57 protein-coding genes, 2 rRNA genes and 1 riboswitch (1 of these 60 running past the window's edge) are annotated in these 57,671 nt (G+C 44.8%); of the genes, 7 read left to right on the top strand and 52 right to left on the bottom strand.

Annotated elements, in window-relative coordinates; genetic code table 11:
* The 8 genes from ggt to N8M93_RS19790 form a co-directional block, all read right to left on the bottom strand.
* Positions 1-1,613, bottom strand: the 5' portion of a protein-coding gene (ggt, locus tag N8M93_RS19825) for a gamma-glutamyltransferase (protein WP_261134365.1). 157 nt of this gene lie to the left of the window's left edge; 1,613 of the gene's 1,770 nt are visible here — the first part of the coding sequence; it begins with the start codon at positions 1,611-1,613; its stop codon lies beyond the left edge, outside the window.
* Positions 1,614-2,545: 932 nt separating this feature from the next.
* Positions 2,546-3,040, bottom strand: a complete 495-nt coding sequence (locus tag N8M93_RS19820; protein WP_261134364.1) for a S4 domain-containing protein — start codon at positions 3,038-3,040, stop codon at positions 2,546-2,548.
* Positions 3,041-3,717: 677 nt separating this feature from the next.
* Positions 3,718-4,317, bottom strand: coding sequence for a flavodoxin family protein (locus N8M93_RS19815; protein WP_261134363.1), 600 nt, complete (start codon positions 4,315-4,317; stop codon positions 3,718-3,720).
* 133 nt (positions 4,318-4,450) lie between these two features.
* Positions 4,451-4,804 carry a PH domain-containing protein gene (locus N8M93_RS19810; protein ID WP_261134362.1) on the bottom strand — a complete coding sequence of 118 codons (354 nt, stop codon included), beginning with the start codon at positions 4,802-4,804 and terminating at the stop codon, positions 4,451-4,453.
* A gap of 160 nt (positions 4,805-4,964) precedes the next feature.
* Entirely contained in the window at positions 4,965-5,444 is a 480-nt protein-coding gene (locus tag N8M93_RS19805) for a hypothetical protein (protein WP_261134361.1), read from the bottom strand.
* A gap of 128 nt (positions 5,445-5,572) precedes the next feature.
* Positions 5,573-6,856: a DUF4179 domain-containing protein gene (locus N8M93_RS19800; RefSeq protein WP_261134360.1), complete on the bottom strand. Its 1,284-nt coding sequence runs from the start codon at positions 6,854-6,856 to the stop codon at positions 5,573-5,575.
* On the bottom strand, positions 6,853-7,371 hold the full coding sequence (locus tag N8M93_RS19795; protein WP_261134359.1) for an RNA polymerase sigma factor: 519 nt from the start codon (positions 7,369-7,371) through the stop codon (positions 6,853-6,855). Before N8M93_RS19795 ends, N8M93_RS19800 begins: the two co-directional genes overlap by 4 nt.
* 675 nt (positions 7,372-8,046) lie before the next feature.
* Positions 8,047-8,745 (bottom strand): DUF421 domain-containing protein, encoded by a 699-nt coding sequence (locus tag N8M93_RS19790; protein ID WP_261134358.1) that lies wholly within the window; start codon positions 8,743-8,745, stop codon positions 8,047-8,049.
* Positions 8,746-8,869: 124 nt separating this feature from the next.
* Here N8M93_RS19790 and N8M93_RS19785 point away from each other — a divergent pair, with 124 nt between their 5' ends.
* From N8M93_RS19785 to N8M93_RS19775, 3 genes are read left to right on the top strand one after another with little or no spacing between them, the layout of a single operon-like run.
* Positions 8,870-9,106: a hypothetical protein gene (locus N8M93_RS19785; protein ID WP_261134357.1), complete on the top strand. Its 237-nt coding sequence runs from the start codon at positions 8,870-8,872 to the stop codon at positions 9,104-9,106.
* Positions 9,107-9,118: 12 nt separating this feature from the next.
* A complete protein-coding gene (locus tag N8M93_RS19780; protein WP_261134356.1) occupies positions 9,119-9,412 on the top strand; it encodes a hypothetical protein in 294 nt (97 codons plus the stop codon).
* Between the two features lie 10 nt (positions 9,413-9,422).
* Positions 9,423-9,653 carry a hypothetical protein gene (locus N8M93_RS19775; RefSeq protein ID WP_261134355.1) on the top strand — a complete coding sequence of 77 codons (231 nt, stop codon included), beginning with the start codon at positions 9,423-9,425 and terminating at the stop codon, positions 9,651-9,653.
* 228 nt (positions 9,654-9,881) lie between these two features.
* On the opposite strand, the gene N8M93_RS19770 is transcribed toward N8M93_RS19775, so the two are convergent.
* From N8M93_RS19770 to putP, 10 genes are all read right to left on the bottom strand, one after another.
* On the bottom strand, positions 9,882-10,673 hold the full coding sequence (locus N8M93_RS19770) for a cytochrome c oxidase assembly protein (protein WP_396125737.1): 792 nt from the start codon (positions 10,671-10,673) through the stop codon (positions 9,882-9,884).
* A complete protein-coding gene (locus N8M93_RS19765) occupies positions 10,670-11,164 on the bottom strand; it encodes a DUF2243 domain-containing protein (RefSeq protein WP_261134354.1) in 495 nt (164 codons plus the stop codon). The genes N8M93_RS19770 and N8M93_RS19765 overlap by 4 nt, the downstream gene beginning before the upstream one ends.
* Before the next feature lie 315 nt (positions 11,165-11,479).
* Entirely contained in the window at positions 11,480-11,629 is a 150-nt protein-coding gene (locus N8M93_RS19760; RefSeq protein WP_261134353.1) for a hypothetical protein, read from the bottom strand.
* Between the two features lie 71 nt (positions 11,630-11,700).
* Positions 11,701-12,255 carry a maltose acetyltransferase domain-containing protein gene (locus N8M93_RS19755; RefSeq protein ID WP_261134352.1) on the bottom strand — a complete coding sequence of 185 codons (555 nt, stop codon included), beginning with the start codon at positions 12,253-12,255 and terminating at the stop codon, positions 11,701-11,703.
* A gap of 231 nt (positions 12,256-12,486) precedes the next feature.
* Positions 12,487-12,696, bottom strand: coding sequence for a hypothetical protein (locus tag N8M93_RS19750; RefSeq protein ID WP_261134351.1), 210 nt, complete (start codon positions 12,694-12,696; stop codon positions 12,487-12,489).
* Between the two features lie 174 nt (positions 12,697-12,870).
* The gene (locus N8M93_RS19745; RefSeq protein ID WP_261134350.1) at positions 12,871-13,779 is read right to left on the bottom strand and encodes a diacylglycerol kinase; all 909 of its coding nucleotides are present in this window, start codon (positions 13,777-13,779) and stop codon (positions 12,871-12,873) included.
* 305 nt (positions 13,780-14,084) lie between these two features.
* Positions 14,085-15,518 (bottom strand): Asp-tRNA(Asn)/Glu-tRNA(Gln) amidotransferase subunit GatB, encoded by a 1,434-nt coding sequence (gatB, locus tag N8M93_RS19740; protein ID WP_261134349.1) that lies wholly within the window; start codon positions 15,516-15,518, stop codon positions 14,085-14,087.
* Positions 15,519-15,533: 15 nt separating this feature from the next.
* Positions 15,534-16,991: an Asp-tRNA(Asn)/Glu-tRNA(Gln) amidotransferase subunit GatA gene (gene gatA / locus N8M93_RS19735; RefSeq protein ID WP_261134348.1), complete on the bottom strand. Its 1,458-nt coding sequence runs from the start codon at positions 16,989-16,991 to the stop codon at positions 15,534-15,536.
* 18 nt (positions 16,992-17,009) lie between these two features.
* Entirely contained in the window at positions 17,010-17,300 is a 291-nt protein-coding gene (gatC, locus tag N8M93_RS19730; protein WP_261134347.1) for an Asp-tRNA(Asn)/Glu-tRNA(Gln) amidotransferase subunit GatC, read from the bottom strand.
* A gap of 533 nt (positions 17,301-17,833) precedes the next feature.
* On the bottom strand, positions 17,834-19,345 hold the full coding sequence (putP, locus tag N8M93_RS19725; RefSeq protein ID WP_261134346.1) for a sodium/proline symporter PutP: 1,512 nt from the start codon (positions 19,343-19,345) through the stop codon (positions 17,834-17,836).
* 538 nt (positions 19,346-19,883) lie between these two features.
* Between putP and N8M93_RS19720 the strand changes: the two genes are divergently transcribed.
* Complete coding sequence (locus tag N8M93_RS19720; protein WP_396125740.1) at positions 19,884-20,771, top strand: YitT family protein; 888 nt, start codon at positions 19,884-19,886, stop codon at positions 20,769-20,771.
* Between the two features lie 64 nt (positions 20,772-20,835).
* Here N8M93_RS19720 and N8M93_RS19715 read toward each other — a convergent pair whose 3' ends face one another.
* The 10 genes from N8M93_RS19715 to N8M93_RS19670 form a co-directional block, all read right to left on the bottom strand.
* Positions 20,836-22,344 carry a potassium/proton antiporter gene (locus N8M93_RS19715; RefSeq protein WP_261134344.1) on the bottom strand — a complete coding sequence of 503 codons (1,509 nt, stop codon included), beginning with the start codon at positions 22,342-22,344 and terminating at the stop codon, positions 20,836-20,838.
* 13 nt (positions 22,345-22,357) lie between these two features.
* On the bottom strand, positions 22,358-22,915 hold the full coding sequence (locus N8M93_RS19710; protein ID WP_261134343.1) for a tyrosine-type recombinase/integrase: 558 nt from the start codon (positions 22,913-22,915) through the stop codon (positions 22,358-22,360).
* 166 nt (positions 22,916-23,081) lie between these two features.
* Positions 23,082-24,632, bottom strand: a complete 1,551-nt coding sequence (pruA, locus tag N8M93_RS19705) for an L-glutamate gamma-semialdehyde dehydrogenase (RefSeq protein ID WP_261134342.1) — start codon at positions 24,630-24,632, stop codon at positions 23,082-23,084.
* A 620-nt stretch (positions 24,633-25,252) separates the two neighbouring features.
* A complete protein-coding gene (locus N8M93_RS19700; protein ID WP_261134341.1) occupies positions 25,253-26,449 on the bottom strand; it encodes a CamS family sex pheromone protein in 1,197 nt (398 codons plus the stop codon).
* Between the two features lie 19 nt (positions 26,450-26,468).
* Positions 26,469-28,475 carry an NAD-dependent DNA ligase LigA gene (gene ligA, locus N8M93_RS19695; RefSeq protein WP_261134340.1) on the bottom strand — a complete coding sequence of 669 codons (2,007 nt, stop codon included), beginning with the start codon at positions 28,473-28,475 and terminating at the stop codon, positions 26,469-26,471.
* 27 nt (positions 28,476-28,502) lie between these two features.
* Positions 28,503-30,722 carry a DNA helicase PcrA gene (gene pcrA, locus N8M93_RS19690; RefSeq protein ID WP_261134339.1) on the bottom strand — a complete coding sequence of 740 codons (2,220 nt, stop codon included), beginning with the start codon at positions 30,720-30,722 and terminating at the stop codon, positions 28,503-28,505.
* 69 nt (positions 30,723-30,791) lie between these two features.
* Positions 30,792-31,478 (bottom strand): heptaprenylglyceryl phosphate synthase, encoded by a 687-nt coding sequence (locus N8M93_RS19685; RefSeq protein WP_261134338.1) that lies wholly within the window; start codon positions 31,476-31,478, stop codon positions 30,792-30,794.
* A gap of 298 nt (positions 31,479-31,776) precedes the next feature.
* Positions 31,777-32,076 carry a YerC/YecD family TrpR-related protein gene (locus tag N8M93_RS19680; protein ID WP_261134337.1) on the bottom strand — a complete coding sequence of 100 codons (300 nt, stop codon included), beginning with the start codon at positions 32,074-32,076 and terminating at the stop codon, positions 31,777-31,779.
* 21 nt (positions 32,077-32,097) lie between these two features.
* Positions 32,098-33,144, bottom strand: a complete 1,047-nt coding sequence (locus N8M93_RS19675) for a DUF3048 domain-containing protein (RefSeq protein ID WP_261134336.1) — start codon at positions 33,142-33,144, stop codon at positions 32,098-32,100.
* A gap of 382 nt (positions 33,145-33,526) precedes the next feature.
* Entirely contained in the window at positions 33,527-35,257 is a 1,731-nt protein-coding gene (locus N8M93_RS19670) for an adenine deaminase C-terminal domain-containing protein (protein ID WP_261134335.1), read from the bottom strand.
* A 155-nt stretch (positions 35,258-35,412) separates the two neighbouring features.
* Here N8M93_RS19670 and N8M93_RS19665 point away from each other — a divergent pair, with 155 nt between their 5' ends.
* Both N8M93_RS19665 and N8M93_RS22930 read left to right on the top strand, forming a co-directional pair.
* Positions 35,413-35,673, top strand: coding sequence for a DUF2892 domain-containing protein (locus N8M93_RS19665; protein WP_261134334.1), 261 nt, complete (start codon positions 35,413-35,415; stop codon positions 35,671-35,673).
* Positions 35,674-35,935: 262 nt separating this feature from the next.
* Positions 35,936-36,052, top strand: a complete 117-nt coding sequence (locus N8M93_RS22930; RefSeq protein WP_396125735.1) for an EYxxD motif small membrane protein — start codon at positions 35,936-35,938, stop codon at positions 36,050-36,052.
* Here the strand turns inward: N8M93_RS22930 and purD are convergent.
* From purD to N8M93_RS19590, 15 genes are all read right to left on the bottom strand, one after another.
* Positions 36,033-37,301 carry a phosphoribosylamine--glycine ligase gene (gene purD, locus N8M93_RS19660; protein ID WP_261134333.1) on the bottom strand — a complete coding sequence of 423 codons (1,269 nt, stop codon included), beginning with the start codon at positions 37,299-37,301 and terminating at the stop codon, positions 36,033-36,035. The two genes, N8M93_RS22930 and purD, sit on opposite strands and share 20 nt — an antisense overlap.
* Before the next feature lie 15 nt (positions 37,302-37,316).
* Positions 37,317-38,849 carry a bifunctional phosphoribosylaminoimidazolecarboxamide formyltransferase/IMP cyclohydrolase gene (gene purH, locus N8M93_RS19655; protein ID WP_261134332.1) on the bottom strand — a complete coding sequence of 511 codons (1,533 nt, stop codon included), beginning with the start codon at positions 38,847-38,849 and terminating at the stop codon, positions 37,317-37,319.
* Positions 38,849-39,439, bottom strand: coding sequence for a phosphoribosylglycinamide formyltransferase (purN, locus tag N8M93_RS19650; protein WP_261134331.1), 591 nt, complete (start codon positions 39,437-39,439; stop codon positions 38,849-38,851). The genes purH and purN overlap by 1 nt, the downstream gene beginning before the upstream one ends.
* Positions 39,436-40,479: a phosphoribosylformylglycinamidine cyclo-ligase gene (gene purM / locus N8M93_RS19645; RefSeq protein WP_261134330.1), complete on the bottom strand. Its 1,044-nt coding sequence runs from the start codon at positions 40,477-40,479 to the stop codon at positions 39,436-39,438. Before purM ends, purN begins: the two co-directional genes overlap by 4 nt.
* A 249-nt stretch (positions 40,480-40,728) precedes the next feature.
* Complete coding sequence (gene purF, locus N8M93_RS19640; RefSeq protein ID WP_261134329.1) at positions 40,729-42,153, bottom strand: amidophosphoribosyltransferase; 1,425 nt, start codon at positions 42,151-42,153, stop codon at positions 40,729-40,731.
* Positions 42,129-44,354: a phosphoribosylformylglycinamidine synthase subunit PurL gene (gene purL / locus N8M93_RS19635; protein WP_261134328.1), complete on the bottom strand. Its 2,226-nt coding sequence runs from the start codon at positions 44,352-44,354 to the stop codon at positions 42,129-42,131. Before purL ends, purF begins: the two co-directional genes overlap by 25 nt.
* On the bottom strand, positions 44,338-45,021 hold the full coding sequence (purQ, locus tag N8M93_RS19630; RefSeq protein ID WP_261134327.1) for a phosphoribosylformylglycinamidine synthase subunit PurQ: 684 nt from the start codon (positions 45,019-45,021) through the stop codon (positions 44,338-44,340). Before purQ ends, purL begins: the two co-directional genes overlap by 17 nt.
* The gene (purS, locus tag N8M93_RS19625) at positions 45,018-45,272 is read right to left on the bottom strand and encodes a phosphoribosylformylglycinamidine synthase subunit PurS (protein WP_261134326.1); all 255 of its coding nucleotides are present in this window, start codon (positions 45,270-45,272) and stop codon (positions 45,018-45,020) included. The genes purQ and purS overlap by 4 nt, the downstream gene beginning before the upstream one ends.
* Positions 45,273-45,543: 271 nt before the next feature.
* On the bottom strand, positions 45,544-46,257 hold the full coding sequence (purC, locus tag N8M93_RS19620) for a phosphoribosylaminoimidazolesuccinocarboxamide synthase (RefSeq protein WP_261134325.1): 714 nt from the start codon (positions 46,255-46,257) through the stop codon (positions 45,544-45,546).
* 70 nt (positions 46,258-46,327) lie between these two features.
* Positions 46,328-47,623 carry an adenylosuccinate lyase gene (gene purB, locus N8M93_RS19615; RefSeq protein ID WP_261134324.1) on the bottom strand — a complete coding sequence of 432 codons (1,296 nt, stop codon included), beginning with the start codon at positions 47,621-47,623 and terminating at the stop codon, positions 46,328-46,330.
* A complete protein-coding gene (purK, locus tag N8M93_RS19610; protein ID WP_261134323.1) occupies positions 47,620-48,780 on the bottom strand; it encodes a 5-(carboxyamino)imidazole ribonucleotide synthase in 1,161 nt (386 codons plus the stop codon). The genes purB and purK overlap by 4 nt, the downstream gene beginning before the upstream one ends.
* On the bottom strand, positions 48,777-49,265 hold the full coding sequence (gene purE / locus N8M93_RS19605) for a 5-(carboxyamino)imidazole ribonucleotide mutase (protein ID WP_261134394.1): 489 nt from the start codon (positions 49,263-49,265) through the stop codon (positions 48,777-48,779). Before purE ends, purK begins: the two co-directional genes overlap by 4 nt.
* A gap of 165 nt (positions 49,266-49,430) precedes the next feature.
* Positions 49,431-49,532: riboswitch (purine riboswitch) on the bottom strand.
* Positions 49,533-49,607: 75 nt separating this feature from the next.
* A complete protein-coding gene (locus tag N8M93_RS19600) occupies positions 49,608-49,811 on the bottom strand; it encodes an NETI motif-containing protein (RefSeq protein WP_261134322.1) in 204 nt (67 codons plus the stop codon).
* 6 nt (positions 49,812-49,817) lie between these two features.
* Positions 49,818-50,345 (bottom strand): DUF2179 domain-containing protein, encoded by a 528-nt coding sequence (locus tag N8M93_RS19595; protein ID WP_261134321.1) that lies wholly within the window; start codon positions 50,343-50,345, stop codon positions 49,818-49,820.
* A gap of 229 nt (positions 50,346-50,574) precedes the next feature.
* A complete protein-coding gene (locus N8M93_RS19590) occupies positions 50,575-51,621 on the bottom strand; it encodes a DUF3231 family protein (RefSeq protein ID WP_261134320.1) in 1,047 nt (348 codons plus the stop codon).
* 173 nt (positions 51,622-51,794) lie between these two features.
* Here N8M93_RS19590 and N8M93_RS19585 point away from each other — a divergent pair, with 173 nt between their 5' ends.
* Positions 51,795-52,100, top strand: coding sequence for a DUF3243 domain-containing protein (locus N8M93_RS19585; protein ID WP_261134319.1), 306 nt, complete (start codon positions 51,795-51,797; stop codon positions 52,098-52,100).
* Positions 52,101-52,162: 62 nt separating this feature from the next.
* On the opposite strand, the gene N8M93_RS19580 is transcribed toward N8M93_RS19585, so the two are convergent.
* The 9 genes from N8M93_RS19580 to N8M93_RS19540 all read right to left on the bottom strand — a co-directional run.
* Positions 52,163-52,606, bottom strand: coding sequence for a pyridoxamine 5'-phosphate oxidase family protein (locus N8M93_RS19580; protein ID WP_261134318.1), 444 nt, complete (start codon positions 52,604-52,606; stop codon positions 52,163-52,165).
* Positions 52,607-52,643: 37 nt separating this feature from the next.
* Complete coding sequence (locus N8M93_RS19575; RefSeq protein ID WP_261134317.1) at positions 52,644-53,099, bottom strand: GNAT family N-acetyltransferase; 456 nt, start codon at positions 53,097-53,099, stop codon at positions 52,644-52,646.
* A gap of 176 nt (positions 53,100-53,275) precedes the next feature.
* Complete coding sequence (locus tag N8M93_RS19570; protein ID WP_261134316.1) at positions 53,276-53,665, bottom strand: nucleoside 2-deoxyribosyltransferase; 390 nt, start codon at positions 53,663-53,665, stop codon at positions 53,276-53,278.
* 252 nt (positions 53,666-53,917) lie between these two features.
* Positions 53,918-54,481, bottom strand: coding sequence for an ATP-binding protein (locus N8M93_RS19565; RefSeq protein ID WP_261134315.1), 564 nt, complete (start codon positions 54,479-54,481; stop codon positions 53,918-53,920).
* Between the two features lie 137 nt (positions 54,482-54,618).
* A complete protein-coding gene (locus tag N8M93_RS19560; protein ID WP_261134393.1) occupies positions 54,619-54,981 on the bottom strand; it encodes a YjgB family protein in 363 nt (120 codons plus the stop codon).
* Positions 54,982-56,109: 1,128 nt separating this feature from the next.
* Positions 56,110-56,661 carry a permease prefix domain 1-containing protein gene (locus N8M93_RS19555; protein ID WP_261134314.1) on the bottom strand — a complete coding sequence of 184 codons (552 nt, stop codon included), beginning with the start codon at positions 56,659-56,661 and terminating at the stop codon, positions 56,110-56,112.
* Positions 56,648-56,998, bottom strand: coding sequence for a PadR family transcriptional regulator (locus tag N8M93_RS19550; protein WP_261134313.1), 351 nt, complete (start codon positions 56,996-56,998; stop codon positions 56,648-56,650). The genes N8M93_RS19555 and N8M93_RS19550 overlap by 14 nt, the downstream gene beginning before the upstream one ends.
* Positions 56,999-57,221: 223 nt before the next feature.
* Positions 57,222-57,337: ribosomal RNA gene (gene rrf, locus N8M93_RS19545) — 5S ribosomal RNA — on the bottom strand.
* Between the two features lie 208 nt (positions 57,338-57,545).
* A 23S ribosomal RNA gene (locus N8M93_RS19540) occupies positions 57,546-57,671 on the bottom strand; the annotation flags it as partial.

Below are 57,671 nucleotides of genomic sequence, written 5' to 3'. Positions count from 1 at the left end.
GCTAGTTCAGAACGTACTTCGGATGGAATGCCTTCTTCCCAGTTCATGGCTGAAGTGTGCGAGTTATAGATTCTCGGCGCCTCGATCGCTTCTTTCAGTCCCATGTCATACTCGACCAGGTTCAGGAATACTTGCAAAACGGAAACGATGATCCGTGGACCACCAGGTGAACCGAGCGTCAAGACTGGTTTACCGTCTTCAAGCACCATCGTCGGTGTCATGCTGCTCATCGGCCGTTTGTTCGGCTGTACTTCATTTGCTCCACCTGGACGAGCATCGAAGTCTGTGATTTCATTATTCAGCATCAAGCCGTAACCTGGGACCATGATTCCTGTACCGAATACCTGTTCAATCGTTGTCGTATAGGAAACGACATTGCCCCATTTGTCGGCGACAGTGAAGTGGGTCGTCTCGCCCATCTCCTTATCATCCGCTTGCTCGACGACATCCATCGCCGGTTCTGCATCTTCATATTGCCATGGGTCGCCGGCTTCGACATTCTGATTCGCTTCGTCCAGATCGATCAGCGCCCGTCTTTCCTCGATATAATCCGGATGGAGCATACCATTCATCGGGACATCAACAAACTCCGGATCCCCGATATACGCTGCCCGATCCGCGTAACTGATCTTCATCGCCTCCGATAACAAGTGGTATTTTTCAACGGAATTTTCACCGTATTGCCCGATATCGAAGTCTTCCAACAGCTTAAGCATTTGCAAGAGCGTCAAACCACCTGAGCTTGGCGGTGGCATGCTTGCAATCTCGTAATTTTTATAATCACCGTAAACCGGTTCATCTTCTGTCACATCATAGTTTGCAAGATCTTCTGTCGTCATGCTTCCACCGAAATCCTGCACAACATCAGCAAGAGCCTGCCCGATTTCTCCGTTATAAAAGGCATCGGTTCCATAAGCACGGATCAACTTCAAGGTTTTTGCAAGGTCTTTTTGCTGAAGCCACTCGCCAGCTTCAAGAGGTTCGCCATCTGGTAAAAAGACATCTTTAGCAGCAGTGGCAGAGAGCTTGTCCTCATTCGACGCAATCATACGTGCTAGATATTCATCGATAGCAAAGCCTTTATCTGCAAGGTGGATCGCCGGGGTGATCAATTGCTGCAACGACCTTGACCCCCATTTTTCATGAGCCGTTTCCAACCCCTTTAACGTGCCAGGAACTCCGACAGCATTTCCGTGGGTCGAACGTTCGCCAAAAGGAATGATGTTCCCATTTTCATCAAGGAACATATCAGGTGTGGCTCCGGCTGGTGCTCTTTCACGGCTGTTGATGATCGTGACGTCATCCGCTTCAGCGTCATAAACCATCATGAAGCCGCCGCCACCGATTCCAGACATCATCGGTTCCACGACATTCAGTGCGAATTGGATCGCGATCGCCGCATCCATTGCGTTCCCACCTTTTTTCAATACGTCTGCTCCGACTTTCGATGCCAGTGTATGTGAGGTGGATACCATCCCGTGGGTTCCGACATCATATTCCTTCAATTCATCAGGATTGTCTTTTTTTGCAACCCCAGAAGCTGGAGCCAGTGAAAACAACAAAAGAACAGCCAACAATGCGTAAGTGAACTTCTTCCAGTACAACTTCGACATCTTACCAATCCCCTCCTGATTTTAAAATATTTTGAATTATGTAAAATTTTATCATAAAATTTTTTCGGGAATTTGTTGCATATTGTCATGGATCTGTAAGCCACAGTACTTTTATAGCACTATCAAGTAATAATTCCGTACCTATATCCCTATATTTCATTCTGAATCATTCCCGAATTGATGTCCTTTTTAAAAAAACAATGGAAAAATGATGCGATAATCCCGTTTTCTTGTTGAAGCTGGCAAGCAGTTTGCTTTTTTAAAGCACAGTTTTAGTCTAGCGAATGGTTTGGCTGTTACAATCGATCATTAAACACAACAAATGTCATAGGCTTCCTGCATCGTCAAATCGGGAAAATAACCCCGTTTGCGAGATGACTGACAGAATTTTTTTAGTGTTTGTGACCCAATACTACTATTTATTTACTTATGGTAGTGTTTAAATAAAGAAACAAATCCATTTCAAGGAACTTCAGTGATTCTAATGGTCTATTAAACTAGCAGAGGAGTGAGGAAAGCAGTCGAATTTTCTAGTCGTTTACTAAGTGTAGTTTGCAAATCTAACAAGTACTTACTATCACCGCGTCTAATAAATAATTGAGAATGGGTTTGATCACTTATGATTATGTTTAAAGTTATAGGAATCGTATTAACGATCATCGTGATTGGTTTAGGATTTTATTACTTAGGATTTAAAGAAGTCAAGAATAGAAATAGCTCGATTCTCGGTTATCTCTATTTGTTATTTGGGGGAATTGGCGTGATATCCATATACATTTGGTGGATGGATTGATAAGCTATCATAATATTAATCAACGAGGGCAGGCATAAATGGCTTGCCCTTTTTATGTTATGGTCCTGTTTATCCGAAACAATCAAATTCTTTGGAAAGGAAAAGCCCCCCCTGTGATGGACAGGGGGACCTGATTGTCTTATAGATCGATTGTTATTTGATCCGCTGTTTTCAGTCTGGATGAAGGCTTGGCTGGCTCATCATTGAGGAGGATCCTGCCTTCATGAATCCTTTGGGTGACTTCAGTCCGGCTCCAGTCTTCAATTTGATCGGCTATGATTTTATCGAGACGGAACCTTCCTTGTACGTCTGAGAGCTTGATCGTGATTTTATCAGTTCCGTTTGTCTGGTAGTCTTTTATTTTAATTTCACTGAGCTGGCTCGGTTGTTCTGGTTGTTCCTCCACCACTCTTGCATGATCGGTATAGGCTTGATAGATTTCGAGCTTTTTGTTCCAGGTGTGATTCTTATCACACTTGTAGATGGCGAACCGGTAGATGTTCTTTCCGTTCGCGTTGTGGCGGCGGATCATCGTATCCGTGAATCGGACAGTCTTGCCGCAATTGCTGCAATGTCTTTCGACGATATTGTCATTTATTTCTTGAAGCTTCCAGGTCAATCGGACCTTCTGCATTTCCTTCACCTCTTTTGGGATGTGAGGAAACGTAACGCTTCTATTTGGAGGTCTTGCAGTATGACGTTTTTTAACCCAACAAAAAAGAGGCCCCCTTAAGGGAACCCCTATATCATGCATGCTGCAGATATTGGTTACGTTCCTTTGTAATGGGATTTTGACAGACTACTCCCGTTCAGCAAGCCTTCAAAAAGACCGCCTCGAGAGTGTCCATATCCAAAATGTTTTCCATTACAAAGAGTATGTTGGCATACAGGTAACCTAAATCCTTTCACTCCAAATAGTTTATCTATAGCTTACTAGATGGTGGAATTTTTTACAAGTATAAAAAGAAATCCTGGCAAAGTCGAGCTTTGGTGAAAGATGTGCCTTCTGTAAAGTACGAAAATTTTTCACTGATAAAATTAGAGGACATCAGCGACCTTATTAGCTTCAAATCCCCCATCTTGAAAATATTAGAGGACACCAGCGACCTTATTTGCCTGAAACTAGAAACATCCGGGGGTATTCCACCCGAATAAAGGAACAGTTGTCCTCTAATTTAAACCGGTCAAACGCGTTCTGTTGAGCGTTCAGTATCTTTATGACAAGGAAGCTTTTGGATCGCGTCTACTTTCCTGTGACAGAGGCAATCTTACAGTGAAAAAAAGCCCCCAAAACGGGAGCTTATACTGCATCTAAACTTGCTCGAGCGGACTTTCTTCAGCTGGGATCGGATAATCTTTCAAAAGCCCGGCGAAGTACACGAGGTTGTTGCTCATTTTTTTAATCGCGGTTGCATCGACTGCTGTTTCGCAATCGTTGCAAATGCAATACGAATCACCATTCGGCGGAATTGTAAAGCCGATATGGGAGAGTGCATACAGGATCGACTGGGCAGCAGGTTTGGCGCCGATTTCGTTTCCTGTGATGAGCACACCACCTACCTTGTTGTAGAAGAGTGAAGGTCCATTTTCGATCGTGTTGTCGCTTTCCGCATAGAGCCGCTCGATGACAAGTGCCGCAATACTGCTCTTTTCTTCAATCCATAACGGTGTCGCGAAAATGACGATGTCTGCTGCCTTCACTTTTTCAAAAATCTGTGGCCAATCGTCTTCAAGTCCAGGTTCATCGTTCGTCGAATAGCCGATATTATAATCCGCAAGCCATAGCATTTCGAAAGAAACGTCGTGATCCTGCAAAATTTCAAGTGAATAATTGGTCAATGCTTGTGTATGAGAGATGTTCTCTTTCGTTTTCAGTGAACAATTTAAGATTAAGGTATGTAGAGTTGACATAACTCTTCCTCCTTTACAAAGTCATGTATCTATACCCTGAAATGAAGAAGGTTAATCCACTTTTTAATAGGAAATTTCAGCTGAATTGTAACCTTTGTTGATTCGAAGCATACTCACACTTCCATTATTGTGCTTAACTCATATGCTTCCGTTGTGCGTTGACCAATTCAATGAAAGCCTGAGGTTGGCTATCGGATAGATATTTGAACTGTACCTGGTCGCCTTTCACCTTCAAGGAAAAACGCGGGTAGAAAAGACCCTTCTTCAGTTGGAATTTTTGTATCGTTGTATAATCGTAGGTTTCAACCAGTTCACCAGGCTGGATCAGATAATCGCCAACGAACATAAGCCGTTCAGTTGTTGCAGCAAGCACACCAGGTCTCGGTGTGAACGTGAATATATAGGTGAGTAAAGAACAACGTCTTGTCGCTAGTAGTTGTTCATCTTCTTTTAACATTTGTTTGATCTGTTCCGTCGTCACTTGCATGCGAATCCTCTCCCGCCTTTTTCGAGTACTATTACCTACGAACCAATAAGCCAAAAGTTTCATCTCTATAGAAAATGGTGCCAGGCACCAATTTAAATCCCTTGGGGCCCAAGGGTTAAATTGTCGTGCCTGGCACCGGGTGTGTTTCTACTATAGTATTTTATTTTGTGGTTTCGCTTGGGACTTTAATGACTTTGACCATTTGCCGGATGGCCCCGAGATGATATGCGGAGTGGGCCAATATGCCACACAATCCATTAGCGGTCTGTTCATCTATCGTATCCAACCGTTCGATTTTTTCTAGTACCGTTTTGTATTCCATATTGAGTTCATCTTTAAATCGTTGCCATGTCATCTGATCAACAGAAGTGATTTTCCATGATTCTTCCCAGTTCGAGTTCGGCTTTTCACCTTTCATGTAGGTGTTCGCCACCCATAGGTAATAGCGAGTATGATCCGTGTGAGCAGCAATCGTCGTTCCCTGGATCGGTATGGACGCTTCCTCTGCCGATAGTCTATCAAGTGTCCCGAAGATCCCGCTACCTGGTTTCGCCTCCGTGTACCAGCTTTCGTTTTTTTCCGGCCCATCGAATGTTTCTGCCAACAATGTTTTCACTGCTTCCAATAAGGTGTTGTTCATCTCAGTTCCTCCTAAAATTTTTTCGTAGGACGTATTGATGTTTTAACCTCTTGTTGATCATCCCTTTGGTAACTTACGACATAGAAAATAGAATTCCTGTCAGTGGTAATAAAAATAGGAGAATCGCTTTATCGGCCTGTGATTTGAATGGCTTTGTCGGATGGTTCTGCGGTAACGTATTTGGTGATCGTCAACATCTCCACTTTTGTTATTTCACCGTCGAAAACAAGCACGTGCTGTTTTTCCAAACCGTCTTCCGTTTTATCGAACGATTTGTCATATGATGTATCAAGAGATGCTGTACCTCCCTCTCCCTCAAGCCTTGCCTCAAGGACACTGAAGTGTTCAGGTGTATTCAAGATCATTTCTGTCTTACCTTCTTTTACATTGATTTCTCCAATTGTGAGGTTTTCGCCTGCTAATTGGATGCTATCCTCACCAGGATTGATTTTTTCATCCGATTCGTGGATCTTCAAGTCCCTTTCAAGTATGAGAGTCACGTTTTCAACATCTTCAGGCAGTGGATCGAACTCCAAGTCAAACGTGTATCCGCCAATGCTGGACGTCATTCCTGATCCTTGCGGGCGAATCATTTCATTATCTGCTTTCAAAATATATTGAAATGCCAGATGTCCCATCCCCATTTCATTCCATACTTTCTGGTTCTTGACGTTTATTTTACCTTTGATGACCGTTTGCGTTGGGGTCGCCGTCAACTTTTCGAATTCATAGGTCGCTGTATCTGTTTTCAGTGTCTCTTTCATTCTCAGATCGTATTTCGTCATCAAAGCTTTTGAACGGTCCAGTTCGAACGAAATCGTCGCAGCTTGAGATGGATCTTGGTCCATTCTGATATGGAAGTCAATATTTTTCACAAACGGGTTCGGTGGTTCGAAGGATTGGACGAACGACATCTTCGTATTATCGTCATTCACTGTGCCGAATCCTGACGTGTCAATGATCTGTCCAAAGAAGCTTTCCATTTTTATGTTAAAATCCGAAAACTTATGTTCTATATTTTTCCTCGGATCAAAAACGGTGTACATGACGATCAGTCGATTCTTATCGAGCATGAGTCCGTCGACAGTGACTTGAATGCCATTAGGAAGCTCAGTACTTTTATCAATCACCTGGCCTTTTCCTTGTTCATTCAGATCACTCAAGGAATCGGTCAGCACGTGGTCGAAACCAAGAATTTTCTTACCGTAGTAAGCCATCGTGTCAAATTGATATGTGAATAGGAGAATGAAAATGAGCGAGGCAGCGATGAGAGAAGGCCGCTTCCACCGTTTCGGCATTTTCGGAGGCTCCATATCGAGTCTATTTCTGAGTCGATCTTCAAGACCATCCGGTGCTTTCATAGAATGGATGTTTTCTCCGTCTTCCTTCAGTTTCTTTTCCAGGTTGCTCATAGATATTCACCTCCAAGGAGTTCCTTCAGCTTCTTCAGTCCGAATGAGATTCTTGATTTTACCGTGCCGATCGGGACTTTGGTTAGTTTCGCGATCGTTTCATAGTCGTAATCAAGCCAGTAACGAAGCTGTATCGCTTCTTGCTGATCGACGCTTAATTTGCCTAAATGTTTTTGGACATCCAATTGATGTATGGTTCGCTCACCTTCGTGTGCATTGGTTGGCCCATCGATTTCTTCCATAACCGTCGTCTTTTTCCGCTTTCTAAGAATGTCGCGGCAGCGATTGACGAGGATGGTTTTGCTCCAGCTATAAAAGGAACCTCGTTTTTTCAGAGTGTTGATCTTCTCATAAAGGATGACGATCATGTCTTCAAGTGCATCCATCGCATCCTCTTCGTGGCGTAAATAGGTATATGCTAATCTGTAATACTGATCTTTTTCTGCTAAGACAAGCTGTAACAGCGCTTCTTTATCCCCTTTTTGTGCTTTGCGCACCAGTTTCTCAATCTCCAAAGGCTCTCCCCCTCCTCCACTACACCTTAGAGTCACCATCCCCTCAAAAAGTTCAAATGAATTTCAAAATTTCAGCAGCGGAACTTTTCGGGTGCCTGGCACGACAATTTCGCCCTTGTCCCCCAAGGGATTACAAAAAGTGCCTGGCACCGATTCAAAACCCCTGGTACATCAACGATTGAAATCGGTGCCAGGTACACTTCCTGTTAAGTTTTCCTTTTCATTTGATTCCTTCTGTGTTTTTTAAATTCATATTCTTCCCGCAGCTAAACTAGTTCCACTGTGAGCTGAAAATTCCTTCCAAATATTTGATCAAACGTTTGTTTGAAATTCACTTCTTGCGTATTGCAATGTGTTCACCTCATTAATCAAATGTTTGTTTGAAACTCTTGCAAATCATGTCACAAAGGTGAAAATTTACACTTTCGGATACGATTTCGCGCCTTAATCAAACGTTTGTTTGAAATGAAAATACGGTCTGTAACAAAGATTTCACCAGCTTAATCAAACCCTTGATTGAACTTCTACGGAGATTGTCGAGAGCCCCAATCCTCTTTCACTGTAACAGGCACCGAAATTCAGCCCTTGCGCCCCAAGGGATTACAAAAAGTGCCTGGCACCGATTCAGACCCCTTGGTAGATCTGGGTTTCAAATCGGTGCCAGGCACTATTGGTTTAATAATCGACGTTGTCATCGTATTTATCGATGTATAGTGTTCCGTCTTGCTGTACTTCTGCGTAAAAGACTTCAGATATCTCCTGAACACCTGAATCCCGGAGCTTTTGGCCGAGCCAAGCTTTATCGAGGTGCAGTTTAGATAAATTGCTTTCATTGATTTTCCCGTCTGACACCACTTCTGTACCGACTGAACTGCTCCTACTCGGTTGAAATAAGTTCATATCGCTCTGTGTCAGGGGTTGCTTACTCTCTTTTTTCATGACGGATAATGTGCCATCTGTTTCAAAGATCGCAAAAGCTACATCAGATAGCGTGAAAATCCCTTTCTTTCGGAGCATGGTATTAAGCGAATCCACATCCAGCCTCGTTTTCCGAAGGGAATCCTCCATGATCTTTCCATTCTTCATTACAACAATTGGATCACCATTAAGGAGCTTGCGGGCTCCCTTTGATTTGATATCCATAAACCCGAACAAAACCGTGAAAACTGTCCATCCGACTAAAGCCATCACACCATTCTGGATGCTTAACATTTCATCCATCGCGAGGGATCCGGCAATCGTCCCTATTGCTATGGCTGATACGAAATTATGGAAAGTCATCTGACTGATTTCTTTTCGTCCCATGATCCTCGTCATCGCCCATAAAACCAGGAACGATAAAGCTAATCTGAAAATTAGTTCTGTGAACGTCATAGAGCCACCTCATTTTTTATGTATCAACTATAAGGGTGCCCCGCTTTTTGATGATAATTCTCTTCAAATTTCATGATAAGTCCGCATAAAAGGTATATAATGTCAATAACAGGAGGCGGTTTTGATGGGTTTTTATTGGGTTGGTATCATCTTTTGGGGCTGCACCATCGTATCGTTGTTTTTATTTCTTTTTTCTGTGATGAGCCGGAATTCTTTCTGGATGATGATCAGCGGATTCTCACTAACATTGCCTGCCTTGTATTTCCTCGGTTCACCTAGCCTTTGGTGGATCGCTATCGCACCGCTCATTCCATTCAGCTTATCCTTTTATATGAAAAAACAGACAGCGAAAAGCGACTAGGGGGATACAGTCATGACAGATATCGTATTACTGACCTTTATCAGTTTCAGTTGGATCATTTTCAGCTGGTTGGTCATCTATTTTCCGAAAAAATTACGCTGGTACATCCTGCCCTATACCATTTTCCAGCTCGGCGCAACGTTGATTGTCTACAGCATCGCATTCATCAAGGGCTGGTCAGGAATGGGATATGGCGGGCTTGGTGTTACGATTGTGGGGATCTCCCTGTTTATGCTGTTGATCGTCCGAGTCTATTACTCCTCGAAGACAAAGGAGGAAACCTCAGAGGAATACGAATCTTTTTAGGAGGGATCGTGTGAATCTTAGAACCTACATAACAGTAGCCATCTTGATCGCTTATGCAATCTCTCTGTTCATTTACATGCAGACGGATTCGGAGGTGGCTTCGTATCTGATGATTGTACTCTTAGGCAGCTATGCGGTAGGCTCTCTCATCCATGCTGTATATCGAAAGTCAAAGCGAGACATGGCCTACTGGTTTTTGATCATTTGCCTGGGCACATTTGTATTGGTTCAACTATATTGACTTGAATTCTATGATTCAATCTTTTTGCTGATACCTTCAAGCTGTTTTCTGTTTCACGAAGTTCTGATCTCAAATTAGAGGCGTCCACACCATTTCGGACAGCATAATAGATGATTAGATAAAGGATTGCCATTCCTAAAAACCCTGCAAACCACATTCCTGAAACAATCACATAATCTCCCCCGTTTTTACTTTCATAGTACCATATTCAGGGATTTCCGTGGTCCTCTAGTTATACTGTGGTTGAAAGGTAGACGTAGTCCGCGGTCTTGAAGCTTTGTACCATTGGTAACAGAAAATCGTGATCAGCACGATATCGATTGCGTCACCGCCGTAATACATCAGCATTCCGCCCGATTCCGCCTGCTCCTGAGGGACGCCCGCAGGTGGGTAAGCATAGATATACTTCGATAGGATCCCGTGCCCTCCTAAAGCGAATACCAGCACGATACCTCGATAAATGAAGCTTCTCTGATGAGATGTCGGATCGATATAAATCATCGAAACTGTGAAAATGTAACCCGCTAAAAAGACGTGCAAATGCACAAGCACATGCAAAAACAAGCTATGTTGCATTGCCAAATATAAATCAGTTGTATATAGTAGCCATAACCCTCCTACATTGAGCAAGGTGGCAACTACCGGATCGCTTAACACATGCAAAAATCGGCTCTTCAACAAGCGCGATATCCTTCTCGACCATTTTACTTTCAATATCCGTAAAATCAGTGTGATTGGTGCTGCAATCGCAATAAGAAGGGGCGCAAGCATTCCAAGCAACAGATGCCCCGTCATATGCATCGTAAAATCCTCATGAGCTCTATTTGCGATAGGACCGACAACAGCTACTACGGCACAAAGAATCCCTACTGTCCAAAAAACATAACGGGTTACGGGCCACGCTTTATAATGACGATTCGAGAAGATTCCAGCGCAAATATAGGAACCGATCATGAGCAAAAACGGGAGCATCAATACAATCTGCGCGCCAGTCTCTTGATGCATATGCCCTTCCATCACGCTTGTGTCCCTTCCAGTTTTCTACGGTATTCCTTGCTTGTCCGGTTGATGAGCATTCCACCGACAATGATCATGATGACCGCAATGATGTTCCAAACCCAGTCATAAATGTACACATTGTCGACGTACCGGATTTGGTGGATCCTCATGATTTTGTGCTGGACGATTCCATCATAGAATTGAAATGCACCGCCGCCTAGCATGCTTCCGCCCCACCATCTTTTAAAGACAAAAGCGCCTCGGCGTTTCAGGTCGGCTAACATGAACAAGCCTCCAATTGTGGCAAACCAGCTGAACGCATGGAACAAACCATCAGAAATCAGACCCATAGAGAGTGTCGTTTTATCATAAAAATGGTGCCAATGCAGCAGTTGGTGGAAGATGGTTTCATCAATGAAAGCGACTAGACCAAGCCCGAACAGGAACCCCGACCAAATATTCCGGTTAAAATATGTAATATTATTCTGTGAATCAATCGAGTCAACAGCCATGGAGATCCTCCTCAAGTTTTGATTCTTTTATTACTCTAACCTTTTTTGAAGAGTTTGAATCAGGCTGTGTAAAATCAGGCATAAAATCCTACCACTACTTTAATCTGTTTTTGATATCCCGGATATTGCTATATAGCCATAAAGTTTGCAGAACACTGAAGGTCATTCCGATGAGGGTCAAATTCAACGTTTGTATTTTACGTTGTTTTTTCTTGAACATTTTTTTCACCTGACTTGGATTTTTTATTGTTCTTAGACTACCTCTGAAAATCATTTTTTATCCCAAACCTATCAGACGGTCAGTCCTTGTGCGTTTCAGCTCCGCTTGATCCTCTTCGGATCCACTTCTTTTTCAACTCTTTTATCCTGCAATTCTTCTGAAAGCTCTACGTCATTTTTGAGAGTTGCCGCATCCAGGTTGTTGTTCTGTGCCGCTTCTTCATTAAGTCTTTCTTTATCAGCCATACTGATGAGCCTCCTTCATGTTCTATACATGAACTAGTATGACCCACCTGCACACAGAGTATCGCTTAAAATTAAACATCGATTTCTTTAAGGATTTTTGCAGGGTTGCCGCCGACTACGACGTTGTCTGGTAGGTCCCTCGTCACAACTGCACCGGAAGCGATCACGACGTTATCCCCAATCGTCAATCCAGGGTTGATGATCGCACCGCCTCCAATCCAGACGTTATCGCCGAACGTCACGGGCTTTCCATACTCCTTGCCAGAGTTTCTCGCTGTAGGATCGAGCGGGTGTGTCGCTGTGTATATATGTACGCCAGGCGCGAGCATGCAATTGTTTCCGAACGTCACCTTGCACACGTCTAAAATCACGCAGTCGAAGTTCGCGAAAAAGTTTTCTCCCACATGGATGTTCGAGCCGTAATCACATCGGAAGCTCGGTTCGATAAAGATTTCCTCCCCGGTCGATCCGAACAGTTCTTTTAAAAGGGAGATCCGCTTGTCCGTTTCGGTCGTTTCATTGATCAATCTCGTCAATCTGCGGGCGTTCTCCCGTTCTTTGATGAGCGTTGGATCTGCAGGGGCATACATTTCGCCCTCCAGCATCTTTTCCTTTTCTGATTTCATGAAGTTCCCCTCCCTATATAAAGAAAAATTAGCAAAGCCTAGCCTTGTGCGTGGGTTGAGCGATTAGTTGCGCTGATATTGAAGAAAGTATTATTACTTTCTTTAAGTATTGAAAATGTAGCTGTCCAAAACATGTCTGAGTCTCTTGAAAACTTAACAACATTTTGAGAAAAATCATGGTTTTTTCTCAAAATGTTGTGTTGGAGTCGCGTCTCGTTAAGAAAACGACTTCTACAGAATCAAATTTTTGCTGATTTGAGCAAATTTGAGAACCGCTTGAGCAATTTCACCTCTATCTTGAGCAAAAATCATCTCAGCTTGAGCAATTTTAACCCTATCTTGAGCAAAAATCATCTCAGCTTGAGCAATTTTAACCCTATCTTGAGCAATTTGATTCTTTGGACCTAATTTCCATTTTCCTAAACGTAAAAACCTTGACAAAGCCAAGCAATAGGCGTTGGCTTTATCATTCGTTCCTCGAAAAAGCGATTGCTTATCCTCCTTGCGGTATATTGCTTCCGAAGCCGTCAGCTTGTGCCCTTATACTGAAGAAAGCATTCAATACTTTACATTAATAAAAATAAACCCGACTTTGCGGGCCGGGTTCGGTTCTGTTTAATTTCCTGTTTCGAATCGTTCTTTCGGGACGATCATCTGCAGGTGGTGCCTAAGGTTTAAGAATTCACCCGGAAGCATACCGCCGTATTCCCCATCGAGGTTCAGCTGCATTTTTTCATCAGTATGGATTTTGATGCGCCTTGCTTTTTCGTAAATGACGTGAGCGTCACGAATATGATCACCTTTGATTGCAAGGGTAGCGACTCGGATGAACTCTGCAAGATTGGCCTTTTTCAAGATGATGAGGTCGAAATACCCGTCATTGAATTCAGAGAGTGGCGCAAGTTTTTCAAAACCTCCGACCGAGTTCGTGTTTGCCACCAGGAAGAGCATGACATCTCCTTCGTACACTTTATCATCGTATTCGATTTTGACGTTGGTCGGACGAATCGAAGGAAGCATCTCCATCCCTTTCAAATAATACGCTAGCTGGCCGATCATCGTTTTCATCTGACTCGGGACAGCATATGTCAGCTCTGTCAGCTTCCCGCCGCCAGCGATGTTGACGAAATATTTTCCGTTGACGCGGCCGATATCGACTGGGATATCGATACCATCACATAAAACCTCAACAGCCTTCTCAATGGTACGAGGAACGCCAAGGGCACGTGCAAAATCGTTCGTTGTCCCTGCTGGGATGATCCCCATCTTCGGCCGGTTCGGAAGCTCTGCGATGCCATTGATGACTTCGTAGATCGTTCCATCCCCGCCTGCTGCAATGACAAGGTCGAATTCACGTTCAACTGCGAGTGTCGCTGCTCTTGTCGCATCTCCTTCATCTGCACAGGTCGCGTGAGCCGAAGCCTCGTAGCCTGCCTTCTCCAATTTATCAAGGATATAAGGCAGCTGGCGCTTGACCTGTTCTCTTCCCGATGTCGGGTTATAAATTAATCGTGCTCGTTTCATAATAGATCACCTGATTTTATTCTATTAGGTTCAAAGAATTTTGAATGGGAAAAAACACCGGACATACCTTGTAAAATATTTCCTATTAATTTTACCGTCCATCTTATTATAGTGACCTTAAATCCAAAATGCAAAACAATACTCTGTGACAATTTCGAAGAGGCCATCTGTGGCGAAAAGTCGTGATTCTTTTGGAATCTGTCGGGATAATTACTGATGGTGTCGTGATTTTTTCAACACGTGTTGCGATTACTCCGTTGCCTTCTAATCTGAAAAGAAGCCCTCGGTAAAGGGCTTCTTCAATCTTATCGCTTTTCGATTTCTTCGACGATCAGTTTGTTGACCATCGGCGGGTTCGCTTTTCCTTTCGTCGCCTTCATCACTTGGCCGACGAGGAATCCGAGCGCACGGTCTTTACCGTTTTTATAGTCGATGATCGATTGTTCGTTCTCATCTAAAATTCCGGTGACGATGCCGCGAAGTTCGCCTTCATCCGAAATCTGGACGAGTCCTTTTTCCTTGACGATGACTTCTGGGTCGCCGCCTTTTTCAATCAATTCTTTGAAGACTTTCTTTGCAATTTTGGAAGAGATCGTTCCTTTTTCGATCAGCTCGATCATCTTCGCAAGTCCTTCTGGCGTGAGGGCGACTTCATCGATTTCTTTGTACTCGGCGTTCAGATATGCGGAAACTTCACCCATCATCCAGTTCGAAGCAGCTTTCGCGTCTGCACCTTTTTCCAGGACTTCTTCAAAGAAATCGGACATCTTCTTGGATTGTGTCAAAACCTTCGCGTCATACGCTGGAAGCTTCAGCTCTTCGATATAGCGCTGCTTACGCGCATCCGGAAGCTCTGGAATCTCTGATTTTACACGGTCGATCCATTCCTGATCGATTGAAAGTCCTACGAGATCCGGCTCCGGGAAGTAGCGGTAGTCATCTGATCCTTCTTTTACACGCATGAGAATCGTTTTCTTGGACTGTTCGTCAAAGCGTCGGGTCTCTTGCAGGATTTCGCCTCCGCTTAGCAGTACTTTTTCCTGACGAACCTCTTCGTGTGCGAGTCCTTTTTGGACGTTAGCGAATGAGTTCAGGTTCTTCAGCTCAGCTTTTGTACCGAATTCCTCTTGTCCGACTGGGCGGAGGGAGATGTTTGCATCACAACGCAACGAGCCTTCTTCCATTTTACAATCCGAAACTTCGGTATATTGCAAGATCGCTTTCAATTTTTCAAGATAAGCATACGCTTCTTCCGGTGTGCGGATGTCCGGCTCGGATACGATCTCGACGAGCGGAGTCCCTTGACGGTTCAAGTCCACGAGGGAGTGCGTTCCGTCGTCAGCATGCATCGATTTACCAGCATCCTCTTCCATATGAAGGCGCGTGATGCCGATTTTCTTTTTCTTGCCATCGACTTCGATTTCAATCCAGCCGTTGACACCGATCGGCTTATCGAATTGTGAAATCTGGTACGCCTTCGGATTGTCCGGATAGAAGTAGTTTTTACGGTCGAATTTCGTTTCGCGTGTGATCTCACAGTTCAATGCCATGGCCGCACGCATCGCAAAGTCAACCGCCTGCTTGTTCACGACAGGTAAAACACCTGGGTGGCCAAGACAGATCGGGCAGACGTTCGTGTTCGGCGGTGCTCCGAATTCCGTGGAGCAGCTGCAGAAGATCTTCGAGTTCGTTTTCAGTTCAGCATGGACCTCAAGTCCGATTATCGTTTCAAAATGCATTTTTTTCGTCCCCCCTTACAGTTGCGGTTTGTTTTGATGATGATCGGTCGCTTGCTCGTAAGCATGAGCAACGCGGTAGATCGTATTCTCATCAAACGCTTTTCCGATGATTTGTAGTCCGACAGGCAGTCCGTTGGAAAGTCCGCATGGGACGGAGATCGCCGGTACTCCGGCTAAGTTGACCGGGATCGTCAGGATATCATTCGCGTACATCGTAAGTGGATCATCTGTTTTGGCACCGATCTTGAACGCCGTTGTGGGTGCTGTCGGTCCGAGGATGACATCGTATTTTTCAAAGACCTCGTCGAAGTCTTGCTTGATCAATGTACGTACTTTTTGAGCTTTTTTATAATACGCATCGTAAAAGCCTGAGCTAAGGGCAAATGTTCCAAGCATGATCCGGCGTTTCACTTCGTCACCGAACCCTTCGCTTCGCGTATGGTTGTAAAGTTCAAGCAGGTTGTCCGCGTTTTCTGTACGCACACCGTAACGGACACCATCAAAGCGCGCCAGGTTTGAAGACGCTTCAGAGGATGCCAGCAGGTAATAAGTCGCAACACCGTATTTGGAGTGTGGGAGTGAAACCTCTTCCCACTCAGCCCCCATGCCTTCGAGGACTTTAAGTGCATCCATGACACGGTTCTTGACGTCTTCGTCTACACCTTCGCCGATGTATTCTTTTGGCACCGCAATTTTCAGACCTTTGACGTCGCCAGTTAGTGCCGCTGTGTAGTCTTTGTTATCAACGTTTGCGGATGTGGAATCCATTTTGTCATAACCGCTGATCGCCTGGAATAAAAACGCATTGTCTTCGACTGTTGTTGTGATCGGACCGATTTGGTCAAGTGAAGACGCGAACGCGACAAGTCCAAAACGGGAAACACGACCGTAAGTCGGCTTGAGTCCTACGACACCACAGAATGCCGCTGGTTGTCGGATCGATCCGCCTGTGTCCGAACCGAGTGAGAAAAAGACTTCTCCGGCTGCGACTGCCGCTGCCGATCCACCGCTTGATCCGCCTGGGACGTAATCAGTGTTCCATGGGTTGCGTGTTTGGAAAAAGCCAGAGTTTTCGTTGGATGAACCCATTGCGAATTCGTCCATGTTCAGCTTTCCGACAGTGATCGTTTCTGCTTTTTTCAATCGCTCAACAACCGTTGCGTCGAAAACTGGCTCAAAGTTTGCGAGCAACTTGCTTCCACAAGTCGTACGCAGGTCTTTCGTCGAGATGTTATCTTTCACGCCGATCGGCAGACCGAAAAGGAGTCCGCGCATTTCGTCGGTCCCCATTTTGCTGTCGAGGTATTTCGCTTGTTCTCTTGCACCTTCTTCATTAAGGGTGAGGAAGGCTTTCACTTTGTCGTCTACTTCGTTGATCCTTAAGAAGGAAGCGTCAACGAGTTCGCTTACCTTCATTTCCTTTTTATGTAGGAGCTCGTGCAGCTCTGAGATCTTCTTTTCAAATAAAGACATCGTCGGTTTTCTCCCTCCCTACTCTAAAACAGCTGGAACTTTGATAAGTCCGTTCTGTGTATCCGGTGTATTCTTGAGTGCTTCTTCACGTGTGAGCCAAGGTTTCGCCTCGTCTTCACGGAGAACGTTTTTCATATCAAGGACGTGGGTAGTCGGTTCCACATCATCTGTATCCAATTCCTTAAGTTGCTCTGCATACCCGATGATCGCGTCAAGCTGGCTCGTGAACTTTTCCGCTTCTTCCTCAGTCACCGCGAGTCGCGCAAGCTTCGCAACGTGCTTTACTTCTTCCTTCGTAATTCGGGCCACTTCTTCCACCTCCAAAAAATCGTACGTATTGCAATATACTGATGATACCAAAAAGAACCCGCCGATATCAACAATCACGCTAAAGCTTTAAAGACTGAATCAAAGGACTGTACCAGGCACCGAAAAAGAAGCCAATGGTACCAAGGGTTCCAGTTCGGTGCCTGGTACAGAAAGTCCTTGCAGCGCCAAGGGATCTGAATCGGTGCCTGGCACCTTTCGTCAACCCTTCGGGGAGTATAAAACGGAGTCAATCTTATCAGCGATTATATTTTCATAGTCTGTACAATCTCCATAGCGGTTTTTTTCTCTACTATAATTTCGACTTCATTCCTCGTTGGTAGGTTCATGGAAGTACGCTCTTTTTTATAATTAACGATATATTTTAAATTTGCATCGATAAATCTTGAGTTTGCACCGATAAACCTTAATTTCGCACTGATAAAATCCAAATGTGCTCCGATATCTCCCCATACAAAAAACCAGCTTAAGAGGCATGTACCTCCAAAGCTGGTTTTCCAATTAAAATATCCCTTTTATTCTTCCACTGCTTCTACGAATTCTTCTTTAACTTCTTGTTTTGGTCCTCTGCCCATCATGCTTACAATGATGATGGCTACTGTCGCGAGGATGAATCCTGGTACGATTTCATAAAGTGCGAATGGAATGACTGCTTCTGTTTGCTCTGCTCCTTCTGGTGGAGTTGAAAGCAGCTTCCAAGCGACAACAGTTACTGCACCGACAATGATTCCAGTCAGCGCACCGTTACGCGTCATACGTTTCCAGAATAGCGACAGGATGACGACCGGTCCGAATGCAGCACCGAATCCTGCCCATGCATAACTAACGAGATCCAATACTTTACTGTTTGAATCAGATGCAATCAACAGCGCGATCAACGCGATACCAAGTACCGCGAAACGGCCGATCCATACCAGCTCTTTTTCAGAGGCATTCTTACGCAAGATCGCTTTGTAAAAGTCTTCCGCTAATGCACTTGAAGATACAAGCAGCTGAGAGTCGACTGTACTCATGATCGCTGCCAGGATCGCAGCTAGCAAAATTCCTGAGACCCAGGGATTGAACAGGACTTGAGTGAACAGGATGAATACTGTTTCCGACGCTGCACCTTCAAGCGGGTTATCTGCAAAGTACGCAATACCTGCAAGACCAGTGAGAAGTGCACCGAACATGGAAATGACCATCCAGCCCATTCCGATCATACGAGCTTTCGGAATGTCTCTTGAAGATCTGACAGCCATGAAACGTGTCAGGATATGGGGTTGTCCAAAGTAACCAAGTCCCCAGGCAAGGTTCGAGATGATTGCAAGGAATCCTGCAATTCCTCCCATACCTGCCATGATGTCAACAAATCCAGGATCTACGGCTCCGACTTGATTGATTGTTTCGTTCCAGCCACCAACTTCTTGGATCGCAACAATCGGAACAATAATCAAGGCTAAGAACATCAAGATCCCTTGAATGAAGTCAGTCCAACTTACTGCTAAAAATCCACCCAGGAAGGTGTAAGAGATGATGACCGCAGCACCAATCCATAATGCCATCGTGTATGACATGTCAAATGAAGATTGGAATAGTTTAGCTCCCCCTACAAGTCCAGAGGCAGTATAAACGGTAAAGAAAAATAGGATGACAATTGCAGAAATCACACGTAAAACCTTCGAGTTGTCACGGAAACGATTTTCAAAGTAATCCGGAATCGTAATCGAATCGTTCGAAACTTCCGTATACTGACGAAGTCGTTTTGCGACAAATTGCCAGTTCAAATATGCACCGATTGATAGACCGATCCCGATCCATGCAGCACTCATACCACCAGCGTATACAGCCCCTGGCAAGCCAAGCAAGAGCCAACCACTCATATCCGAAGCACCTGCACTAAGTGCTGCAACTCCTGGCGTGAGGCTTCTTCCTCCTAATACGTAATCTGATAAGTTACTTGTCAAGCGATAGGAAATAACCCCGATCGCAAGCATTACTACTAGATAAATAATAAATGTTATTAACGTAGGCGTATCAATACCCATCTAAATTAATTCTCTCCTTTCGATTCAACAAAGTACGATATGATAGATAAAATGACGACTAATGGCATAGGTACTAGTAACCAAAACCATGTTGCTGCTGATAGACTGAATTCTTCCACGAGAGCACCTCCTGTAACTTCTTATGCAAGTATTATGCAAAAATAATTCATTCGCACCTTACAAAATATCCCGCATTTGTTGCCACCATTAAAGACCATAACACAATATAAAAGTTAGAACATTGTGATAATTAAAATCTAAGCATTAAGTTGTATAATTATACACATATTATGAAATTGTAAGCATTTTCACCCGTATATAATAATATCTATTCAAAAAAATTCATGAAGATTAATTTGAGGATATTTTTACCATTTGGTGAGTTTAAAATACGATATACCCTCTTATCTTGTCCTTTTCGCCAGTGATTATTTATAAAATCCACAATAGTAAACGGAATATAATGGGTAGCTTGTCATGTATAATAATAATAGAGGAGTTGTTTTTAAAAGTTAAGGGGGAAAATTTGTTGGACGGACTGTTTGAACCAAAACCACAAACAAAGTCTCAACATAAAAAATTATCGAAAACGCAGCTTGCAAAACGGATCATTCTAGTGCCACTAGGGGCATTGCTTGTTGCAATCGGGTTAGAAATCTTCTTGGTTCCAAATCAGATCATAGACGGAGGCATTGTAGGAGTCTCCATCATCCTCTCACACTTGAGTGGTATCAAACTCGGCTATCTGCTGCTTTTATTGAATCTTCCATTCTTTTTCATAGGCTATAAACAGATCGGAAAAACCTTCTCACTCACAACATTGTTCGGTGTCACTACTCTCTCCATATGCACCTTATGGCTACACCCCGTTCCGGTATTGACGGATGACCCATTACTCGCTTCCGTTTTCGGGGGGATCATTCTAGGAATTGGTGTCGGTCTGGTCATCCGGTATGGAGGATCATTGGATGGTACAGAAATCCTCGCGATCCTTTTCAATAAAGCTACACCATTCTCCGTTGGCGAAGTTGTCATGTTCTTCAACCTTTTCATTCTAGGAAGTGCAGGTTTCGTGTTCGGTTGGGAACGCGCTATGTATTCCTTGATCGCTTACTTCATCGCTTTCAAAATGATCAATATCACAATCGAAGGATTCGAGTCTTCCAAATCTGTCTGGATCATCAGTGATCGGCATAAAGAGATTGCAGAAACGTTGAATGCCAGACTAGGTCGAGGTGTTACGTATTTGAACGGTGAAGGTGCTTATACCGGAGATGCGAAGAAGGTCATCTTCTGTGTCATCACCCGGCTGGAAGAAGCGAAACTCAAGAGCATTGTCGAGGAACTTGATCCTACAGCATTCTTAGCAGTCGGTGACATCCATGACGTCAAAGGCGGGCGCTTCAGGAAAAGGAATATCCATTGACCAAGTAGTTTCACAATGTTCAAAAAAGCCGGATTCCATAACACGGATCCCGGTTTTTTGTAGTTTATAATGAACTTTCGTTAACTTCTTCTGCAGGAAGCTGTCTTTTTTCTTTCAATAACTGTTTTAACTTCTCCTTATCTTTTTTCGAAGTCAGGATATAGAGAAAGTCTCCGGCATGAATGACAGTATTCCCTGTTGGCGTAATCAGCTTATCGTCCCTTATGATGGCATTGATCAAGGAACCTTCTGGAAATGGAATATTCACTAACTGCTTTCCAATTATCGCAGCATCATCCTCCATCTCATACTCAATCATCTCAGCAGATGCCTTCTGTAAAGAAACCAGCTCAATTGAATGGATTGGAGTTGATTTCTTAGGTCCTGTCAAATTAAGCTTTTCAGCGACATTTGTAATCGTAGACCCCTGGATCAGACAGCTGGTCAGGACTACGAAGAACACGACATTAAAAATCAGATGGCTGTTTTCAATGTTTGCTAGTAAAGGAAATGTCGCCAGCACAATCGGAACGGCTCCCTTCAATCCAGCCCAGGATAGGAATGCCAGTTCTTTATACGTGTAATTCATTTTCAGCGTTGAAAGATATACCGCAATCGGTCGAGCGAAAAGCATCAAAATCGCAGAGATGAGTATGCTTTTCCACGTATTGTCCCAAGTGAATACTTCTGCCGGAAAAGCTAACAAGCCAAGGATTACAAACATGAGTATCTGCATCATCCAGGCGAATCCTTCTGAAAAACGAGAAATCGAATGTCTGTAGGCGATTTCCTGGTTCCCGATGATGATGGCAAGGACATATACCGCAAGCAATCCGCTGCCGTTCATGAAAGCTGTAACTCCATAAGTGAGCAATGCAAATGATATGGCGAATAAAGGATAAAGTCCACTTGAATCGAGATTGATACGGTTCAATGCAGCGACAGACAATTTCCCGAAAAGATAGCCGAGGAGAAGCCCGAGGCCCATCTGGACGAAGAATGATCCGATCAACGTAAGAATATTCGTGTCAGGGAGAGTAATGAGTTCGATGAGAGCGATCGTCAGGAACACCGCCATCGGATCGTTGGAGCCTGACTCTGCTTCCAAAGTAGTTCCCACCCGATCATTGATGTTCTGACCTTTTAAAACAGCGAAAACTGCTGCAGCATCCGTTGAACCGACAATGGCACCAAATAGAGCTGCTTCCATCCAACCTAACCCAAGGATGAACTTCGCAAAGACCGCGACAATGCCTGATGTTAGGATCACTCCGACTGTAGCGAGTGAAAGGGATGGCATGATGACTGGTCGAAGTTTATTCCATTTCGTCTGAAGTCCACCCTCGAAAAGGATGATGATCAGGGCGAATATACCGATCATTTGCGCTGTACTGGCATTGTCAAAATAAATGATGTTCAATACATCGCTCCCCATGATCATTCCAACCGCCATGAACAGGACGAGTGAGGGAACGCCCAAACGATCCGAGAACTTCGTTGTCAGTACTCCGACGATGAAGAGGATCGCCGTCAATAAGATAAAGGTATCCGTGTGTAAAATATCTTCAAACATAGTGCAACCCCTCCTAAAGGTTTACATCCAGTTGTAGGTTCTTAGGTGCTTGAGTGGTCAATCCGAGATATTGGCGTGTGTCAGAGGGAGTATGATGTTGTAATCGCTTCTGGATAAGTGAGATGGCGATGCCTTTCTTATAGGCATGATAACCGAACGTTTTGCGTAGAGTATGGGTTCCGATCGAACCAGTGATGCCTGTGTGTTTGGATGCTTCATTGATAATTCGATACGCTTGTTGTCTGCTGATCGGTTCGTTCGTTTTACGTGATTTGAATAAAAAATCCGAGTGTTCGAGGTCTCGTTCATTGATACATGTATTTAATGCTTGTTGCACTGCATCGTTCAAATAAACAGGGGGGGCGTTATATAGATCAGATTGGAGATAGGTGAACATGTTGCCTGCTTCATCCATGAGTTCATTGACTTTGATATGGAGAAGATCATGAATGCGAATGCCCGTATTGATTCCAAGCAAGAACAAGCAATAGTCACGTGCCGATTTGCTCTTGACATATTGTTTCATCGCCTTCAGCTTTTCTTCGTCTTTGATCGCTTCAACCGTTTTCATGCCGTCACCCCTTATGTTACATATCATTATTATAACATAGGGTTATGTAACATTGAATTGATTTGCATTCTATTTTTCTGAAAAATAGAAATAAACTTTGCTTAGGCTTAGGGTAAACAGAAAAACCCCCGTCGCTCTAAGGCAACAGGGGTTTGCTGTATTTTTCTTATAGTCCTTCTGATGTTGTCTTCGGTTGCATGTGTTGTACGAGGTAGTCTGGTCCACCAGCTTTGGAGTCAGTTCCAGACATGTTGAATCCACCGAATGGTTGATAGCCAACGATTGCTCCTGTACATCCACGGTTGAAGTATAGGTTACCAACATGGAAATCTTCTTTCGCGCGCTTGATTTTATCACGGTCGTTTGTAAGAAGTGCTCCAGTCAGACCATACTCTGTGTTGTTTGCAATTTCGAGCATGTGGTCGAAGTCACGTGCTTTACTGAATGCGACAACTGGTCCGAAGATTTCTTCCTGCATGAGGCGAGCTTTCGGATCAAGATCAGCGAAGATCGTCGGTTGGATGAAGAATCCTTTGGAATCGTCTCCTTCTCCACCAGCCATAAGACGGCCTTCTTCATTACCGATCTCAATGTAGCTCATGATCTTGTCATAAGCACCTTTATCGATGACAGGTCCCATGTACGTGTTGTGGTCAGTAGGTTCACCGACATTAAGCTCTTTTGTAAGCTTGACCGCTCTTTCAAGAACTTCGTCATAGATATCCTGGTGAACAACCGCACGTGAACCAGCAGAACATTTTTGTCCAGCGAATCCGAATGCTGAGAATACGATCGATTGAGCTGCGAGATCAAGGTCAGCGTCTTTATCGACGACCACAGTATCTTTACCGCCCATTTCCACGATTACACGCTTAAGCCACTTTTGGCCGTCCTGGATTTTTGCTGCACGTTCCCAGATACGTGTACCGACATCACGGGAACCTGTGAAGCTGATGAAACGAGTTCTTGGGTGATCGACAAGATAGTCCCCAACTTCAGAACCGCTTCCAGGCAGGTAGTTCAATACGCCTGCAGGAGTCCCAGCTTTAAGCATCACATCCGCGAACCATGCTGCAACGACTGGGGTCGCACTTGCTGGTTTTAAAATGACAGTGTTACCAGTGACGATCGGTGCAACTGTTGTTCCAGCCATGATCGCAAACGGAAAATTCCATGGAGAAATCGTAATTCCAACACCTAAAGGAATGTATTTGTATTGGTTGTGTTCGATCGAACGACTTTGGATCGGTTTACCGTCCTTGATTTCAAGCATTTGACGTCCGTAATACTCTAGGAAATCAATCGCTTCAGCTGTATCAGCGTCCGCTTCCTTCCACGGCTTACCTGCTTCTTTTACCATCAAAGCAGAGAATTCATGCTTACGGCGGCGAATTTCTGCAGCAGCACGGAATAATACGTTCGCACGTTCTTCCGGATCTACCTTGCGCCAAGTTTCAAAAGCTTTGTCCGCAGATTGCATCGCCTTTTCAGCGAGCTCTTGGTTCGCTTTTGAAACACGACCGATGACCTCTTCCTTATTCGCAGGATTGATCGACACGATCTTTTCATCTGTAGAGACATACTCTCCATTGATGATCAGGTCATAGTCTTTACCTAATAATTCGTTCTCGACTTTTTTCAAAGCCTCTTCAAAAGCTTCACGATTTTCCTTCACGGAAAAATCAGTAAATGGCTCGTGTTTGTAAGGTACTACCATAAGAATGAACCCCTCCAATATCGCAATAGAGTAGTATTGAAAACGCATACAAAAGTTTTCAATTACATCCTCATTCTACACTATGAAAATTATGCTTTCAAACATCCAGTAATAGTCAGAATATTTCATCCACAAACGATTGATTTTTACTCACGGTGATGATTAGAAATACAGCGAAAAAAGCTGATAATCCCTTGTACTCCAAGCATTCATCCGCAAATCATTATTAAACCTTTATGCAAAAACGGTAAAAGAAAAATTTAGTGTGTAAATTATGTGTGTCAGGTACCCTTTTGAACTCCTACTCTCCCAAGGCTTTTCAAAGTGTACCTGGCACCGTTCCAAAACCCTTCTCCCACAAGGCATCTCAGTTGGTGTCAGGCACCGACTGGTTATTCTGGCGGAATATCACCGGAATCTCGCGAAAACAACGCATTATCTCGCCAGTTTTTGTGGATAATCTCGCGAAAACTGGACATATTCTCGCCAATGCAGTTCATAATCTCGCGAATTAGTAAAAAATGCCCGCGCTGCTAACTCTCTAGCCCCTTCCCCCACATAAAAAACAGAATGGACGTTGTTTGTCCATTCTGTTCATCATTGTTCTTCCTTCTTCAATCCTAGTAGATGTGCACAACCGAGTCTTCTTTAGATGGGTCGGATACGATCAGGCTTTCGTTCTGTTCGAGCGAGGATTTGATGTTGACCTCGACGACCTCATCCGGGAAGTACTGCTTCACCAGATAGTTCACATATTGCGTGAATGAAATGACTTCTGCCTTCCCGTTGAACTGCATCGGGATTTCAATCGTCAGCTTCGAAATCCGGTCGTTGCGGTACAACGCTTTACCGACGACTCCGATATAGTTCGGGAAGTACTCTTTGATTTTCTCTTCAAATTGGACGAACGTGTTATAGTCCTCGCGATGATCTTCTTCTGCTTTACCAGAAGGGAAAAAGTAGTACTTCTCATTGACGTTTTCCCAATTCGCTTTCGTCTGTCCGCCTTTCACGACTGTTTTCGCAAAATAGTTGCCAGGCACGACAGCACCATGCTTTTCTTCATAGAAAAGTCCGACCGTAATCGGCACATCCTGAAGCTCAGGATGCTGGCGCAGGCGGTTGATCACTTCCTGACCGGTCTTTTGCGCATACTCCCTCACTTCAGACGCTGTCAGCTTGACCTCATCTCTGTGAAGCCGTCCCTGGTCATCCTGGACGGTAAAATAATAGGTCGAGTGGAAGGACAAGGCGAGCGAAATGCCTCCAAGTTTAACCGAATCCTTCCCACTGTCCTGCAAATAATTCTGCTCCAAGATATAAGAGAGGATTTTCGGATTCTTCTTCAGCATTTCCTTCCTCTCATCTACAGAGGCATTCTGGTAGGCTTTTTCATTAATCCCTGGATTCAAGCCCTTTTGAATGAATTTATCATCGGATTTCCCGGACTCTTCTGAAGTGCGCTTCAACCAGTTCCGGATGGTCCCCTTCGACAAGTATTGGCCATTTTGAAAATAATAATTATCAATCGAGAACGTCTCTTTTGAAATTCTCATCAACCCTGTTTCCAGTTCATCGACATCGATCCGATTATCGACACCGTATGAAATTTCTCCGCGCGCTGCTCCTGGCTCATAATTTTTCAACGACTTATAATACTTGTCATCTGTCGTGTTGATATTATGCAGAGGAATCGCCTGTTCATTATCGTTGGCTTCATCTTCCACGACTTCATCACGTTTCAGATTATCAAAGGGCATACATCCGGACAAAAGGATCAGTGTGGCACTGAGTATCACGAATAGCTTTTTATACATCCCCTAAACTGCACACTCCTTAATCATTCAGCTGGCCGACAAAAGTGTCTTCATTCCAGACTTCGATACCGAGCTTCTCCGCTTTTGTTAGCTTCGAACCTGCATCTTCACCGGCAATGACCAGGTCGGTGTTTTTACTCACGCTTCCTGTCACCTTGCCACCAAGCTTTTCAATTTCTGATTTTGCTTCATTACGAGAGAGTTGCAGCAGTTTGCCCGTCAACACGATCGTCTTACCGCTGAACGGAGAATCGATGTTTTCGGTTTCGCTTCGCTTCAACCCTTTATATTCCATGTTCACGCCTACTTCGCGCAAGTGATCCAATAATTGCGTTACTTCAGGTTTATCAAAATACACCACAACAGAATCGGCAATGATCTCGCCGAACTCATGGATTGACGTGATATCCTCTCGCGTCGCCTCTTGAAGGTTTTCCATCGTTTCAAAGTTCTCCGCCAATGTCCGGGCTGCTTTTGCGCCGACATTGCGGATCCCTAGACCGAACAACAGCTTCTCAAGGGAATTGTCTTTGGATGTTTCGATCGCTTTCAAAAGATTATCAACAGACTTCTCGCCCATCCGTTCAAGCTGCAGCAGCTCCTCCCGCTTCAGCTCATACAAATCAGCGACATCTTTGATCAGATTTTCATTGAACAGCTGGGTGATGACCTTTTCGCCAAGGCCGTCAATATTCATTGCGTTCCGTGAAACAAAGTGGATCAACCCTTCACGGATCTGCGCCGGACATTTCGGATTGATACAGCGTAATGCGACTTCATCCTCAATCCGGACAAGTTCACTTTCACATTCCGGGCAATGCGTCGGCATGTGGAAGTCCTGCTCTTCACCTGTGCGCTTCTCTTCAATCACGTTCACGACTTCAGGGATGATATCTCCCGCTTTTTTTACGATGACATAGTCCCCGATCTTGATGTCCTTTTCACGGATCAGATCTTCATTGTGAAGAGAGGCACGTTTGACCGTCGTACCTGCCACCTGGACCGGTTCCAAGAGCGCAGTCGGCGTCACGACACCAGTACGCCCGACCGTCAGTTCGATGTCCTCGAGTCTTGTCACGACTTCTTCTGCAGGGAATTTGTATGCGACCGCCCAACGCGGACTTTTTACCGTCGTACCAAGCTCATCCTGTTGGTCGAGTGAATCGACCTTGATGACGATCCCATCGATTTCATAGTTCAAATCAGGTCGTCTCTCCACCCAGCCATTCACGTATTCGATAACTTCATCAATTGTTTCACAACGTTTCCATTCCGGATTCGTCTTGAAGCCAAGCTCCTCGAGATAATCAAGGCTTTCACTGTGGGACTCCACATTCCGGCCCTCATAATTGCCAGCACCATAAACAAAAATATCAAGGTTACGGCGCGAGGCAATCTTCGGATCGAGCTGACGTAACGAACCAGCCGCGGCATTTCGCGGATTCGCGAAAACTTCGACGCCTTCCTTCTCACGGGCTTCGTTCAACTTTTCAAAAGACGCTTTCGGCATGAAGGCTTCACCCCGAACTTCAAGTGTTGCATCTTCCTTCAAACGAAGAGGAATGGAACGAATTGTCTTTAAATTATTCGTGATGTCTTCTCCAATAGTTCCGTCGCCCCGGGTCGCTCCACGGGCAAAACGGCCGTTTTCATAAAGAAGCGAAACCGCGAGGCCATCGATTTTAAGCTCACATACGTATTGGACTTTCCCGCCGACACCATCACGGACCCGGCGATCAAAATCCCTGAGATCCTGCTCATTGAACGCATTGCCAAGGCTCAGCATCGGTGACCGGTGCTCAACTTTACGGAACGCATCCAACGGTTCTCCTCCGACACGCTGGGTAGGCGAATGCTCTGTGCGGAATTGCGGGAATTCCTGTTCAAGCTTGATCAGTTCATGAAGCTTCTGATCATACTCTGCATCTGGTACGGATGGTTTATCAAGAACATGATATTCATAATTATATTGATTGAGTAGATTGCTTAACTCTTCGATTTGGGCCTTCGCTTGTTCCTCAGTCATCACTCTACCTCTTTTCTCGATCAGGTTCTATGCTTTTTCGATCGGTGCGAACTTCGCCAGCAAACGCTTGATGCCAGTCGGCTGCGGGAATGCGATATCGAGCTCGAGCGACTCGCCTTCACCCTTTGTACTGACGACCGTTCCGACACCCCATTTGCCATGCTTCGCTTTGTCACCGACACTCCAGTCAAGCGATTCGCCGCTTTTACGAGCAGGAGCCATCCGATGTGATCGACGTGGTGCACCAGCAGTCGGCATCTGATTAGACGTTTTCTGCCACGGCAACGTTTCTTGCTCTTCATTCAACGATTCCACAATCTCATCCGGAATCTCGTTTATAAAACGGGAAGGTGCGTTCATCGTCGTTTTCCCGTATAGCGTACGCATTTTTGCATTCGTTAAAAACAGCTCTTCTTCCGCACGGGTGATCCCGACATAAGCTAGACGGCGTTCCTCTTCCATTTCATCGTCATCGAAAATGGAACGGCTATGCGGAAAGATGCCTTCTTCAAGTCCCATCAAAAAGACGACAGGAAATTCAAGACCCTTTGCGGAGTGAAGCGTCATAAGCACAACGCCATCCTTCTTCTTGTCCTCTTCATCATCGTCCATCTTGTCGATATCAGCGATCAGGGCAAGATCCGTCAGGAAGGCAATCAAGCTTTTATCTTCATTCTGCTTTTCGAACTCCTGTGTGACTGACAGGAATTCATCAAGGTTCTCAAGCCGGCTCTGCGACTCGATCGTCTTCTCTTTTTCCAAAGCTTCCTTATAACCAGTCTTCTCCAGAACTTCTTCCGTCAATTCAGTGACCGAAAGATATTCTTGCATTTTCGACCAATTCATCACTTGATCGCGGAATTCAGTGAGCGCGTTCACGAAACGGGCGCTCAAGCCCATCAGCTCGACCTCACCGAGTGCATCCATGATGGAAAGGTCATGCATAGCGGCATGCTGGACGATTTTATCAAGTGTCGAAGCACCGATTCCTCTTCTCGGCACATTGATGATTCGACTCAAACTGATATCGTCATCCGGATTCGCGATCAGACGCAAATACGCAAGGATATCCTTGATTTCCTTACGATCGTAGAACTTCGTACCGCCGACAATTTGGTAAGCGATGTTCGATTTGACGAGCGCTTCCTCTATGACACGCGATTGTGCATTCGTCCGGTAAAGGATTGCGACATCCGAAGGCTTCCGCTCCCCTTGCAGCATTTCCTTGATCTTTCCGACGATGAAATAGCTTTCCGTGTGCTCACTGTCAGCCTGGTAGTAACTGATGTTCTGCCCATCGGTATTGTCTGTCCAAAGATTCTTCGGCTTACGTCCTGTGTTGTTCTGGATCACTTCGTTCGCCGCCTGGAGGATCCGTTTCGTCGAGCGGTAGTTCTGCTCAAGCAAGATCACTTCAGCATCCGCATAGTCCTGCTCGAACGAGAGGATGTTCGCGATGTCCGCCCCGCGCCAGCGATAGATCGATTGATCCGAGTCCCCGACGACACAAAGGTTCCTGTACCGTTCAGCCAAAAGGTTCACGAGCACATATTGCGCGCGGTTCGTATCCTGGTACTCATCCACGTGTATGTACTGGAACTTACGCTGATAATGCTCGAGCACCTCTGGGACACGTTGAAAAAGCTTGATCGTCGACATGATCAAGTCATCGAAGTCGAGGGCATGGTTTTTTCGAAGTTGCTTTTCGTACACCTCGTAAACATCTGCTGCTACCTCTTCGTACATTCCCTGAGCTGTCTTCTGAAAATCAGCGGCAGTCTTCAGTTCGTTCTTCGCTGAACTGATCGTTCCGAGGATCCCTCTCGCATCGAACTTTTTCGTATCAAGGTTCAGGTCTTTAAGCGCCTGTTTGATGACAGACAGCTGATCTGTCGCATCGAGGATCGTGAAGTTGCGGTTGATTCCAATCCGGTCGGAATCCCTTCTTAAAATCCGTACGCACATCGAGTGGAACGTCGATATCCAGATGCTTTCCGCAGCCGGTCCGGTAATCGCCGCAACCCTAGATTGCATTTCTCTCGCTGCTTTATTCGTAAACGTGATCGCAAGGATGTTCCACGGGGCAACACCTTTTTCCACTAACAAATACGCGATCCGATGGGTTAAAACCCGTGTCTTTCCACTCCCCGCTCCTGCCATGATCAAGAGGGGTCCTTCTGTATGCTTGACCGCTTTCTTCTGTTCAGGATTCAGCCCCGACAGCAGCCGTTCAACAATTTGTTGCACATTATCCACCACCTACACAAACGTATGTTCCTATCTTTTATTTTAATCGAAGCAAGCTGAAAATACAATTCATCCTTTAACTACTTTCACCGTTTTGATCGCTGCTTCCAAATCATCATAAATGATGTTCCCAACGACTATTGTATCAGCAAATTGCGCCATCTCTCTAGCCTGTTCTTCACTTTTGATGCCGCCGCCATAATAGAAACGTGCCTTATCGAGGATCGTGCTCACATCTTTTACCGCTTCCACATCGCCATATGCCCCGCTGTACTCCAGATAAAAGATCGGAAGCTGGAACATATGCTCAGCAATCCTTGCGTATGCGAGGATGTCCTCTGTGTTCAAGTCTGAGTCGGCCTCTGAAACTTCCGCCGCCTTCGACTCACCGTTCACGATGCAGTAACCTTCCGTCACAAGCTCGTCCCAGTTGATGAGCTCACCGTATTCCTTGATCGCTTCCCGGTGCAGACCGACGATCCAATCCGGGTTCTTGCTGTTAAGCACACTGGGCACAAAATAAAAATCAAATCCCGGCGTGATCGATTCGATGTTCGAAACCTCGAGCACACAAGGGACGGTGTATTTGCGGATCCGGGATAGAAGGTCGATCGTATTTTCAAGCGTCACTCCGTCACTCCCGCCGACGATTACCGCATCTGTCCCTGACTCGCAGATCTGATCCAGGGCTTCAGGGGTGATCTCCTTGTCCGGATCCAGCTTGAAGACGTGCTTCCATTCTTTATATTCAAACATAAGGCTGTCCTCCTAAGTAAACACTTCCTTTAAGGATTATAACAGAAAAGGGTACCGTTAAAAACTGAGGTTCAGAGTCGAATCGACGTTTGTTGTTAATCGCACCATTTTTGAAGTTATTTTCAATTTTTTGTAATTCTGAAGGTTACTTTTGTAGTTTTTTCGAAATTTTTGAAGAAAATCTCTTATTTTTGTCGTTCTTCCCTCAAAGTTCCAAATTGAAAGACTGTTTGAATCCTTTTTTACCGGCATGATTCCATAAGAAAGGACTGACTCGCTAAAGTCAGCCCCTTTTCATCTATTCAGATTTGTTATGGACGCGGTCAAGCGCCATTTCATAGGTGTCGTTCCCGTAGTTGAGACAGCGCTTCACACGTGAGATCGTCGCTGTGCTTGCACCCGTTTCTTTTTCGATTTTATGATACGTATAGCCTTCACGCAGCATACGCGCCACTTCCAGACGCTGTGCCAACGACTGGATCTCATTGATTGTCGCTAGATCGTCGAAGAACCGATAGCACTCTTCCCGGTCTTTCAGCGTCAGAATCGCATCGAATAGCTGATCCAATGTTTTTCCTCTTAGTTTATCAATTTGCATCCCTTAATCACTCCTCCAAAACTATTCCCAGTTTACGTTTGGACCAAGGTCTGACGCAGGCACCAGATTCACCCATGTCTTGCCTGGTACGAACGGAACCTCTGCTCCATCTTTCACTGGAATGATACGTCCATTTTCATTCTTCCAATTTATCTCTTGTGACTTCCCTTGTTGGAATAGGATTGCGTCACCGCCACTATCAAGATTGATGTTACGACGACCGGCACTGTCAATGACCTTATGATCAGCACCGACGACCAGTACATTTTCAAGTTCAATCGGTATTTCCGTTTCCCTGTCGACAGTTTTCTCATTGTTTACATATCTCAAGTATGTGCCTTTTTCAGATTGATAGCGGTAGTGCACTTTATAATGATCACCGTATGAAACAGTCACTGTACTTGCGGGATCCCCTTCAATTGCCGTCACTTCATCCTCTTTTAAAAATGAAAACGCTGGAATCTCCTGCTTCAATTCGAACTTCTTTTTCTCAGATTCCTTCATGATGTTTTCGTAGGTGATATACGAATTATGCGGTGCTTTCCGGAAATTCGCACGCTTGAATAATGTCCCATCGTAATACAAGCCATTCAGCGAGTCAATGTTTCCCGAAGTCAGCATCGTTTTTGCTGCCGGACTCCACCCATGGTGGATGTAAATCGCATCGAATCCGTTGCTGAGTCTCACGTAGTAGTCACGCGCACTTCTGACCGGTCCGATCACGTCAGGCTCCTCACTCTGAAAAACCGCAAGCAATCTTGTGATTTTCCCTTCCGCTAAAACTTCATAGACGATGTCGGCTTTATGCAAACCGGATTGCGGTCTTGCTTCTGGTGCATTGTTGACCATTACCGCTACCGCTCTTGATGCCAGCGCTTCGTCTGTCCCTTTGCCTGTCAGCGGAAACGTATACGCGAATCTCGGCTTGTCGTCCACTTCTTTCTTCTCGATGCCAGTGTCTTTAGAAGCAGCGTCATCACTTGGCTTTGCTGTTTCCTTCGAACTACACGCCGAAAGCATAAGGATCAATGCTACAAAACACGTAACAAACAACCTTTTCTTATTCATTTGGTAAAACTCCCCCTAGTATTTCCCTGATTCCCTCTCAGAACAACCCTTGACCGATGACCCTATAAAAAGCCCTCTAAGACTACAGTGATGATTCATTAATAATTTCTCAACTACTTGGATTAATCTTCTGTTGACGAATTAGAAACAACACCGGCTAAATACGTCACGTCCTGTGACAACGCCGGCACTAGTACGTCCTGTACGTCGAAAGATTGAGGCACGCTGGTTTTGAGGACCGGAACGTATGAATAATACTTGAGGACCGCAAAAACCAAGTAACGATCACTGCCTAAAAGCGTCACGTCCTGTGACAACGGCAGTACTAGCACGTCCTGTGCGTCGAATATTCGCCGTTAATAATTTCTCAACTAACTACAGTTTAACGCATTACAACAGGAAAGGACAGTACCTCATTTTTCAAGACATCGACAATGCCGCTTGGCGTGATACGGATATAAGGCAAATGAGTCGATGAAAAAAATAACAGACTGTAGATCGGATCTACAAAAGGATAGCCCCGCTCCTTCAGTTCTTTAACCAGTTGATCCTGCTGGTCCATGACCGTTTCCATCGGCTCTGTGGAGCAGCCGCCATTCAGCGTAAGCGGGATTTCACATATGACCTCACCTTTTTCGACAAGCACGATCCCACCGCCTATTTCCTTCAACCGTTCGAAAGCTGTCACCATATCTTTTTTGCTTTTTCCTATCAATAATATGTCAGCGCTATTCGAATATGAACTGACAAACCCTGAGACGCCTGTCGCGAAGCCTTTCAGCATCGCATTGACACGCCACTTTCCGTTCCGATCGACCAACGCAAAAAAACTTTCATCCTGATCGTGGGCAAGTTCTTCACCTGTAAAATCGAGTTCAGTTTTGTAAGGCTTCGTAATCACCGAGTTCACCATATCAATCCCTGCTGGAGATACGACTTCGAGGTCCTCCATTTTCAACGCCCAATCAAGATCATATGGCTTGATATCATAATCCGCCCAATTGAAGACGACTTGCGGGTCCTCCTCTGTGATCCATTTTCCTTTCGATAAAACAGCCTCTGGCGTCGGTTCTTTCGGATCTCTTAAAACATTCAGGTTCGCGACCCGCCCAGGCGCAATCATTCCGTACTGATGATCGATCCCGTAATGACGAGCAATATTATAGGAGACCATCGCATACGCATCTTCTACTGGGATTCCTTTTTCAAGAGCGATTCGCAGCACAACATCCGTCACGCCATCACGATGGAAATTAGGTGTTGAGCCGTCCGTCGTCATCAACACGCGATCAAAATTTTCGACACCAAGCGCAAGCATTTCTTCTAAAATGTGTGGCAAGTCCGGACGGATCGACGAATAGCGGAGCGAAGTCGTGTAGCCGAGCGACATGCGCAGGACCGCTTCCTCTCCGGTCATTGCTTCATGATCACAATCCGCTCCGAGCACAGCCAGCTTTGCTAAAGTCCGTTCAGATGCACCAGGCAGATGGCTTTCGATTTTCAACCCTCGCCTTTTCGTCTCCTGCATCCAATGGAGTGTCTTATCATCGCCTTTCAGCACTTGCGGCCAGTTCGTCAATTCACCACCTTGCAAGGTATAGGGATGATCGAGGAATTGATCGAACATCTCCTCAGAAAAAACCTCATCCTCATTCTGCAGTTTTGTTTGCGAATCATAACGGCACCACCAGAAAAACGAGTAGGGCAGTTCATTGATGTCAGTCATGAACGAAAGCGCTTTCTTTTTTTCTAGTGGCAAAAGCATCAGGTTGTCGCAAATGAATGTCGTCGTCCCCCGTTTAGCTGAATAAGAAGCGAACGTCTGGGGATTATAAAGTTGAAATGGGTGGACATGAGGCTCGATATAACCCGGAACGATATATCGGTTTTCACAATCGATCATCTCGCATCCCGTCTTGTTTTGCGGCATTTTACTGCCAACATAGACGATCCGATCCTCATAAATCCATATGTTTGTCGTGATCCACTTTTTCAAAACGTTGTTCAAGTATGTAGCATTTTCTAAGACGAGCGTGGGCGGCTGTTCGCCCTGAATGACCTGGACATGGGTACGGAGCTGCTGCTTCGACCAATTCACTAAATGCTGTGACATTTCATCACCTCGGTGTATATATGGTTTCTATTTGTTAGAATCTTCTGTACACCATGATACCATAACCCGGAAAATCGCTACAGTATAACGTAGTAATGCTGTGGCTCGGCAAAGTTTGAAATGCCGAGCAACCTGATTAATAGGAGGAGGACAATTTGAAACAGAACATAGGTACAGTAAATGCATTGATCCGAATTACAGTCGGTTTGACGATGGTCGCTTGTGCGGCAGCAAGAATGGGTCGTAACCCGTACCGCCAAAGTCATCTGCTTACGATGATACTTGGCGCGATGAAAGTAGGCGAGGGGATTACAAAATATTGCCCGATGACTGACCTTTACGAAAACGGGCAAAAGCTGACGAACATGGACCTCGCCTCCTTGACAAAAGAAGGCTCTCCGATCAATCCTTCTTGATTGGTGAATGCTCCTTTTTTGTTGCGTGAAACCTCTTTCTTGAGGCGTGGAGGTGTAAAAAGTAACCTTTGGCCGGAATCGAGCTGAAAGTGGCCGGATTAAGTGTGATTTCCGCCGGATTACGCGCCAAACCGGCCGGATTCCGCCTCAAATCCCGCCGAATTACGTGGCAAACCCGCCGGAATCGCTCCCCGACGTCCTTTAATTAAATTGAAAAAGCTCCCGATTTGGGAGCTTTCCTTATAAAACGAGGTGATTTTACATGAAGTATATTGATGTATTGATGGAATACATGACAGATATGCTGTTTGTGCTTGCGATGATCGTCGGAAGCATCATTACATTGACGTTTTTCATCTTCAGGAGGAGACAGCCTTGATCGCTTTTGAGCCGATGTCTTCCCGGTAAAAACTTTCAGCACACTCCACCTTCGCCATTTCACGATAAACGGCGGTTTGCGCACTTTCCAGATTCTCAGATTTAGCAGCAAGCAGCAGAATCCGCCCACCGTCTGTCACCAGCTTTCCACCGTCCTCTTTTACACCTGCAAAAAACGTGAGGGTATCCGCAGAAACAGCCTCCAGCCCGTCAATCGCGACACCTTTCTCATAGCTTCCCGGATAACCGCCTGATGCCAGCACGACGCCGACATATTCCTCAGCGGACCATTCTAGTGTGACATCCTCTTCATTCAACAAGCCTTTCATCACATCGAACAGATCACTTTCGAGGCGCGGAAGGACGACCTGTGTTTCCGGATCCCCGAATCGCGCGTTGAACTCGATCACTTTCGGTCCTCGGTCCGTCAGTATCAGTCCCGCATACAAGATTCCCGTAAACGACACACCCTCTTTTACAAGCGCGTCAGCCATTGGCTGGAGAATCTCTTCAATCGCAACTTCTACCACTTTATCGGATATATGCGGCACAGGAGAGTACGCGCCCATTCCGCCAGTGTTCGGTCCAAGATCCCCATCGAATGCACGTTTGTGATCTTGCGAAATCACCATCGGCAGCACCTTCGTCCCTTTGACGAACGCCATCAGCGAGAATTCTTCACCTTCTAAAAATTCCTCAATGACAACCCTTCTGCTCGCCTCACCGAATTTCGTCTCAACCATCATGCTGTGGAGCGCTTCTTCCGCTTCTGCCATCGTCATCGCGACGACAACACCTTTCCCAGCGGCAAGACCATCCGCTTTTATCACGATCGGTGCCCCTTTTTCGGCTAAGTATGCCTTCGCTTCTTCATAATCAGTGAAAGAAGCTGAGAAAGCGGTCGGTATCGCATATTTCTCCATCAATTCGTTCGCATACGTCTTGCTGCCTTCGATCAGAGCAGCTGCCCGTGTCGGTCCGAAAACCGCTAGACCTTCCGCTTCAAAACGGTCGACGAGTCCATCGAGCAATGGCTGTTCAGGACCGACCACAGTCAAATCAACGCCCTTTTCCTTCGCAAACTGGACCAATCCTTCTTGATCCGATTCAGCTATATCAACACATTCCGCAACACCAGTCATCCCGACGTTACCAGGTGCGACAAACACCTGCGTCACACGCTCCGACTGTGCCATTTTCCACGCAATCGCATGTTCTCTTCCACCTTTTCCAACGATCAGAACGTTCATCTCATCACCCCTCGATTAATGTTTGAAATGCCGTACACCTGTAAGGACCATCGTAATGCCATATTCATCCGCTTTATCGATCGATTCCTGGTCACGGATCGAACCGCCTGGCTGGATGATCGCAGTGACACCGGCTTTTGCTGCTGCTTCGACCGTATCGCTCATCGGAAAGAACGCATCTGACGCAAGGGATGAGCCCGCAACCTTATCACATGCTTGTTCAAGTGCGATTTTCGCCGCTCCGACACGGTTCATCTGACCTGCTCCAACACCGATCGTCTGGTTTCCTTTCGCAAGGACGATCGCATTCGATTTCACGTGCTTGACGATTTGCCAGCCGAGTTTCAAGTCCGCCCATTCTGCTTCTGTCGGCTCCCGTTTAGTCGCCACTTTCAGGTCAGCATTGTCAAAACCGTAGTGATCTTCCTGTTGCACTAATGCGCCGCCTGATACGGTTTGGATCCGTTTTTGTACCTGCGTCCCGATTGTTTTCGGTTCAACTTGTAAAAGGCGCAGGTTCTTCTTCTCCGTCAAAACCGCTAACGCTTCTTCCGAGAACGATGGCGCAATGATGATCTCAAGGAAAATCTCCTTCAGCTTTTGCGCCGTTTTCGCATCGATTTCCTGGTTCGTCGCTACGATACCGCCAAAGATCGAAACAGGGTCCGCCTCATATGCGAGCTGATACGCTTCTGCCAACGTCTTTCCGACACCAACACCACACGGATTCGTATGTTTAACCGCTACGACTGCCGGCTCTTCGAATTCGTGGATGATCTCCAGAGCCGCATCCGCATCATTGATGTTGTTGAAGGAAAGCTCCTTCCCGTGTAGCTGCTTCGCTTTTGCAATCGTTGAAGGATCTCCGATCGGAACCTCATAAAAGGCAGCCTTCTGATGCGGGTTCTCTCCGTAACGCAGTTCTTGTTTTTTCGTGTACGTCACCGTGTAGGATTCCGGGTGCTCCTCTTCTGTCATGTCCGTCAAGTACTGGGCGATCAGTGCATCATACGCGGCTGTATGGCGGAACACCTTTGCGGCAAGACGACGCTTCGTTTCATCAGCCACCGCACCATTCGCCTTCAACTCATCTAAAATCGTTCCGTAGTCAGCCGGATCGACCGCGACTGTAACGGAAGCGTGGTTCTTCGCAGCTGATCGGAGCATGCTCGGTCCGCCGATATCGATGTTCTCAATCGCGTCCTCGAAGTCCACATCTGCACGCGCGATCGTCTCTTTGAAAGGATAAAGATTGACGACGACGAAATCGATTGGTGTGATGTTATGTTCATTGATTTGCGCCTGGTGATCGGCATTTTCCCGAACCGCAAGCAAACCGCCATGGATGTTCGGATGCAGCGTTTTTACACGGCCGTCGAGGATTTCAGGAAAACCTGTCACTTCCGAAATCCCTGTCACCTTGAGTCCTGCCTCTTCAATCGCCCGTTTCGTGCCGCCTGTCGATACGATTTCAATCCCCTGCTCAATCAGACCTTCGACAAACGGAATCAGTCCTTCTTTATTCGAAACACTCACTAGTGCGCGCATTATGCGAATTCCCCTTTCTCCGTGGATGTGTGTAGGATGTTCTGGATGACTTTTGGATATAATTCATGTTCGATCTTATGGATTTTCTGTTGTAAAATTTCTGCCGTGTCCCCGGCGTCTATCGGCACTGAGGACTGTTCAATGATCGGCCCCGTATCCATTCCGTTGTCGACGTAGTGGACCGTCACGCCTGTCTCCGAAACGCCTGACTCGATCGCTTGTCCGATAGCGTCTTTACCTGGAAAAGCAGGCAATAAAGAAGGGTGGATGTTGACCATCTTCCCCTCGAATTGTGAAAGCAGCGTCTGCCCGATCAACCGCATATAACCTGCCAATGCGATGAACTCGACCTTCGCTTCTTCCAATCTTTTTAAAATCTCTGTCTCGAACGCTTCCTTATCCGGGTACTCTTTTGCCTTGAAAACGAACGTCGGTATTCCATGTTTGTCCGCACGTTCAATGGCCTTCGCACCTGGACGGTCGCAGACGAGCAGGTTCACCTTTGCATGGAGTTTCCCTGACTCACAAGCATCGACAATCGCCTGAAAGTTGGAGCCTGAACCGGATGCAAATACTGCGATGCCTTTCATTTCAATTCTCCTCCACCAAACGTAATGCCTTCTTCTCCTTCTATTACACGGCCGATCAAAAACGCTGATTCGCCTTGGGCCTCAAGCGTCCGGATCACCTTGACCGCGTCCTCATGTTTCACTGCAAGCACCATGCCGATTCCCATATTGAAAGTGCCAAGCATATCATCTGAGGATAATCCGCCTTCCTTCTGAAGCAATGAAAAAATCTCAGGAACAGGCCATGAACCGAGATCTACCTCCGCACTTAGCCCTTCAGGCAGCATACGTGGTACATTTTCGATGAAACCACCGCCGGTTATGTGGGCGATTCCTGAAACTTCATAGTTGTTCAAAACCTCGAGCACTGACTTCACGTAAATTTTCGTCGGCATCAAAAGTTCTTCGCCCAGGGTTTTTCCGAGTTGATCAAACGTTTGATCAAGCGTGTAACCAGCCTGCTCAAGCAATACTTTTCGGACGAGCGAATAGCCGTTGCTATGGATACCGCTTGAAGTAATCCCGATCAGCGCGTCGCCTTTGCTTACTTTTTCAGGGGTGATGAGCTTTGATTTTTCAGCGACACCTACTGTAAAACCAGCAAGATCATACTCTTCGGGGTCATACATGCCCGGCATTTCAGCCGTTTCTCCGCCAATCAGTGCGGCTCCAGCCTGCTTACAGCCTTCGGCGATCCCTTTGACGATCTGTTCGACTTTCTCAGGCTCAAGCTTTCCACAAGCGATATAATCTAAAAAGTACAGCGGCTCCGCGCCCTGTGCAACGATGTCATTGACGCACATCGCGACAGCGTCGATGCCGATCGTATCGTGCTTATCCATTTGGAACGCGAGCATCAGCTTTGTTCCGACTCCGTCCGTCCCCGAAATGAGGACAGGTTCTTTGACATTGAGCTTGGATAGATCGAACATGCCGCCAAAAGCACCGATTCCGCCGAGAACCTCCGGCCGCATCGTGTCCTTGATATGCTTCTTCATGCGTTTGACAGCTTCATATCCTGCCTCAACATCGACTCCAGCTTGCTTATATGCTTGTGCCATACTTTTTCCTCCCTGGACCTTTGATTAGCTTAGGATTTTATTGAACGATTAGAAAATTAACGGACATGAGCGCCGTTATTTGTGACAAAAAGCAGTAATCTGGCAAGTTAACGGACATGAGCGCTCTTATTTTCATAAATTACAGCTTTTTTCATCAGATTTGATCAAATAAGGTCTCTGGTGTCCGTTAGCTTTGTAAAACACTATTGTTTTGGCCAAATAAGGTCTCCTGTGTCCGTTAACGAATCTTTATTTATAAACAAGTTCTTTTTCGTGTGGTAAGACGGTGTCTGGGTAGATTTCCGTCGGGTATTTACCTGTAAAACAGCCGAGGCATTGCCCGCAGTTCTGCTCGTTCGGGTTACGTCCGATTGCATCCATCATGCCATCGATGCTCAAATATTCAAGCGTATCTGCACCGATGATTTCACGGATCTCCTCGACTGAATAATTCGAGGCGATCAGCTCTTCTTTCGACGAAATGTCGATTCCGTAATAGCAAGGGTGCGCGATCGGCGGCGAACTGATCCGCACGTGGACCTCTTTCGCACCAGCATCCCGAAGCATCTGCACAATCCGGCGGCTTGTCGTTCCACGAACAATCGAGTCATCGACCATGACAACACGTTTTCCTTCAACGATTCCGCGCACCGGCGAAAGCTTCATTTTCACACCCTGTTCCCTCAATTCCTGGGAAGGCTGGATGAACGTACGCCCGACATAGCGGTTCTTGATCAACCCGAGTTCATACGGAATCCCGGCTGCTTCGGCGTACCCGATTGCTGCTGAGATGCTTGAATCTGGAACTCCTGTGACGACGTCCGCTTCAACAAAAGCTTCTGCTGCCAGACGTTTCCCAAGATTTTTACGGGCTGTATGGATGTTGATTTCGTCGATATGGCTGTCCGGACGGGAAAAATAAATGTACTCCATGCTGCAGATCGCGCGGTTCGTCGATGAAGTGAACGTGTCACTCTCCACCCCGTCGTCGTTAATGACCAACAGCTCTCCCGGACGGACGTCACGGATATACTCCGCTCCGATGACATCGAACGCACACGTTTCCGAAGCGACGACGTAAGCATCGCCGATTTTACCAAGAGAAAGCGGACGCAAGCCGTTTGGATCCTGGGCTGCCATGATTCCGTCTTCTGTCATGATCACGAACGCGTAAGCCCCTTTGATCATCGATAGGGCGTTTTTCACCTGATCGCGTAGATTGAAGAGACCGCTTCGCTTAATGAGATGCGCGAGCACCTCCGTATCGGAAGTCGTTTGAAAAATACTTCCCTGAGCTTCCAACTGCTGTTTGAGCATATTCGCGTTCACAAGATTCCCGTTATGAGCAAGCGCAAGAGCGCCACGCTGGGATTGGAAGACGAGCGGCTGGACATTTGCAAACTCCGAACCGCCGGCCGTTGAATAACGCACATGCCCGATCGCAGCTTTTCCTGTAAGCGAAGATAGCTCTCCACGGTTGAACACCTCCGTTACGAGTCCGCTGTTTTTATGGAATTTCACAGCTTCACCGTCTGTCACCGCAATACCTGCGCCTTCCTGACCACGATGCTGGAGGCTGTGCAAGCCGTAATACGTGAGTTGAGCCGCCTCGTGGTGACCCCAGATGGCGAACACACCGCACTCTTCGTTTAGACCTTTGATGTCAGCAAACATGGAATGGCTCCTTTCCAAGCTGTCTCAAGCTCCTCTTTCGTTGCTGAGATGAGTTCACTTCCAGTTTCAGATTCGATACGTAATGCCGGGCGATCAAGCACAACACCGATTTCCGTTGCATCTACTGATTTTTCAAACTGCTTGACGTTTTCTGGTTTGACCGATACGAGGAAACGAGATTGAGATTCACTGAATAACGCAGCGACTTCCTCACCTTTCAAGGTCACAGATGCACCAAGCTCGCCTTCCATCATACTCTCAGCAATCGCAACCGCGACGCCGCCTTCTGCTACGTCATGTGCAGATTGGACTAAACCTTCCTGAATCGCTTTTAAAAGCTGAGATTGATAGCTTGCTTCTTTTTCTATATCAAGCGCTGGAGCTTTTCCGAAGATCTTACCTTCCAACACTTTCTGAAGTTCACTTCCGGAAAACTCAGGCTTCGTTTCACCGATCATGTAGATGACGTCGCCAGCCTTTTTAAACGATTGGGTCGTCACGTGATCAAGGTCATGGACAAGTCCGACCATACCAACTACCGGCGTCGGATAAACCGCGACACCGTTCGTTTCGTTGTACAACGACACATTTCCGCTGATGACCGGTGTTGAAAGGGTACGGCACGCTTCACTCATACCATCGACCGCTTTTTCGAGCTGCCAGAAGATTTCAGGTTTTTCAGGGTTACCGAAGTTCAGGCAGTCTGTGATCGCAAGCGGCTCACCACCTGAGCAGACAATATTCCGCGCCGCTTCTGCAACCGCGATTTTTCCACCAACCTCTGGATCAAGATATAGATAGCGAGAGTTACAATCCGTCGTCATCGCAAGCGCTTTGCGTGTGCCGCGAATCCGGACGACAGCTGCATCGGAACCTGGGGAAACGACCGTGCTTGTGCGGACCATATGATCATACTGGTCAAACACCCAGGACTTGCTCGCAATCGTCGGCTGTGCCAACAGTTTCAATAATGTTTCTTTATAATCAGCTACGTTCGGAACGTAGGTTTCTTGGTTTTGGAACGCTTCATAATACGCTGGAACTGTACTCGGCTTGTGATAAACCGGAGCTTCCTCAGCTAGCGCGTCAACCGGTACGTTCGCGACGACTTCCCCTTTGTGGAGGAGGCGAAGCTCTTTTTCCTCGATGACGTTTCCGATCGTCACCGCTTCAAGGCCCCATTTGTCAAAAATCTTGACGATCTCGTCTTCGCGTCCTTTTTTTACGACGATCAACATACGTTCTTGAGATTCGGAAAGCATCATTTCATATGGTGTCATATTCGTTTCACGCTGCGGTACGAGATCTAAATCCATTTCGATCCCGACTCCTGATTTACTCGCCATTTCACTGGATGACGACGTGAGTCCCGCCGCTCCCATGTCCTGGATGCCGACAAGCGCATCACATTGGACAAGCTCTAAGCATGCTTCAAGTAAAAGCTTCTCCATGAACGGATCGCCGACCTGGACCGCCGGGCGTTTTTCGTCAGAAGCATCGGTCAATTCTTCAGACGCGAATGTCGCACCATGGATCCCATCACGACCCGTACGGGCACCGACATACATGACCGAGTTGCCGATCCCGTTCGCCTGTCCTTTCTGGATATCCTTATGGTCGATGACACCGACACACATGGCGTTCACAAGCGGATTTCCTTCGTACGAAGCGTCGAACTGGACCTCACCGCCGACCGTCGGAATACCGATACAGTTTCCATAGCCTGCAATCCCAGCGACAACTTCTTCGAACAAATACTTCACACGTCCTGAGCTCAGTTCACCAAAACGAAGCGAGTTGAGAAGTGCTACTGGACGCGCACCCATCGAAAAGACGTCACGGATGATTCCGCCGACTCCGGTCGCAGCCCCTTGATACGGCTCGATCGCGGACGGGTGGTTGTGGCTTTCGATTTTAAAGACAACCGCTTGATCGTCCCCGATATCGACGATTCCAGCACCCTCCCCTGGTCCTTGAAGGACACGCTTTCCGTCTGTCGGGAACTTGCGCAAAACAGGTTTCGAGTTCTTGTAGCTGCAATGCTCGGACCACATGACCGAGAATAACCCGGTTTCAGTATAGTTCGGTGACCTCCCGAGGATCGATTCAACCATCGCAAACTCTTCATCGTTCAAGCCCATCTCTTGATAGAGCTTCTGTTCCTTGATCATTTGTGCAGTAGGTTCATGTGGATAAGACATGTGCTTCCCTCCAAGCTTTCACGATTGATTGAAATAATTTCAGCCCGTCTTTACTGCCGAGCAGTTCATCGACTGCCCGTTCTGGATGCGGCATCATTCCGAGGACATTCCCTTTATCATTGGTGATCCCTGCGATATCATGCCTTGATCCATTGATATTCGTGCCATATCGGAATGCGATCTGCTTGTTTTCTACTAATCTTCCATACGTATCCTCATCACAATAATAGTTTCCTTCTCCATGTGCGACAGGAATCGTGATTTTCTCACCTTTTTCATATAGACTTGTAAAAACTGTTTCGTTATTCTCGACGGTAAGCTCGACCTGGCGGCAGATGAACTTCAGTTTCTCATTGCGCTGCATCGCGCCTGGGAGCAGTCCCGCTTCGAGAAGGATCTGGAAACCGTTACAGACACCGAGGATCGGTTTCCCAGCTTTGTTCGCCTTATGGATCGAGTCCATGACATTCGAAAAACGAGCGATAGCCCCACCGCGCAAGTAATCTCCATACGAGAATCCGCCTGGGATGAGGATTCCGTCAAATGAACTCAGCTCTTCGTCATCATGCCAGACATACTCGACTTCTTCGCCAAGCTCATCTTTGATCGCATGGTACATATCAACATCACAGTTGGAACCTGGAAAAACGACGACTGCGAATCTCATTGAGGGACGACCTCCTCGATTTCATACGTAAAGTCTTCGATCACTGTGTTCGCGAGCAGCTTTTCACATATTTCACGGACTTGAGCGTCGATGTCTCCGTCTTCTTTTTTCAGCGTCAATTCAATGTATTTCCCGATCCGGACGTCCTCTACGGATTGATAGGAAAGACGGTGAAGTGAATCCTTCACAGCAGCCCCCTGTGGATCTAAAACGCTCTCCTTCAAAGTCACAAACACTTTTACGTTATACATGAAATCGGCCTCCCCGAGTTTTCTTTAGATTTGATGGAAATTTGTTGCTTTTTTCGTGAAAAAAGCTTCGTTATTGAAAAATTTCTGCTTTGGTGAACTCTCACGTACGCCTGAACGAAAAAATCACGATGCGAACTACAAAAATTCAGGTTTTTTTTTCAAAAATACGGATTTAACTACAAAAATGAGAAAAAAACGACAAAAACGTGAAAATAACGACAAAAACGTGAAAATAACGACAAAAATACCTCCTCGAACTACAAAACGCAGATCAGCGCGCGACAGTCAGCCGCTCCAACAGCTTCGCGTAGGTTTCCGTCAAACTGCCAAGATCGCGGCGGAAAACGTCTTTGTCGAGCTTTTCCTTCGTGTCCGCATCCCACAGGCGGCATGTATCCGGTGAAATTTCATCCGCAAGCAATACTTCTCCGTCAGGTCCTATCCCGAACTCCAGCTTAAAATCGACAAGATCGATATTGAGCTTTTTAAAATACGGGACAAGGACTTCATTGACCGCAAGACCTTTCTGGCGAAGCAATGAAAGCTCCGTCTCTTCGACCAAGCCGAGCACACGGATGTGATCGCGTGTCAGCAAAGGATCGCCAAGGTCGTCGTTCTTATAGTAAAACTCGACGATGGTTTCCGGCAGCAGTTCACCCTCTTCCATTCCCAGTCGGTTGGCAAGCGAGCCTGCCGCTACATTGCGGACGACCACTTCAAGCGGGATGATCTGGACATTTTTCACGAGCTGTTCGGTCTCGGAAAGCTTTCTTACAAAATGCGATTCAATGCCCGCTTCATGCAGTATTTCGAATAAAAGCGAGGAAATTTCATTGTTCAGCTTCCCTTTTCCTGTGATCGTCGTCTTCTTCTCGCCGTTGAATGCCGTTGCTTCATCTTTGTACTCGATCCAGACGAGTTCAGGATTTTCCGTCTGATAAATCCGTTTCGCTTTCCCCTCATACAGCAATGCCTGTTTTTCCATCTCGGTTCCTCCTCTAAGAATGTAGGCTTTTTATTGTTGATTTTGCGAAATTCACTTCCAGATTGAAGCGTTACTCCAACCCGACACGTTTGAAGATATTGTCCACTTCACGTACGTGGTAGTTATAATCGAAGCAGTCTTCGATTTCAGCAGGTGTAAGCATTTCTGTCACACGCGGTTCCGCTTCGATCAACTCGCGGAACTGGATGCCTCTCTCCCAGGCTTCCATCGCTTTCGGCTGGACGAGGTCATACGCCTCTTCACGGTTCATGCCTTTATCGATCAAAGAAAGCAAGACACGCTGCGAGTAGATCAAACCGTATGTCCGAGTCATGTTTCGCTTCATGTTTTCAGGGAACACCGTCAAGTTCTTCACGATGTTCGAGAACCGGTTCAGCATGTAATTCAACAGAATCGTGCTGTCTGGAATGATCACCCGCTCGGCGGATGAGTGCGAAATATCACGTTCATGCCAGAGGGATACGTTTTCCATCGCTGTCACCATATGACCGCGGATCACACGTGCAAGTCCTGTCATGTTCTCTGATCCAACCGGATTCCGTTTATGCGGCATCGCTGAGGACCCTTTTTGCCCTTTTGCGAAAAACTCCTCGACTTCACGCGTTTCACTCTTTTGCAATCCACGGATCTCTGTTGCGAATTTTTCTACCGAAGTCGCGACCAGCGCCAAAGTTGAAATGTAGTGGGCATGGCGGTCACGTTGTAACGTCTGGGTCGAAACCGGCGCACGGTTCAAGCCAAGTTTTTCACACACATATTCTTCAACGAACGGTGGGATGTTTGCATAGGTTCCGACCGCACCGGAGAGCTTTCCGAAGCGGATCCCTTCGACCGCCTGTTCCAAACGTTCCTTGTTACGCTTCATCTCTTCGTACCAGAGCGCGAGCTTCAAGCCGAATGTCGTCGGCTCGGCATGAACACCATGCGTTCTACCCATCATCACCGTGTATTTGTGTTCTTTCGCTTTCTCCTTTAAAACCTCGATGAAATTGTCAACATCGCGTAAAAGGATTTCGTTGGCCTGCTTGATCAAGTAAGAGAGTGCTGTGTCGACGACGTCTGTTGAAGTCAGGCCATAATGGACCCATTTGCGCTCTTCGCCTAGTGTTTCGGATACCGCTCTTGTAAAAGCGACAACATCATGACGTGTCTGTTCCTCGATTTCGTGGATCCGGTTCACATCGAAGGATGCGTTTTCGCGGAGCTTCACGACATCCTCTTTCGGAATGTCACCAAGCTCTGCCCATGCTTCACAAGCAAGGATTTCAACCTCGAGCCATGCTTTGAATTTGTTTTCCTCTGTCCAAATCGATCCCATTTCAGGTCTTGTATAACGTTCGATCATTTGACTTCCTCCAGCTTATGTTTTGGTGGTTTCTGCAAGTTTTCCATTATTGTTTCTGCTTTATCGACTGCCTTATTCAGTGTTTCATCAATAATCGTGAAATGCCCCATCTTCCGCTTATCTTTGATCTCTTTCTTTTCATAAAGGTGGAGGTGCACATCATCGAAGAGCGGTGCGATATCCAGGATTTTCGCCGCGTCTTCCCCTAGTAGGTTCACCATTACGCTCGGTTTTACCAAATTCGGCTTGCCGAGCTTCCATCCGCAGATTGCGCGGATATGCTGCTGAAACTGGGACACCATGCATCCCTCGATCGTGTAATGACCTGAGTTATGCGGTCTTGGAGCAAGTTCATTGATGTAGATGCCTTCGTTTTCTGTCAGAAACATTTCGACAGCCAGTGTTCCGACGAGATCAAGTCCATCCGCAATCTTCCGCGCTAATGATTCTGCTTCTGTTATATTGTCATCAGAAATCCGTGCCGGCACGATCGACTGATATAAAATGTTGTCTTTATGGATGTTTTCCGCAACCGGGAACGTCTCGGCATCACCTGAGGTATTTCGGGCAACAATCACTGAGATTTCTTTCATAAAATTGATTTTCTTTTCGAGGACGCAAGGTTGACCGCTTTCTAAAAGCCCTTTCGCCTTCTTCAAATCGTCCGGTGAATCGAGTACAACTTGCCCTTTCCCGTCGTATCCGCCCCGTGTCGTTTTTAAAATGGCCGGGTAATCGACGTTCTCAAGCGCCGTTTCCAATTCGGCTTTCTGTTCCACCAGTTGATAAGGGGCAACCTGGACGCCGATTTTTTCCAGCGTCGCTTTTTCCTCCGCCCGGTCTTGTGTGACTTTCAATAGATTGCTTCCCTGCGGAAGATGATGATGCTTTTCAAGCCATCTGGCTGTAGTAAGATCGACATTTTCAAATTCATATGTGATGACATCGCTCACTTCTGCAAGCTTGTTTCGCGCCTCTTCACTCGCATAATCTCCGACGATTTCAATGTCTGCGATCAAACCGCAAGGGGAACCTTCAGTCGGATCGACCGTGGCCACCTTGAAGCCTATCTCCTTTGCAGCGATCGCCATCATACGTCCGAGCTGACCCCCGCCAAGGATTCCGATTGTTTTTGGAGGGACGATTGGTTGAGTCATTTCAAATCACCACTGCTTTCCAGTACTTTTTCACGAACCTTTTCTTGACGTGCTTGTAATCGTGCCGCAACCTCTTCATCATTCGTTCCGATGATCTGAGCTGCTAAAAGTCCTGCGTTGGTTGCACCTGCTTTTCCGATCGCCACTGTCGCAACCGGTACACCACCGGGCATTTGGACAATCGATAAAAGTGAATCCAGGCCATTGAGTGCTTTCGATTGGACGGGTACCCCGATGACCGGTAACGTCGTCTTTGCTGCGACCATTCCCGGAAGATGCGCTGCACCGCCAGCTCCTGCCACGATAACTTTCAATCCACGTGCTCTTGCATCTTCTGCATATTGGAACATCAGGTCTGGTGTCCGGTGCGCTGAGACCACTTGCTTTTCATAAGGGACCTCCAACTCATCTAAAATGTCACATGCATGTTTCATCGTTTCCCAATCGGATGTGCTTCCCATGATGACGCCGATTTTTGGATTCATCCATTTCACCAAACCTTCCTATTGTCGTGTTAAAATCTTCCCGTTGAAAGGGAGTAGATTACTCTTTAAAACGTAAAAATGCCCAGGATTCTGAAAGTTTCTCTTTAATGATGAGAAAGCATAAAAAATCCTGGGCATCGCACGGTCATCTATCATTTCGTGAGCATACCTATCGCTTTCTCTCATAGTCCAATGATTTACGGTCACCGGGTAGAAACTTATGGGCCCTATCCCCAAGATTATATGAGAGTCTTAATTCCAGTTATATTGTAACAATGGAAAAACGGCTATGTCAACGAAAAATCGAACGATAGTTTCATATTTATATTTAATGTTCGGGTTTTACTGCAATTTCCCTTCAAAAATCACTTTTTGACGCAAAACTTCCACTTCTTTTTTACCATTTTGATTATTTTCTTGAAAGACTGGTTCCTCCATCCGACGGACAGGCATGTAGCCTTCTTCCTTCATCCGGTCGAGACAGCTTGCAATCGTCTCGTTCTCCAATACTTCGAATTTCTTCTTTTTCGGCTTCTTTTTATCCATGTGTCTTTACCTCCGAATCGACTTGACCCAGAACCCTCCATAGAACGCTTTAGGCTCATGCGAAATGATGAACGCTTTCGGATCAAGACTTTTCACACTGTTATACAGATTATGTTCTGATTTACGTGAGGTCAGGATTTCCATCATCAAACGAGGACCTTCCCGGCCATCCGCCAACCAGTTAGTCACCCCATAGCCTTTATCCCGGAGTGCATTTGGAATGTTCGAATCGAAATCCTTCGTGATCACGTTAACGGTAATATACCCTAACGCCAGTTTTTCTTCAATTTTCATCCCGACAATGACACCGATTCCATACCCGACGGCATACGCAATCAAGTTTTGGATTTCATTCAAGTTTTCAAGGACAATGCCAAGACCGATGACATAGATAAGTACTTCGAATACACTTACTGCCGCAGCCAGGTACCGTTGATTTTTAAGCGTCAAAATCATACGTAAAGTAAAGAACGTCACATAAACGATATTGATGATCAAGATGATTGCAATAAGCACCAAACCATTTTCAAACACAGGTTAAACCTCCAAACACAACTTTCAATTTTTGTAACTCTAAGGATAGCATGAAATTATTGTAGAAAAAAAGAAAAAGTCGCTAAATCATTTCAAAAATACCTGGAATTTTTCGGGAGTTTCATGATTACATATAAAGAAAACTTTGCAAATCCAATCTTTAGCGCAGGCCGAGCCTTAGTTGCCTTAAATTGTTCAAAAGAAAAAAAGGCTTGGAAGACAAGCCTTTTCATTGCTTCGATTGTTTATGTTTTTGGTCAGTATTTTTAAGTTTATCACGATCCACCGTTTGAGGCGGCTTTTCCATCCATCCATGACTAATCATGATTTGAGCGCCATCTTCAACATATAAAGCGATGTCTGTTAACATCTTTGCATACATTCCACCTAAGTCCCGTCTTCCGTTCAGGGACATCGCATTGCCACAAGCACGGATTTTCATGGAAAACATGTCGATTTTGTGTGCGAGCATAAGTTTATCAGAAAAAGTCGGTACAGTAGAAGTAGTTACGAGATGATCCAACAGGGGTGGAGCAGGCAAATTATCATTATTCAGCTTTTGTGAATTAGCCATGATATGTTTGTTCGTGATCTTTTTCCCTCTTAATAAATATTGCCGAATCTGTCTCCTCTTTGCCACCTGGCTAAATCCAATCAATAATGCCTTACTGGTCACATTATTATCGATATTATCGAAAAGGTGTGTGATTTCCAATGCATGGAGAGGCCTTACGTTCCCCATGAAGCCATTCAGATAATAGTGTTTCTCAACAAAATCCACTTCTTCAGGTATGGGAATCTGAACCGGTTTTGTCAGAGAACCTTTGGCCATCAGTATTTCATTAACTTCTCTAATAAGATTTGCTGTTTTTGTTGAACAATCCGCAAAAAATTCCCTTATATCCTTTCTCGACATCAAAGGGATGGCAATCGAATAGATGCTGAGACCAGCTTTACACACATACCTTAGATAATGAAGATAAAACTGATCTGAAAATAACCTTGGAGCATCTGGATTAACATCTTTCTCCGTGAAGCCGACGGGAATCGGAAAATTCTCCGGAATAAAAATATCCTCTATCCTTTGAATGAATTCTTCACTTAAATCGATTGCTTGTTCCACAACTTTTTTGATGTTCTCATCCTCAACATTCTTTACAAAGTGGCTTAGCACACATTTCCCCATCGTATTTCCTGTATACGTTACCCACAGTTTACCGATTTCAGCTGCGGTAAGCTTTTCATTTCCGTGAAAGGGTTTAAAAATTCCCACCATGAAATCCTCCAAAACTATTTTTCCTTAGTCTGAACCTAAATCCCCAACCTATACAAAAAAGGGTTATTCGATTACCCTTTAGGACTTTCCAATTTGTAAGCTGATTCAAGGATGTTTATACAACTCTCTTTTAAGGTAAATGTAAGTACTACCGTTGAAGGAGGGCTTTCAATATGTTCGAAAAAGATCCAAAACAAGCAGCTGCTCAAATGAGCGAAGATAAAAAAGATGATATCATGCAAAACTTCGAAACGTTTAAAAATTATCTAGGAGATCAAGTCCACAGGGGTGAAAAGCTTGGACTTGGAGAAGAAGGGCTCACTAAAGGCGCTAAACGTGTTGCTGATTACTTAGCGAAACACGAAGATCCTCGAAATCGTGAAGAAAAAGTGCTGAATGAGTTATGGAACGTAGCCAACGAAGAAGAACGTCAACACATGGCGCATGTGCTAGTGAAACTTGCAGATCAAACAAATTAAAGAAGTTACGGAACCCAGGTTATTACTCACCTGGGCTTCCTTCTTTATGTAACGTAGCAACCCTATATACTCGGGATGAAGGATTGGTCTCGTACAACGACAGTTTGAGGGACAAATTTAATTAGAATATTACTGTTCCCTAAACCCTGGAACCTGGGATCCCATTTTTCTTCTTCACAACCTAAATAACGCTCTAGTAAGCGTGTTGCAATCCGTTTATCAAAAGTCTCTACCGTCGCACTGCCTCGAAACCCTGCGTGCAATACTTTACCTGTGGTATGGTCGAGATCCACAATACCAATTGCACACTCAGGATTTTCTTCTATTCGTCCTGGAAAGCTATCTGAAGAAGGTGTCCCGATAATATAAATGCTTTCATCTTCCCAATAGAACCATACAGGTGATTCCCTTGGTCCTTCCGGTGACAAAGTAGAAAGATGAGCGAATAAGGGTTTCTTAAGAAATTCATCTAAATTAAAGGATCTGTTGCCTTCGATGATCTTCATTTCAAAACTTCCTTTCATGATTGTAGAATAATGAAACTCATAGTTCCCTGGTCATAAAAACACTGTTCGGGTCCTCCATATAATCAGAAAACGGCTTGCAATATTCAAAACCGAATCCCTTATATAGCTTCCTGGCTGGTTCAAAAGCATCCATTGAACCTGTTTCCAAACTCAACCGCTGATAACCCCGTCGCTGGGCTTCTCCGATAATATGTTCTAGGAGTTGTTTGGCAACACCTTTTCTTAGATATGATGAAGAAGTTCGCATTGATTTGACTTCTCCATGTTTATCATCAAGTTCTTTTAAAGCCCCGCAACCGACTAATACATCTTCCTCCCAAACGCTCCAGAATGTAATCTCTGGTTGCTGCAATGCCTCAAGATTCAATGCATGGATACTCTCTGGAGGAGAATGCAGGGTCATACCCTGGAGATGTCCGTTCACCAACTTAGACACTTCGGTTCCTGTCAAATCATCTAGTTTGATCTTCATAAAACATCTCCCCAAGCCTACATTATTTTAATTCATTTTAATCATACACTTCTGTACATAGCGTTTAATAGGAAAAAGATTACCCCTATAAAAGTAATAGCTACATTTATCATTTGTCGTTAAAGAAAACTTGGTAAAGGCTGAACCTTAGTTGTACTTGTATTGAAGAAAGTATTTTATACTTTCTTTAAATGCAAAAAAGCCACCAACTCATCTATGGTCCCAGTAACATGATCAACTTCAGGTAAATGATAAAAAGTGCTGGTGGCTGAAAAATCATACACTTCGTTGTTTGGAGAGAAAAGGATAACTTTCTTGTTAAGTCCCAGAGCAATACCTAATTCAATATGACTCCCCTTGCCCGCTGGTAATATGACCACGATAAAATCAGATTCGATCACAGCATCTTTTTCTTGCTCTCCAATTTGTTTCAGTTCTTCAAATGTCGAAGCTTTTTCATGCTTGGTCCAATCGAATGTCTGTATGTATCCTTTGGCGATTAACTGTTCACTTATGTAACGCACTATATCAATATTTTTAAAACTTGATGCAATATAAAACTTCATCCGTACTTCCTCTCCTGTAACTGCTTTCAAATTTCCAGAAATCAAATACCGCCTTAACTATCTAAAAACCAACTTAAATATGAAATTTAAAATACTATTGATTGTATCAATGAACAGGCCTTTATTTTTCATTTTTATTTTCCGATGATATTCGTCCCTTCAAGTACTGGATATTCTCTCTTTAAATCTTTCACGATTCCCATCCTTAGGGTTCTCACTCGCATAAACAGCAAAACATCAATGAGCAGAAAATCATCTTAGATTATGAGCGATATCTACAATTCTTCGAATAACAAACTGAACTTCATCAGAACTTTTGATGGTAAATAAATGATCGCTTTCTCCTTCTATCGGTCCCCTTATATTAGCTTTATGAGACTCAGCCTGTTGACGAATAAGCACTTCATGAAAAGTAGATGCACTCCTGAATATCATTGTACTGCGCTGACTTTCAGCAATCCGAGCTTGAAGAACATGATCTGGAATATCAAAATCAACAAGGATGCTGATAAATCCTCTATCATGAAAGTTGTCGAGTAACTCCAACCGAGTATTACGAGCACGGTTGGAGTTGCAAAGAATGAGATGACAGTTGGTCTGGTTAACCGCATAATCAACAATCGTCTGGGTGAGAGCATACTTGATTGTATTAGGCCCTTCTTTTGGTAGTAAGGTTTTATAATGGGTATTGATGAATTCCGCATGATTGTCCTGATCAATCACAAGGGAGTTGTCCAACTGTTGTTCTAAATCTTTAGCAAAAGTCGTTTTCCCACTATGGGTCTTACCGACTGTGATAATTACTAGCCTTTTCATCTAAACACCTGTCCTCTTGTAACTTTTTCATTTGCACTCATTAGTTCCCGATTGATAAGTTCCTTTTTTTGATAACAGGAGGCACTTTTAAATACACGTGAGCGTTTAGCGAGAGAATCAAAAAACATCGGCTTTTTTCAGTCGTTTCTTAGTAAATTTAAGGTCCATGTATGCTCATTCATTTTTTCGAAGGTAATGAGGTAGCCGGTTAGATGATAGGATAATATTTTCCCTGATTTGTTGGTTGGTTTCCCCATTTTCTTCTCTATTTCGGATTTTGTTACATTTAGTTCAACTCCGATACGATAAACTTGTTTTAGTTCATCTTCTGCAATCACATATCGTTTGTTATTTTTAACGTAAACATAAGTCTGAATATCTTCATGATCATGATGTTCATCCGGTTTTCCCCACTCTTTTTCAACATCTGTCATCGTAATTTTCCTGTCTAATCTTAAGGGTGTATTAACGATCTTCCCATTTTTTAACTCTTCGATCATTTCTTTATTTAATGATTGATTTTCTGCCTCTTTCAAGCATGCTGTTAGGATTATCGATAACATAATTAAAAATGTAAAAATCATACTTTTCTTCAGATAACACTCCCCCTTATTTCGGAATTGTCCCCTTTAGCAGAACATAGATTGAATTTATGACTGATCAAATGGGTTGATATTAGAGACAGAAAGTAAACTATAACTATGAACCCCCATCCTTCAGGTATTAGCAGTTGGTACCCAATAATAAAAGTGATAAGAAGTGGTATGATTACTATACAAGCAATATAGATTTGTAACTCCTCATTCATTTGCACGTATCCCCTTTTTCTAAACCCTGTTTCTAATTAAACAGCATTCATTTAATACCAATTATTTCAAAATTTCAAATCTTACTCAATCATTAAATAATAAAAGGTGATAGCGTTACTTCGGATATGCCCCCGTTTGCTCAAGTTCATTCTGAAACTTCTTATGTACTAACTCTTTTAAATATGGTTTTAAAACCCAGGTAGAAAATAAAATAAATAATTGTAAAGATGCCGATATCAATAATGTAATCTAATACACTACCTTCTCCAAAATAAGGATTTACCCTAGTTGTTATCAAATCATGAATAATCCAAGTTATTATAGCAACTATTAAATAACCTATTGTTGAATTAATTGCTCTCACTCCTGACTTTTTATATTTTCTATCTCCAACATTAATCTTCCAGATGACTGTCTAATCCTTCAAAAAAGGTGATCAATTTTGTGCAGCAATCGCCCCCTTAGCGGAACATAGATTGTATTTTATTACTGACTAAATGGGTTGATATTAGAGACAGAAAGTAAACTATAACTATGACCCCCCATCCTTCAGGTATTAGCAGTTGGTACCCAATAATAAAATAAGAAGTGGTATGATTACTATACAAGCAATATAGATTTGTAACTCCTCATTCATTTGCACGTATCCCCTTTTTCTAAACCCTGATTTTATTTAAACAGTATTCACTTAATACCAATTATTTCAAATTATCTGATCTAACTCAATCATAATTTCATAATAAAGAGACATATCCTTGCTTCCGATATGCCCCGTTTGTTGAATTAATTATTTAAATGCATTCTTTTTTTAATTAGACATCACCATAGGGTTCTTTCATATTGATAATCTGGACTTTTTAACTCTGTATTAAAATGGATAAAGTTCTTACCTTCTGTTCGTATATCCTTAGAATCATAAATGCTAACTTCTGATATATGATCAGTACTTTCTACAAGCTTCTCAATCTCTTTTTCCATCTCTAGTGTAATTGATTCCTCATTTTCCATTACATCATTTATAGCAGTTCTAATGATTGATAACTCATTTGCATTTGATTGTGCTTTAACCCAGTAGGAACTAAAAATAATTACTGTAATAACAAGGACACCAATAGCAATGTATAGCAATCTTTTGGCAAATATCTTTTGTACCTTGAACAATTGATTTACTACTGAACGGACTTCATTTTCACCACCGAATCTTTCGATGGCTATCGTAACTGCTTCTTGCTCTGACTTCCCTTCATTTAGCAAGTCTTGGACAGTTTCTAAAAGATGGTTTTTCATTTCTGCTTTTAATTCAATGATTTCTTTTTCACTACCCCTGACGTTTTGATAAACCGATTCTACAAATGCATCAATTTGCTTCATAATTCTTTTCCCCCTCCAAAAAAGAATCAATAACATTTTTTATAAATCGCCATTCGGCACGTTTTTTTTCAAAACCTTCTTCACCTAATGATGTGAGTTTATAATACTTTCTTCTCCCTCCTGGTCCTTGTTCATCTCCCCAGTAGGATGAGATCCATTTGTTTTTTTCTAATCTCTTTAAAGATAAGTAAAGCGTACCTTCTTTTAATTCAAATTGATTGTCGCTCTTTTCTCTTACTAATTTTGCCAATTCATAGCCGTACATATCTCTACTATGTAATAACGCAAGAATTAGGGTATCAATATGACCTTTTAACACTTCTTTATTAATTTCCAATTTTTACACCTCCTATTTCTTTTATATAATATATTACCTAATAAAGCAAGGTATTCCTTTAAAAAAATAATATGGGCTTATTCCAGAATCCTGCCCGATTCTTGAATAAACCTTAATTCACAATTTGGAATTTTTAATTTATCATACAAAATATGGAGCAATACTTTTATAAACAATAAAAAAAGATGAAACGACAGATAAATGTACGTTTCACCTTTTTACAGCTTGGCGACGTCCTACTCTCACAGGGGGAAGCCCCCAATTACCATTGGCGCTGAAGAGCTTAACTTCCGTGTTCGGCATGGGAACGGGTGTGACCTCTTCGCTGTCGTCACCAAGCTGTGCTACTTGATTATTCATCTTTGGTTAGCTTGCGCCGAGGAAGCATACGACAGAGCGTTGCTCGTCAGACACAGGCGCAGACTCATTTGAAGGAAACTATTCCTTCAAAACCAGATAATGTCTTTCTTGAAAACGCGACGCACAGGATGTGCTAGTGGCTGACGTTGTCACAGGACGTGACGATGTTCGTCAGCGTTCATTATGTGTGGTTAAGTCCTCGATCGATTAGTATCTGTCAGCTCCACGTGTCGCCACGCTTCCACACCAGACCTATCAACCTCATCATCTCTGAGGGATCTTACTCGCTTGACGCGATGGGAAATCTCATCTT

The sequence above is a fragment of the Bacillus sp. Marseille-Q3570 genome, from assembly GCF_946151055.1.
Taxonomy (GTDB): Bacteria; Bacillota; Bacilli; order Bacillales; family Fictibacillaceae; genus Pseudalkalibacillus.
This window is presented reverse-complemented; position numbering and strand designations above follow the sequence as displayed.

Excerpts from the sequence above, each read along its gene's own strand:
- gatB (WP_261134349.1), bottom strand. The coding sequence starts at position 15,518 with ATGCATTTTGAAACGATAATCGGACTTGAGGTCCATGCTGAACTGAAA.
- N8M93_RS19765 (WP_261134354.1), bottom strand. The coding sequence starts at position 11,164 with ATGGCTGTTGACTCGATTGATTCACAGAATAATATTACATATTTTAAC.
- N8M93_RS22930 (WP_396125735.1), top strand. The coding sequence starts at position 35,936 with ATGAAGTATATTGATGTATTGATGGAATACATGACAGATATGCTGTTT.
- N8M93_RS19785 (WP_261134357.1), top strand. The coding sequence starts at position 8,870 with ATGGGTTTTTATTGGGTTGGTATCATCTTTTGGGGCTGCACCATCGTA.
- purQ (WP_261134327.1), bottom strand. The coding sequence starts at position 45,021 with ATGAGATTCGCAGTCGTCGTTTTTCCAGGTTCCAACTGTGATGTTGAT.
- purC (WP_261134325.1), bottom strand. The coding sequence starts at position 46,257 with ATGGAAAAACAGGCATTGCTGTATGAGGGGAAAGCGAAACGGATTTAT.
- N8M93_RS19590 (WP_261134320.1), bottom strand. The coding sequence starts at position 51,621 with ATGGTGGGAATTTTTAAACCCTTTCACGGAAATGAAAAGCTTACCGCA.
- N8M93_RS19600 (WP_261134322.1), bottom strand. The coding sequence starts at position 49,811 with ATGGATAAAAAGAAGCCGAAAAAGAAGAAATTCGAAGTATTGGAGAAC.
- N8M93_RS19745 (WP_261134350.1), bottom strand. The coding sequence starts at position 13,779 with ATGAAACGAGCACGATTAATTTATAACCCGACATCGGGAAGAGAACAG.
- N8M93_RS19715 (WP_261134344.1), bottom strand. The coding sequence starts at position 22,344 with ATGTTTGAAGATATTTTACACACGGATACCTTTATCTTATTGACGGCG.
- purH (WP_261134332.1), bottom strand. The coding sequence starts at position 38,849 with ATGCGCGCACTAGTGAGTGTTTCGAATAAAGAAGGACTGATTCCGTTT.
- N8M93_RS19800 (WP_261134360.1), bottom strand. The coding sequence starts at position 6,856 with ATGAGCAACCTGGAAAAGAAACTGAAGGAAGACGGAGAAAACATCCAT.
- ligA (WP_261134340.1), bottom strand. The coding sequence starts at position 28,475 with ATGACTGAGGAACAAGCGAAGGCCCAAATCGAAGAGTTAAGCAATCTA.
- purK (WP_261134323.1), bottom strand. The coding sequence starts at position 48,780 with ATGACTCAACCAATCGTCCCTCCAAAAACAATCGGAATCCTTGGCGGG.
- N8M93_RS19560 (WP_261134393.1), bottom strand. The coding sequence starts at position 54,981 with ATGATCGAAGAGTTAAAAAATGGGAAGATCGTTAATACACCCTTAAGA.
- N8M93_RS19570 (WP_261134316.1), bottom strand. The coding sequence starts at position 53,665 with ATGAAGTTTTATATTGCATCAAGTTTTAAAAATATTGATATAGTGCGT.
- purE (WP_261134394.1), bottom strand. The coding sequence starts at position 49,265 with ATGAATCCAAAAATCGGCGTCATCATGGGAAGCACATCCGATTGGGAA.
- purN (WP_261134331.1), bottom strand. The coding sequence starts at position 39,439 with ATGAAAGGCATCGCAGTATTTGCATCCGGTTCAGGCTCCAACTTTCAG.
- N8M93_RS19760 (WP_261134353.1), bottom strand. The coding sequence starts at position 11,629 with ATGGCTGATAAAGAAAGACTTAATGAAGAAGCGGCACAGAACAACAAC.
- purS (WP_261134326.1), bottom strand. The coding sequence starts at position 45,272 with ATGTATAACGTAAAAGTGTTTGTGACTTTGAAGGAGAGCGTTTTAGAT.
- N8M93_RS19680 (WP_261134337.1), bottom strand. The coding sequence starts at position 32,076 with ATGCAAATTGATAAACTAAGAGGAAAAACATTGGATCAGCTATTCGAT.
- N8M93_RS19555 (WP_261134314.1), bottom strand. The coding sequence starts at position 56,661 with ATGAAGCAAATTGATGCATTTGTAGAATCGGTTTATCAAAACGTCAGG.
- putP (WP_261134346.1), bottom strand. The coding sequence starts at position 19,345 with ATGGGTATTGATACGCCTACGTTAATAACATTTATTATTTATCTAGTA.
- N8M93_RS19810 (WP_261134362.1), bottom strand. The coding sequence starts at position 4,804 with ATGCAAGTGACGACGGAACAGATCAAACAAATGTTAAAAGAAGATGAA.
- N8M93_RS19805 (WP_261134361.1), bottom strand. The coding sequence starts at position 5,444 with ATGAACAACACCTTATTGGAAGCAGTGAAAACATTGTTGGCAGAAACA.
- N8M93_RS19575 (WP_261134317.1), bottom strand. The coding sequence starts at position 53,099 with ATGAAGATCAAACTAGATGATTTGACAGGAACCGAAGTGTCTAAGTTG.
- N8M93_RS19790 (WP_261134358.1), bottom strand. The coding sequence starts at position 8,745 with ATGACGTTCACAGAACTAATTTTCAGATTAGCTTTATCGTTCCTGGTT.
- N8M93_RS19565 (WP_261134315.1), bottom strand. The coding sequence starts at position 54,481 with ATGAAAAGGCTAGTAATTATCACAGTCGGTAAGACCCATAGTGGGAAA.
- N8M93_RS19670 (WP_261134335.1), bottom strand. The coding sequence starts at position 35,257 with ATGTCACAGCATTTAGTGAATTGGTCGAAGCAGCAGCTCCGTACCCAT.
- N8M93_RS19580 (WP_261134318.1), bottom strand. The coding sequence starts at position 52,606 with ATGAAGATCATCGAAGGCAACAGATCCTTTAATTTAGATGAATTTCTT.
- gatA (WP_261134348.1), bottom strand. The coding sequence starts at position 16,991 with ATGTCTTTATTTGAAAAGAAGATCTCAGAGCTGCACGAGCTCCTACAT.
- purF (WP_261134329.1), bottom strand. The coding sequence starts at position 42,153 with ATGTTTGCTGACATCAAAGGTCTAAACGAAGAGTGCGGTGTGTTCGCC.
- N8M93_RS19700 (WP_261134341.1), bottom strand. The coding sequence starts at position 26,449 with ATGTATAAAAAGCTATTCGTGATACTCAGTGCCACACTGATCCTTTTG.
- N8M93_RS19685 (WP_261134338.1), bottom strand. The coding sequence starts at position 31,478 with ATGTTTGAATATAAAGAATGGAAGCACGTCTTCAAGCTGGATCCGGAC.
- N8M93_RS19815 (WP_261134363.1), bottom strand. The coding sequence starts at position 4,317 with ATGTCAACTCTACATACCTTAATCTTAAATTGTTCACTGAAAACGAAA.
- N8M93_RS19820 (WP_261134364.1), bottom strand. The coding sequence starts at position 3,040 with ATGCAGAAGGTCCGATTGACCTGGAAGCTTCAAGAAATAAATGACAAT.
- N8M93_RS19780 (WP_261134356.1), top strand. The coding sequence starts at position 9,119 with ATGACAGATATCGTATTACTGACCTTTATCAGTTTCAGTTGGATCATT.
- purM (WP_261134330.1), bottom strand. The coding sequence starts at position 40,479 with ATGGCACAAGCATATAAGCAAGCTGGAGTCGATGTTGAGGCAGGATAT.
- purL (WP_261134328.1), bottom strand. The coding sequence starts at position 44,354 with ATGTCTTATCCACATGAACCTACTGCACAAATGATCAAGGAACAGAAG.
- purD (WP_261134333.1), bottom strand. The coding sequence starts at position 37,301 with ATGAACGTTCTGATCGTTGGAAAAGGTGGAAGAGAACATGCGATTGCG.
- N8M93_RS19675 (WP_261134336.1), bottom strand. The coding sequence starts at position 33,144 with ATGAATAAGAAAAGGTTGTTTGTTACGTGTTTTGTAGCATTGATCCTT.
- purB (WP_261134324.1), bottom strand. The coding sequence starts at position 47,623 with ATGATCGAACGTTATACAAGACCTGAAATGGGATCGATTTGGACAGAG.
- N8M93_RS19755 (WP_261134352.1), bottom strand. The coding sequence starts at position 12,255 with ATGAAATCAGAAAAGGAAAAGATGCTGGAGGGCGAAATGTATGCCCCT.
- pruA (WP_261134342.1), bottom strand. The coding sequence starts at position 24,632 with ATGGTAGTACCTTACAAACACGAGCCATTTACTGATTTTTCCGTGAAG.
- N8M93_RS19710 (WP_261134343.1), bottom strand. The coding sequence starts at position 22,915 with ATGAAAACGGTTGAAGCGATCAAAGACGAAGAAAAGCTGAAGGCGATG.
- N8M93_RS19585 (WP_261134319.1), top strand. The coding sequence starts at position 51,795 with ATGTTCGAAAAAGATCCAAAACAAGCAGCTGCTCAAATGAGCGAAGAT.